The 45,947-nt window shown below is 36.8% G+C and carries 36 protein-coding genes (1 of these 36 only partly in view); 21 read left to right on the forward strand and 15 right to left on the reverse strand.

Features of this window, described 5'->3' with window-relative positions; all coding sequences use genetic code 11:
- From atpH to ACU1LP_RS06545, 4 genes are all read left to right on the forward strand, one after another.
- Positions 1-341: the 3' portion of an ATP synthase F1 subunit delta gene (atpH, locus tag ACU1LP_RS06530; RefSeq protein WP_445735885.1), read on the forward strand. It extends 196 nt beyond the left edge of the window; 341 of the gene's 537 nt are visible here — the last part of the coding sequence; the start codon falls outside the window, past its left edge; it ends in the stop codon at positions 339-341.
- A gap of 56 nt (positions 342-397) precedes the next feature.
- Positions 398-1,978 carry a F0F1 ATP synthase subunit alpha gene (atpA, locus tag ACU1LP_RS06535; RefSeq protein WP_445735886.1) on the forward strand — a complete coding sequence of 527 codons (1,581 nt, stop codon included), beginning with the start codon at positions 398-400 and terminating at the stop codon, positions 1,976-1,978.
- Between the two features lie 283 nt (positions 1,979-2,261).
- Positions 2,262-3,122, forward strand: a complete 861-nt coding sequence (atpG, locus tag ACU1LP_RS06540; RefSeq protein ID WP_445735887.1) for an ATP synthase F1 subunit gamma — start codon at positions 2,262-2,264, stop codon at positions 3,120-3,122.
- A gap of 278 nt (positions 3,123-3,400) precedes the next feature.
- A complete protein-coding gene (locus ACU1LP_RS06545) occupies positions 3,401-4,186 on the forward strand; it encodes a hypothetical protein (RefSeq protein ID WP_445735888.1) in 786 nt (261 codons plus the stop codon).
- 383 nt (positions 4,187-4,569) lie between these two features.
- On the opposite strand, the gene ACU1LP_RS06550 is transcribed toward ACU1LP_RS06545, so the two are convergent.
- From ACU1LP_RS06550 to ACU1LP_RS06565, 4 genes are all read right to left on the reverse strand, one after another.
- On the reverse strand, positions 4,570-4,947 hold the full coding sequence (locus tag ACU1LP_RS06550) for a hypothetical protein (RefSeq protein ID WP_445731149.1): 378 nt from the start codon (positions 4,945-4,947) through the stop codon (positions 4,570-4,572).
- A gap of 15 nt (positions 4,948-4,962) precedes the next feature.
- Complete coding sequence (locus tag ACU1LP_RS06555; RefSeq protein ID WP_445731148.1) at positions 4,963-6,003, reverse strand: Fic family protein; 1,041 nt, start codon at positions 6,001-6,003, stop codon at positions 4,963-4,965.
- Positions 6,004-6,177: 174 nt separating this feature from the next.
- Complete coding sequence (locus ACU1LP_RS06560) at positions 6,178-7,608, reverse strand: DUF5689 domain-containing protein (RefSeq protein ID WP_445735889.1); 1,431 nt, start codon at positions 7,606-7,608, stop codon at positions 6,178-6,180.
- Positions 7,609-7,629: 21 nt separating this feature from the next.
- Positions 7,630-10,455: a carboxypeptidase regulatory-like domain-containing protein gene (locus ACU1LP_RS06565; protein WP_445735890.1), complete on the reverse strand. Its 2,826-nt coding sequence runs from the start codon at positions 10,453-10,455 to the stop codon at positions 7,630-7,632.
- Positions 10,456-10,582: 127 nt separating this feature from the next.
- Here ACU1LP_RS06565 and ACU1LP_RS06570 point away from each other — a divergent pair, with 127 nt between their 5' ends.
- Entirely contained in the window at positions 10,583-11,650 is a 1,068-nt protein-coding gene (locus ACU1LP_RS06570; RefSeq protein WP_445734320.1) for an endonuclease/exonuclease/phosphatase family protein, read from the forward strand.
- 398 nt (positions 11,651-12,048) lie between these two features.
- Here ACU1LP_RS06570 and ACU1LP_RS06575 read toward each other — a convergent pair whose 3' ends face one another.
- The 8 genes from ACU1LP_RS06575 to ACU1LP_RS06610 form a co-directional block, all read right to left on the reverse strand.
- On the reverse strand, positions 12,049-12,489 hold the full coding sequence (locus tag ACU1LP_RS06575; protein WP_445734321.1) for a hypothetical protein: 441 nt from the start codon (positions 12,487-12,489) through the stop codon (positions 12,049-12,051).
- Between the two features lie 122 nt (positions 12,490-12,611).
- A complete protein-coding gene (locus tag ACU1LP_RS06580; RefSeq protein WP_445734322.1) occupies positions 12,612-15,860 on the reverse strand; it encodes a TonB-dependent receptor in 3,249 nt (1,082 codons plus the stop codon).
- Between the two features lie 174 nt (positions 15,861-16,034).
- Positions 16,035-17,651 carry a glucose-6-phosphate isomerase gene (pgi, locus tag ACU1LP_RS06585; protein ID WP_445735891.1) on the reverse strand — a complete coding sequence of 539 codons (1,617 nt, stop codon included), beginning with the start codon at positions 17,649-17,651 and terminating at the stop codon, positions 16,035-16,037.
- Positions 17,652-17,657: 6 nt separating this feature from the next.
- Entirely contained in the window at positions 17,658-19,010 is a 1,353-nt protein-coding gene (locus ACU1LP_RS06590; protein WP_445731141.1) for a peptidoglycan DD-metalloendopeptidase family protein, read from the reverse strand.
- Positions 18,914-19,831 carry a tryptophan 2,3-dioxygenase family protein gene (locus tag ACU1LP_RS06595; protein WP_445735892.1) on the reverse strand — a complete coding sequence of 306 codons (918 nt, stop codon included), beginning with the start codon at positions 19,829-19,831 and terminating at the stop codon, positions 18,914-18,916. The genes ACU1LP_RS06590 and ACU1LP_RS06595 overlap by 97 nt, the downstream gene beginning before the upstream one ends.
- A gap of 8 nt (positions 19,832-19,839) precedes the next feature.
- The gene (locus tag ACU1LP_RS06600) at positions 19,840-20,622 is read right to left on the reverse strand and encodes a DUF3108 domain-containing protein (protein ID WP_445731139.1); all 783 of its coding nucleotides are present in this window, start codon (positions 20,620-20,622) and stop codon (positions 19,840-19,842) included.
- 233 nt (positions 20,623-20,855) lie between these two features.
- Positions 20,856-21,206, reverse strand: a complete 351-nt coding sequence (locus tag ACU1LP_RS06605; protein ID WP_445735893.1) for a hypothetical protein — start codon at positions 21,204-21,206, stop codon at positions 20,856-20,858.
- On the reverse strand, positions 21,206-22,180 hold the full coding sequence (locus ACU1LP_RS06610) for a polyprenyl synthetase family protein (RefSeq protein ID WP_445735894.1): 975 nt from the start codon (positions 22,178-22,180) through the stop codon (positions 21,206-21,208). Before ACU1LP_RS06610 ends, ACU1LP_RS06605 begins: the two co-directional genes overlap by 1 nt.
- 123 nt (positions 22,181-22,303) lie before the next feature.
- Here ACU1LP_RS06610 and ACU1LP_RS06615 point away from each other — a divergent pair, with 123 nt between their 5' ends.
- The 4 genes from ACU1LP_RS06615 (at position 22,304) to ACU1LP_RS06630 (ending at position 29,084) form a co-directional block, all read left to right on the forward strand.
- Complete coding sequence (locus ACU1LP_RS06615) at positions 22,304-22,909, forward strand: TetR/AcrR family transcriptional regulator (protein WP_445735905.1); 606 nt, start codon at positions 22,304-22,306, stop codon at positions 22,907-22,909.
- Between the two features lie 92 nt (positions 22,910-23,001).
- Entirely contained in the window at positions 23,002-24,351 is a 1,350-nt protein-coding gene (locus ACU1LP_RS06620; RefSeq protein ID WP_445731136.1) for a TolC family protein, read from the forward strand.
- Between the two features lie 106 nt (positions 24,352-24,457).
- Entirely contained in the window at positions 24,458-25,633 is a 1,176-nt protein-coding gene (locus tag ACU1LP_RS06625) for an efflux RND transporter periplasmic adaptor subunit (protein WP_445731135.1), read from the forward strand.
- Entirely contained in the window at positions 25,623-29,084 is a 3,462-nt protein-coding gene (locus tag ACU1LP_RS06630) for an efflux RND transporter permease subunit (RefSeq protein WP_445734159.1), read from the forward strand. Before ACU1LP_RS06625 ends, ACU1LP_RS06630 begins: the two co-directional genes overlap by 11 nt.
- 424 nt (positions 29,085-29,508) lie before the next feature.
- Here the strand turns inward: ACU1LP_RS06630 and ACU1LP_RS06635 are convergent, their stop codons facing one another.
- The gene (locus ACU1LP_RS06635; RefSeq protein WP_445731133.1) at positions 29,509-32,493 is read right to left on the reverse strand and encodes a TonB-dependent receptor; all 2,985 of its coding nucleotides are present in this window, start codon (positions 32,491-32,493) and stop codon (positions 29,509-29,511) included.
- Positions 32,494-33,024: 531 nt separating this feature from the next.
- Here ACU1LP_RS06635 and aspS point away from each other — a divergent pair.
- The 4 genes from aspS (at position 33,025) to ACU1LP_RS06655 (ending at position 38,783) form a co-directional block, all read left to right on the forward strand.
- On the forward strand, positions 33,025-34,773 hold the full coding sequence (aspS, locus tag ACU1LP_RS06640; RefSeq protein WP_445735895.1) for an aspartate--tRNA ligase: 1,749 nt from the start codon (positions 33,025-33,027) through the stop codon (positions 34,771-34,773).
- Between the two features lie 2 nt (positions 34,774-34,775).
- Positions 34,776-36,542, forward strand: a complete 1,767-nt coding sequence (locus tag ACU1LP_RS06645) for an APC family permease (protein WP_445731131.1) — start codon at positions 34,776-34,778, stop codon at positions 36,540-36,542.
- Between the two features lie 194 nt (positions 36,543-36,736).
- On the forward strand, positions 36,737-38,530 hold the full coding sequence (locus tag ACU1LP_RS06650) for a chloride channel protein (protein ID WP_445735896.1): 1,794 nt from the start codon (positions 36,737-36,739) through the stop codon (positions 38,528-38,530).
- A gap of 22 nt (positions 38,531-38,552) precedes the next feature.
- Positions 38,553-38,783: a hypothetical protein gene (locus ACU1LP_RS06655; RefSeq protein WP_445735897.1), complete on the forward strand. Its 231-nt coding sequence runs from the start codon at positions 38,553-38,555 to the stop codon at positions 38,781-38,783.
- Positions 38,784-38,919: 136 nt separating this feature from the next.
- Here ACU1LP_RS06655 and ACU1LP_RS06660 read toward each other — a convergent pair whose 3' ends face one another.
- Positions 38,920-39,369, reverse strand: a complete 450-nt coding sequence (locus tag ACU1LP_RS06660; RefSeq protein WP_445735906.1) for a nucleoside deaminase — start codon at positions 39,367-39,369, stop codon at positions 38,920-38,922.
- 38 nt (positions 39,370-39,407) lie between these two features.
- On the opposite strand from ACU1LP_RS06660, the gene dxs reads away from it, so the two are divergent.
- From dxs to ACU1LP_RS06680, 4 genes are all read left to right on the forward strand, one after another.
- Positions 39,408-41,177, forward strand: a complete 1,770-nt coding sequence (dxs, locus tag ACU1LP_RS06665; RefSeq protein WP_445735898.1) for a 1-deoxy-D-xylulose-5-phosphate synthase — start codon at positions 39,408-39,410, stop codon at positions 41,175-41,177.
- Positions 41,178-41,329: 152 nt separating this feature from the next.
- Positions 41,330-41,575, forward strand: coding sequence for a hypothetical protein (locus ACU1LP_RS06670; protein WP_445735899.1), 246 nt, complete (start codon positions 41,330-41,332; stop codon positions 41,573-41,575).
- Complete coding sequence (locus ACU1LP_RS06675; protein WP_445735900.1) at positions 41,572-41,970, forward strand: type II toxin-antitoxin system VapC family toxin; 399 nt, start codon at positions 41,572-41,574, stop codon at positions 41,968-41,970. Before ACU1LP_RS06670 ends, ACU1LP_RS06675 begins: the two co-directional genes overlap by 4 nt.
- Before the next feature lie 339 nt (positions 41,971-42,309).
- Positions 42,310-43,251, forward strand: a complete 942-nt coding sequence (locus ACU1LP_RS06680; protein WP_445735901.1) for a site-specific integrase — start codon at positions 42,310-42,312, stop codon at positions 43,249-43,251.
- Between the two features lie 77 nt (positions 43,252-43,328).
- On the opposite strand, the gene ACU1LP_RS06685 is transcribed toward ACU1LP_RS06680, so the two are convergent.
- Positions 43,329-44,006, reverse strand: a complete 678-nt coding sequence (locus tag ACU1LP_RS06685; RefSeq protein ID WP_445735902.1) for a hypothetical protein — start codon at positions 44,004-44,006, stop codon at positions 43,329-43,331.
- Between the two features lie 67 nt (positions 44,007-44,073).
- On the opposite strand from ACU1LP_RS06685, the gene ACU1LP_RS06690 reads away from it, so the two are divergent.
- From ACU1LP_RS06690 to ACU1LP_RS06705, 4 genes are all read left to right on the forward strand, one after another.
- A complete protein-coding gene (locus tag ACU1LP_RS06690; RefSeq protein WP_445734930.1) occupies positions 44,074-44,538 on the forward strand; it encodes a PIN domain-containing protein in 465 nt (154 codons plus the stop codon).
- Positions 44,528-44,686, forward strand: coding sequence for a hypothetical protein (locus tag ACU1LP_RS06695; protein ID WP_445734929.1), 159 nt, complete (start codon positions 44,528-44,530; stop codon positions 44,684-44,686). The genes ACU1LP_RS06690 and ACU1LP_RS06695 overlap by 11 nt, the downstream gene beginning before the upstream one ends.
- A gap of 191 nt (positions 44,687-44,877) precedes the next feature.
- On the forward strand, positions 44,878-45,384 hold the full coding sequence (locus ACU1LP_RS06700; protein WP_445734928.1) for a hypothetical protein: 507 nt from the start codon (positions 44,878-44,880) through the stop codon (positions 45,382-45,384).
- Positions 45,385-45,390: 6 nt separating this feature from the next.
- On the forward strand, positions 45,391-45,855 hold the full coding sequence (locus tag ACU1LP_RS06705) for a helix-turn-helix transcriptional regulator (protein ID WP_445735903.1): 465 nt from the start codon (positions 45,391-45,393) through the stop codon (positions 45,853-45,855).
- Positions 45,856-45,947 lie beyond the last annotated feature (92 nt).

The raw sequence follows: 45,947 nt of genomic DNA on the forward strand, positions 1-45,947 counted from the left end.
TCAAAAAATCAGACAAAACAACCTTAAGCTTAATAGATATTTTAATCTCGAATAACCGAATTGCTATTTTAGGGGGTGTAGCTGTTAAATACAACCAATTGTTCGACCAGTCAAACGGTATTGAACTTGCCACTGTAACAACGGCCATTCCTTTAACTGATGATTTAAAGAAAAAAGTGCTGGCAAAAGCTAAACAATTAACAGGAAAAGACATTGAAGTAGAAAGCATTGTAGATGAAAGCATTTTAGGAGGCTTCATTTTAAGAATAGGTGATATTCAATACAACGCAAGTATATCAAACCAATTGGGTAAATTAAAAAGAGAATTTTCATTAAACTAAATATGTTGGATTAGATGTCTAACATCTAATATCTAACATCTTATATCTAAAAAAAGATGGCAGAAGTAAAACCAGCTGAAATATCAGCAATCTTAAAGCAACAACTATCAGGTTTCGAGGCAAGTGCTTCATTGGATGAGGTAGGAACTGTATTAACCGTAGGTGATGGTATTGTACGTGCTTACGGATTGGCTAACGCGCAATATGGTGAGTTAGTTGAATTTGAAGGCGGCTTGGAAGGTATCGTACTTAACCTTGAAGAAGATAACGTTGGTATTGTACTACTAGGTGTTTCAGTGGGTGTTCGAGAAGGATCTACTGTAAAACGTACCGGTCGTATTGCTTCAGTCAATGTTGGTGAAGGTATTGTTGGTCGTGTGGTGGACACATTAGGGACACCAATTGATGGTAAAGGTCCTATTTCTGGAAAAACCTACCAAATGCCTTTAGAGCGTAAAGCTCCAGGCGTTATATTCCGTGAGCCAGTTACCGAGCCATTGCAAACAGGTATCAAGTCTATCGATGCGATGATTCCTGTGGGCCGTGGGCAACGTGAGTTGGTTATTGGCGACCGTCAAACCGGTAAAACAGCGGTTTGTATTGACACCATCTTAAACCAAAAGGAATTTTACGATGCAGGAAAACCTGTATATTGTATATATGTTGCCGTTGGCCAAAAAGCATCAACCGTAGCTTTAATTGCTAAAACTTTAGAAGAAAAAGGTGCTTTGGCCTATACTACAATAATAGCAGCTAATGCATCAGATCCTGCGGCCATGCAAGTATATGCACCGTTTACTGGAGCTTCTATTGGAGAGTATTTTAGGGATACCGGTCGTCCAGCGTTAATTATCTATGATGATTTATCAAAACAAGCGGTTGCATACCGTGAGGTATCTTTATTATTACGTCGTCCACCAGGACGTGAGGCGTATCCTGGAGACGTTTTCTATTTACACTCCCGTTTATTGGAGCGTGCTGCAAAAATAATCAATAATGATGATATTGCTAAAAATATGAACGATTTGCCAGATTCATTAAAACCTTTGGTTAAAGGAGGCGGTTCATTAACGGCATTGCCAATTATTGAAACACAAGCGGGTGATGTTTCTGCATATATCCCAACAAACGTAATTTCCATTACAGATGGACAGATCTTTTTAGATGGCGATTTATTTAATGCAGGGGTTCGACCGGCAATTAACGTGGGTATTTCGGTATCGCGTGTGGGTGGTAATGCCCAGATCAAATCCATGAAAAAAGTTGCAGGTACTTTAAAACTGGACCAAGCGCAATATCGTGAGTTGGAGGCTTTCGCTAAATTTGGATCGGATTTGGATGCGGTTACTTTAAACGTCATCGAAAAAGGAAAACGTAACGTGGAGATTTTGAAACAAGCCCAAAACGATCCATTTAAAGTGGAGGATCAAGTTGCCATTATTTATGCAGGATCTAAAAACTTATTAAGGGATGTGCCTGTTGAAAAAGTAAAAGAATTTGAACATGATTATATCGAATTCTTAAAAGCGAAACACAGTAACGTTTTAGCAGATTTAAAAGCAGGAAAATTAACGGATGAGATTACTGATACATTAACAGCTGTAGCTAAGGATTTATCAGGGAAGTATAGAAAATAGTATCAAGTAGAAAGTACAAAGTACAAAGTACAAAGTAGAAAGTACAAAGTATTAAGTATTAAGTAGAAAGTACAAAGTATTAAGTATTAAGTAGAAAATATTAAGTAGAAAATATTAAGTAGAAAATACAAATCGTAAATTTCAGAAAATATGTTGTTGGTCTTAATACTGACATCTTAATACTTAATACCAACATCTTAATACTTAATACCAACATCTTAATACTTAATACTGACATCTTAATACTTAATACTGACATCTTAATACTTAATACCAATAAAAAATGGCTAATCTTAAAGAAATACGTAACAGAATTACATCGGTATCTTCAACGATGCAGATTACCAGTGCCATGAAAATGGTATCGGCCGCAAAACTGAAGAAGGCACAAGATGCTATTACAGCAATGCGTCCTTATGCAGACAAGTTAACCGAACTTTTACAAAATTTAAGCGCCACTTTAGATGTTGATTCTGAAAGTGAATTTTCAACACAGCGAGAGGTTAAAAAAGTGCTTTTAGTAGTAATTACGTCTAATCGTGGGCTGGCAGGAGCGTTTAACTCAAACATTGTTAAGGAAGTTAACATGCTAGCTTCCAAAAAATATGCGAACCAAGAAGTATCGTATATAGCCATTGGCAAAAAAGGAAACGATGCCTTTAAGAAAACCACGAGGGTGGTAGCCAACAGCAGTGAGGTGTACGACGATTTAACTTTTGATAATGTTGCTGAAATCGCTGAAATGTTAATGGAAAAATTTGTTGCTGGCGAATTCGATAAAATTGAAATCGTTTACAACAAATTTAAAAATGCCGCGACGCAACAAGTCATGACCGAACAGTTTTTACCTATTGTTCCAGTTGAAGGAAGCGTGAATACGAATGCAGATTATATTTTTGAACCAGCAAAGGTGGAAATTGTTGAGCAACTCATACCAAAATCCTTAAAAACACAATTGTATAAAAGTGTTAGGGATTCTTTTGCAAGCGAACACGGTGCGCGTATGACCGCCATGCATAAAGCAACAGATAACGCCACCGAGCTAAGAGATCAGCTTAAACTAACCTACAACAAAGCTCGACAAGCTGCTATTACCAACGAAATCCTTGAAATTGTTGGCGGCGCAGAGGCATTGAACAATTAGACTGGGCTTTTTGCAATGTCAAATGTTTTAAATGAGCGGAAGCGTTCAATAATTAAGAACCATATTCTCGCCATACCTTAATCGAAAAATGGAAATAATATTCAGCCTCACTTTAAGTGAGGCTTTTTTCGTATTTTAATATCTAAAATAATCGATTAAAAGCTTATTTTAATCGATTAAAAGTTATTTTATTTAAATTTTATAAAGACAAAGTAGTGTAAATAGTAAGAAAATAATATATTGGTATCTAAAAATTTACAAATTTAATTTACATCAATATGAAAAAAATTACTTTTTTACTTTTAATTACAGTTTTACTACTTTTTTCAAATAAAGCTGATGCCCAAACATTGACTTTTACGTCTGATGGCGGTACCGTTTGGGACGATGGAATTGCGAATGATGGCGAAGGAGGTTCCACTGATATTTCAGGATTGGTTATTGAGATATTCAATGTAGATGATGCTTTAACCAATATAGGTGAACTGGAATGGAAATCTGCAGCGGATTTGGCCAATAGCAATCTATTCCCAGGACTTACCACTTTCGTTGGTCCATCTGGTGCCAATGGTTGGAAAGGTCAAACTATTAAGGAAGCTTCAGGGAATGAATTTCAAATAAATGGTTTTGAATGGTATGATTGGGGTAACAATAATAGTCAACCAATGACTGTAATAGGATTTAAAAATGGCTCTGAGGTTGCATCAACAGCTTTTACAGGAAACAGTAACCCTAATAGTGTCGTTGTATCTTTAGGTCCCGATTTTGATGATGTAGATGAAGTGAGAATTATAACTACCGATGGAACGGGTAGTACTTATCCCTCCATAAATAATATTGAAATTGCAGATACTGTTTTAAGTTCAGAAAGCAACACATTGATAAGTTCAAAAGTATTCGCTAACAACAAGAAATTCGTTTCCAATGAAAACCAAATTTATTTGGAAGTATATAACTTGTTAGGACAAAAATTGGAAAACTACAATTTATGTAGGGGAATTTATATTATAAAGGCAACACTAAAAGATAAAAAGACAGCAGTGTTTAAAAGTTATCTAAAATAAAATAACCGAATGTTTTATAAATCAAACCTCACATCAAGTGAGGTTTTTGTATGGCATTGATTTTGGGATGGTATCATTATTACATTCAATTTTAAAGATTTAAAATCTGATACTGATTTTTGCGTATTCAGTATGCAATAGTTTCACTAATTTTTGTGGAAAATCATTGCGAAGCAATAAAAACCCGTGAAATCCGTGTCTAATTTATCGATTTTTATTGGTGGCTGAATAGTTACGGGTTGACTAAAAACTACGCTCTTAATGGTTTTTAGCTTCCGTACAATTGAAAGGATTCTAAATATGTGAGTTGACTTCGTCCAACCTGAAGGTTCTCCACAGCGTTCGAAACGGCTTATTGAACGCTAAAAGTTTTATAGAAAAGATTAAGTGGATTGAAAGAGAATAAAAGCCAGTACTAAAACACTCATTGGCAACAATAAGAGCAACCAGATATTATACTGTGGTTTTGCTTTTTTGTTCATTTTGGCGTTTATCATCATGCGCCTTTTGCCTGTGTACTGCATCCAATTTTTAAAAAACAGAAACCCCGAAGCCAAAACAAAAAGTGCCCATGCTTTTTGGTTGCTCATGGTAGTCATGTTCATTTGATTAAAAAACTTAGCAAAGAAAACTCCTAAAAGCAATAACAAGGCACATTGCAATACCGATACATACAGTATGGCAATATCGATAGAGTTTTGTTTGTATTTGGGTTTGAAATAAGTGAAAATATTGTAGAATAGGATGTCGAAGGTGTTCATTTTTTGGGTTTCAATCTAAAAATAAGTGTTTACGGCAAATTCAAATTGAGTAATGAAAATGGCTTTAAAGTTTGAAATATTGTTCTGTTCGTAAAACAACAACATGGCTTTTTTATAGCCTATGGAATCTACGGTACGAAACGATAAAGGACAATGGTTCTCGCTCATTAACAAGGCATTGCTTACTATTCTTGCGGTTCTTTTATTGCCATCCATAAACGGTTGGATATAAGAAATCAGTACCAATGCCAATAAGGCTTTTTCAAAAACATTTTCTTTTTTATTGATGACCTCACAGCTATTTTTCAAAGCTTCCAAAATTTGAAATTCATTATCAAGCGGACGGTAATTGGTTCCCGAAATACCAATACGTCGTTTTCTTAAATTTCTTTCAACCCCCAATTCCTTTATCAAAATACTATGGATATCCTCAATTTTTGATACCGTTAATGGATTCAAATAGTTGGTGTTCCCAATTATAAAATCCAATGCATCTTTGTGGTTTAAAAGCATAACGGCTTCTTCCTTTGTTTTTCCAGATGCCGTTTCCTTTTCTTTTAATAACCGTTCCGTTTCCAATAGCGAATAGGTATTACCTTCAATTTGAGATGATTTCCAACTTAAATCAATCGCTAATCGTTCAAGTTCCATTTTATACTCGTTTTCAGTAAGTTGAGAACTATTCGATATGTATTTGTTTTGAAGTGTTTTAAGTTTTTCCAATTCATTTTTAGTGAATACACTGTGATTGCTTAAAATGCCTGTAATTATCTGAAAGTTGAAACTTTCTATTATGTCCCTTGCATCAATCTCATTTTCATAATATGTGTCAACATCAATGGGTTGTACTAACTCATAAACGGGAGAAATAAAATACTTCGTACCTTTTCCTTTTCCTTCGGTTATAATATAATTTTCTGAAACTAATTTGCTTAAAACCCGCTTTAGGGTAGCATAACTGGAAGTAGATGGCAGATTATCATATACCTCTTTGGAAGAACTGTTTTCGTTATTTTTTATAAATTGAACTATTTCAAGTTCTCTTTCTGTAAGCATTTCGATTTTTTAAGCTCACTAATTTACTATTTTTGGCTCAATAAATGATTTTTTTGAGCTTTATTTAAGTTTTGCGTGAGCTAGAATTAGTTTTTAAAAAAGATCATATCGATAAATCTACTCATTCTCATCTAAATATTTCAAAATAGTTTTTCATCTTTTTACACTAAAACATCAAGGCGTATAATCAATACTAACCTCATCCAATTCATACACCCCATCAAACGATTCTTGTCCGCTTCCTGTATATTTAAAAGCAATGTGTATGGTTCCGGTAGCACAAGTTAAATCGACATTTCCAGAGTTAAACCAAGGCACAAACGAATCGGAATCTTTCACAATGTAAGCTGCAGAAAGCACGCCCCAAGTTGCCGTTTTAATATTTGCCTGTGTGCCATCCCAATTTAAAGAATACAACACCTCCATAAAACTGCTATCGGCTAAACTGTTGGAGGTTTTGAACCTAAGTGTTACCCCATTTTTTCCTGTTAAATCAAGGGCTGGGGTTATCAACCATGCCATATTGCTCACATCGCCAGAACTGGCGGTTTGTACCCTAGCCGAGCGTGTTCCCAAAGACGCATTGGTTGATACCGATGAAAAAGCCTCCCACCCTTCGGTGCCTGCTTCTATATGATTGGTCCAGCCATTGCCGGTTATCAATCTGTTGTTTGTTTGCGTTTCGAAGTTTTCATAAAATAAATTGGTGGTGCCGTAAGTTGCCGCTAATCCGCAATTCAGTTCCAAGGGGTCGCAACGTTGTTGGCCATCAAAATTAATATCGGAAGTACTGTTAATCATCAGCACATTAAACGCATCACGGAAATCCCTGCCAAAAATACCCTGTATCGTGCCTTTGCCTTGCGGAATGGGTAAGGATTTAAAATCGGCAAACGTACTGGTTTGCATCAAAATAGATACTTTATTATCGCAGCTTTCTAAAAAACGAAACCCATCAAACTCATCGATAGATTCTCCTGCGTAAGTGGATGCCAAATCAAACCGATTCACTTGCATATTGTTTAATTGGATCAGGGTGTTTTCGTCTTTACCGGTTAAATCCTGGATGTTGGCAATTTTAGGCGTTAGTGTTGCTACCTCTGTCCCTCTTTTAATGATATTGCGAAACTCGGACGCCTGAATTTGTTTTACTTGGTTAGAATCGCCCTTACCAATGGATATCACGCCGTTGGACAAACCAATGGTCAAACCATTCATTTTTACATACACTTTTCTGCCAATTTCAAAGGTATTGTAAAGACTACTGGCGTTTATTTCTATTTTTAGTCCTAAACGTGGGTCGTTATCGGGGTCGCTATCATCCATTTTATTTTGGATGATGAGTTCTTCAAAAAAATTACCGCCTTTATCACTGGAAATAACGTAGCCTTCAATATATAAATCCTGTTCATCCCTAATTAAAACGGTGGCATTTCCGCCATTAACCGCTTGTTCATAACGCTCCACAACCGCTTTAAAAGTGGTGATACTATTTGCTGGAATATTGGGTTCTTTAATACTTGTATCCGGAACCGAATAATCATCGTCTTGCACACAAGCCGTTAAGCTGATAGCAATTGGAATGGCTATTAAAAATTTATTCATGCTTTTCATCATACCGTTATTTTAAAATCTATAATTTACATTTACAAAATAGGTGGCGCCTCTGCCATACCAATATTTTGAACCGAAAACAGGTTTGTCCAATGCCTTGTCGTTTTTTAATTCCCTGAAATTGGCGTTTCTGGATTGCTCAAATCCGCCCGTTTTATACGCTTCATCCAACAGATTATTCACACTTACAAACAGCCCAATATACTTGCTGCCAATACGCCACGATTTACCGCCCGTAAGGTTTACAACCATGTAATAATCAAACCGTTCTTGCTTTAATAAGGCTTTGGCAAGTGTTTCATCATAATCATTAAAAGGCTGTCCGTCAACATCGGTATTAAAATTGGAGCTTCTGGTTAGCGGGCTGATATCAATGTAGGTGTTACTAAAAAAGTTTGCCGTTGCACCAAACCACCAATAATCGGGGTCGCGGTATTCAAACCCCACAGAATAGGCGGTTTGCGGGCCCACAGCCAGTTTGTAGTTTTTTAAATTGGCTTTTCCTAAATATACATTGGTAAAATCTTCGGACGATAAATACAAATCGGGATTGTTATCATAGGTAAACTGCCCCATAGCCAATGCGCCTTTAAGTTTAATGCCTGTGGTTACTTGCGCCTCCACACCCAATTCAGCACCAAAATGTTTCTTTTCAATGCCTTGAAGAATTTCTTGTACAAAATTAGCTTCTTCATTAAAACCGTTTTCCGTAAACGCATTGATAGCACCAATACCATCGGCAAAGAAAAATGAGATTTCGTTGGCATCCTTTATTTGGGTGTAATAGCCTGTAAGTTTCGCTTTTACCATAGATGACCTAAAAATATAACTGGCATCGATACTGCTTATTTTTTCTTCGGAAATATTAGGAACTACATTGTGGTTTTCCCTTGAATTTGAGTATGTATTTTGAATGGATGGCGCTTTTGATATGTATCCTAAATTGATGTCAAATACGTGTTTCCCTGAGATTTTATACGTCGCCCCTGTTTTAGCACCAAAACCTAAAAAGTCCATTTTTTTCCCTTTTCCGAAAGATGCCGTTCCTGGGAATGATCCGTTTTCAAAAATGCCTTCTCTTTGATAACTTGTATTCGTGACGCTTCCTGCAACATAAAAATCCACTTTATTATATTTGAATTGTGCTTGTGAATACCCACCAATAACGGCTGCATTCAAAATATAATTGTATTTAAACGTGTCCCCGACACCAACGATTCTGTTCGGGTTTAATAAGTCATTTTGAATAGCATCAGGGTTGTTTACAAAATCGTTGGCATACCCATCTACATCTAAATAACCGTTAGCACCCAATAAATCCAGCACCTTTGCATAGTTTTCAGACTTTAATGTTTTATAATTTACGGATGCGTTAAAAATGATATGATCGGTTATTTGGGAATTTAGCGTAGCATTAAATGTTAATAGTTTATCATCTATGCGGTCTTCATACAATGCGTAAATAGCATTACCGCCTTGTGCCGTATTACTAATATTGGCACTGTATAAGTCGTTCCAATTAATTTGTCCGTCGTCTAAAAACTCATGTTCCGCTATATAAGCAAAACCCAGATCGTTAGGAAAATTCCGCTCAAAATAACTTGGTAGTTTTTGATAATAGGTCGCACTGGGGTTGGAGCCGCCGCCTTCGGGATAGCCATTTACCAAATCGGTGCCATTATAATCCAATCGGCTGTTTCCCTGTTTCCCAAATTGGTAGGCTATGGCGTTGGTTAACGATGTTTTTTTGTTGAAATCCCAATAATGATTTAAAACCATAATAGGCTCATCAACTTCTTTCATTCTAGAATTTCGTTTTTTGCCTTCCTGCCATCCCCAATATTCATTGTACTTAATACCTTTTAAATCGTACACTTCTTGGGTGTTTGGTGATGACTTTCCGCGTCTGTTTGGTGCGTAAATACCCGTAAAGTTGATACTGTGTTTCTCATTGATTTTCTTTTCTACGGAAGCAAAAAACGAATTGGAATCATAAAGCGTGGCGTCTTGATAGCCTTCATTACCCCAACGCCTGCCCAAGGAAATAGCAAAAGCCCAATCGTTTTTCAATAACCCCGATGCGTAGGTTGCCATCAATCGGTTGGTATAACTTCTATTGGATGATGAATAGGTAATTCGGCTCCCGCTTCGGTAACTTGAGGCTTTGGTGCTGATATTGGTAGAGCCCAAAACACCCCCAAAATTATAGTTGGAAGGCGTTAAGCCTGTGGTAAGTTCCTGGTTTCGCAGCACATCGTTCATGCCTCCCCAATTGCTCCATTGTGGGCGCCCATTGAACAGTTTATTCATTTCAATACCATTGATCAACACCAAACCGTTATCGGAATCCAGCCCGCGCATTCTAAAAAATGAGGGACTAAACTCGAAAGCCGCGGTGCGCAGGAACACGTCGAGCGACGATTGCAATAGTCCAGAAATATTGTCGATGCCACCAATGTCACTGTCCAGTTCATCATCCGAGAGCATGATGTTAAATAAATCTGGGACTTGTGAAAGGTCTTCTTCCAAAGTCATATCCGAAATATCAACCGTTCTAAATTCATTGACTACAATAGGAAACCTTTTGGTAATGAATCCTTCTTTGGAAATTTTTAAAATTTGTTCCCCCAATGGCACATCTACATTAAATATAAACGCACCATCACTATTTGTTAGCGTAGATTGATTGGTTTCTTCAATAGTTATAACAACATTAGCGATAGGCTCAAAAGTAATTCTATCTTTTACGCTTCCCTTAATAATGGTTTGCTGCGCCGATACTATTAAAACGGTAAACATTCCGAAGAAAATAAATAACCACTTTTTAATACGATTCATATTAACATATTACTTTTATAAATGCCTGATATGTTGTTTAATAAAACTAATTTACATTTTTTTCTAATTAATATTTATTTTTTACTAACTTTTGTAAGAAAATAATTGACACGTAAATATATTTCTAATGAACTACTTAAAATTTTTAATCGTAACGCTATGTTCATGTATCCTCATGAAGCTTCATGGGCAGGAAAAAAAATCATATAAAATACATACCATCGCCTTTTATAACTTAGAAAACCTGTTTGATGCTGTAAACGACCCCAATAAACTTGATGAGTCGAGCCCGATCATGGAATTGAAAACAAATCGTGAAGAAATTTATAAAAAGAAGGTAAAAAACATGGCGCGCGTTATTGCTGATGTTGGACTGGAAGTTACAAACAATGCCCCTGCTATAATAGGTATCTCTGAAGTTGAAAACCGTGAAGTTGTTGAAGATGTCATCAATGATCCGCTATTGCGCGATAAAAACTACGGCATCGTGCATTACGATTCGCCAGACCTAAGAGGGATTGACGTGGCTTTACTGTATCAAAAAAAACTGTTTAAACCCATTAGCACCAGTAGCCATGAGTTGAAAATTTATGACCAAAGTACCAGAAAACGGATGTACACCCGAGACCAATTGTTGGTAAGTGGTGAGTTGGAAGGCGATCTCATTCACATTATTGTGAACCACTGGCCTTCTAGAAGTGGTGGCGAAGAAAAAAGTGCCCCCAACCGAAAAGCTGCTGCCAATTTATGCAAACATTTGGTGGATTCGTTGCAAGTAATTGACCCTTACGCCAAAGTTTTTATATTGGGCGATTTGAATGACAACCCAACGGATTCCAGTATTAAAGAAGGTTTAAAAACTGAAAATAACAGAAAAAATGTGGGTTTAAAAGGCATTTACAATCCTTATGAGAATTACTTTAAAGATGGCTTGGGCACGACGGCATATAGAGATGCTTGGAGTTTATTTGACCAAATAATGCTAACGAAACCTCTGCTGGAAAAAGATTATACGTCGTTCCGCTTTTATAAGGCCAATATTTACAACAAAAACTATTTAATGGATAAATCCGGAACTTATAAAGGGTATCCCAAACGAAGCTTTTCGTATGGAGGGTTTACCGATGGTTTTAGCGACCATTTCCCGGTGTATGTGTATGTTATTAAGGAAAGTAGCCCCTCTGATTCAAGATAACTATTTAGAATTTATAATAGCTATTTCACAGAGAAGGCACGGGTTTTTTATGTAATGGCGCGCGAAGTCGCAAAGGCGCAAAGTTGTGCGGAAAAAAATACTTGCTCTAATTATAGATTTTGGTCACTATTAAAACTCTCCTTCTTTTTTTTCAAGGAGGAGTGGATTTGGTTTCCCGGAAAGAAACCAAAGACGAGGTGGTTAAATTAGGGGTTTACTTTTATTTCTTGCTCTTCACGCAAAAAGAATCAATTGTACCGCAGATGTTTTAAGGAATTTCATAAAAAAAAATTTCCATCAATGGCAGGAGAACCAAAAAGATTGGGGTTGGGTTGTTCCACAGGGTTTCACAGAGTTTTTTTTAAAGTATTTCAAAAAAAAAGGCTTAACTCTTGATTCTATAAATTTAACCAAGCGCTCCAAGGAATTCTTGACAAGAATAATAGTAAAGCAATGGTATAAAAAACCGCTATTGGTTTTAATTTTGCTTGTGAAGTCAATTTCTTTTTATGTTTGGAATAGCCAATGGTTATTAAAGCAACCGCTATAATGTTTACCAAGGGGTGTTCTACTAAATACAATCTAGCTAAAGAATTTTTCATGACCTCGCCACCCAACTCGCTCCACAAATTAAATCTTGGAGACACAAAATAAAGTATCAACCCGATAAGTAATTGAATATGCGATACTATTAAGGTAAAAAGTGATATTCTAAAATCTTTAGCGGTGTATTCTTTATTGCCAAATACTTTCATTAAAGCATTTACTACTGCAATAATTAAAATTAAAAGCACCAAGTAAGCCCAATAAGAGTGCGCATTTTTTACAATTTCGTACATGATTTACTATTTAAAAATTTCGATTAACAAATGTAACAATTAAAAGCATAAAAAAACCGCTTCAATCCCATTAGTTATCGGGGGAAGCGGTTAAATTTTATAATTTGAAGTACGATTGAAATTTAGAAGCTATATCTCAATCCTGCTTGCATTTGCCATCTGGATGACTGTAAACCGGAATCATCTATAACATTTGTTGTTGCCGAAGTTCTTGCATCGTAATTAAACGTTGGTGTAGTACCATCTGCTTGAAAACCTGTAAAATCAAGTAATTGTACTTGGTTGAAGTTAGTAAATGTTCTTACACCCCAATCTTTATTAAGCAAGTTTGTGAAGTTAAATATATCAAATGTAAACTCAAATTTATGTACTTTTTTACCAATGTTAAACCCAAATTCTTGAGCAAATTTTAAATCCACTATATGGGTCCAATCAGATCTATCTGCATTACGTTCAGCAAAACTGCCTCTTCTGCTGCTTAAATATGCGTCACTTTCAATAAAAGCATTTAAAGAAGCCCACTGTTCTGTTGGTGTGGGTTGGCTTGGATCTATCTGACCTCTATTAGCACCCGAGGTAAATCTAAAAAAGTCCAATTGCGCCTCAGCTTCATTTCTAGGCACATAAATTAAAGCAGAATTTGACCCTGTATCATTTAACAAACCACTGCCTCTATAAACATAGCTAAACGGAGACCCTTCAGCACCTTCGTAGAACAACCCTAATCTTGTTTTAATATTCCCGGTCCATTTGTATTCCAACGTTACGTTTGAAATTATCCTGGCTCCCGGTGAAAAATCTGAAATTGATAAATCCGGTCTATTTGAACCATTCACGGTTTCTAAATTTCTCCATTGAGAACTGTTTTGAGAACTTGTACCATCAAGAATACCATCTGCTTTTCCATAAGAATAGGTGGCAGAAGTTCTAATATCCAATTTATCGGTTATAAAGTTTTTAGACAATGTACCACTTACATTATAAGAGTTCCCTTCCCCAGTATTATAGCCTAAATAAATGTCACTATAGGTATTGTCAACTTTAGCATTCGCATAATTTGGACGAGCGCCAGCCCCGGTAGTGGTAAATTGTGGGCCTTTTAGATTGATGTTTTCATAAGCTAATGCAGTAATATTATCGTTCCAGATGAAATCTGCTGAAAACACAAAACCTCCAGGCAATTTTTGGTCAACGGCAATATTCGTTTTAAAAACCTGTGGTAATTTAAAATCTTTAGCAAATAGATCTACCTGACCTCCAATAGTTCCGCTTCCAGGTGCTGGACTTGCATATTGGGTGTTTGGATCTGGGTTGAACGGACGCACACTGCTTCCCGTTAATTGTATATACCCTGCACTAAGCCCATTATTGTTATAAGCGGCACCTGGCCATACCAAAGGAATTCTTGAAGTAAATATCCCAAAACCACCCCTAATTTGTGTTTCCTTATTGTTTTTCACATCCCAATTGAATCCAATTCTGGGAGAAATATGGGCACTGGGGGCTATTGGCGCACCTACTCTAGCACCTCTTAAATCTTTGCCCGCAGCTTCTAACAATGCCACACTACGTGTATTGAAATCATCATTCGCCAATCCTTCTTCCCAATAAGGGATATCCACTCGAACACCAGCTGTTAATTTAAAGTTGTCAGCCATGTTCACTTCATCTTGAACATATAGCCCCAATTGGAAAATATTGAATTTTGCTGCCCCTTGAGAATCATCTCCAGTCCCACCAAGTAATGAATAGCCATATCTATATCTATTAGGCAGTGCATTGGTTAAGAAAGCATTCAGGTTACTAAATCTGTAATCGCCAAAATTTTGTCTAAAAAACACATTGTTTGCTGATGAAAACTCATTATTTGTACCAATGGTAACTGTATGCCTTCCTGAATAAATTTCAAAATTATCTGTTATGGTCAGCACTTTTTGCTCTAACAAATTAGCTGTTGAAAATGGTTCTGAACCAAAAAAGATAGAGGTCCCTGCAGCTGTTTGAATTTCAACAGATGGGAATGAAGCGCCTTGAGGATCTCTATCGTCATTAACTGTAGTATAGCCCACAACAAGGTTATTCGATAATTTTTGTCCAATTTTAGAGTTTAGCTCCAACGCTGTTGAATTGGTTATCGATTTAAAATTAATAGCTCTGTTCGAAAAGCTTATGGCACCGGTATTGGATGAAGGGGCGTCCAATTGCACCGCTTTAACATAACTATGCTTTAAAGACAATTTATTGTTATCGTTTATGTTCCAATCTATTTTAGCGATTAATTTGTCGCTTACCAACGAAGATGTGTTATTAGCATATCCACCGGCATCATAATTATAAGTATTCAATAAAAAATCTGAAAGTGTTTGCAATTCTGCTACTCTTTCGTTACCCCTAAAGGTAGTAATATCAAACGGTTGAGGGGTCTCATTATCTTGTCTTTCATAATTGACAAAGTAAAACAATTTGTCTTCTATAATGGATCCACCTACTCTTGCTCCGTAAGTTTTTGCAGAAAAATCGGCAAGTTTCTTTCTTTCACCATTCGAGCCTATAAGGCCTGTTGGTGTTTTACCAGCTAGATCTTGGTTTCTTAAAAAGCCATAAACAGATCCTTCAGTAGTGTTTGTACCAGACTTTGTAATGGCATTGATACTACCTCCCGCAAAACCAGATTGTCTTACATCAAATGGCGCTACGTTTATTTGAAAAGACTCAATGGCATCTAAAGATATGGGGCTTACCCCGGTTTGCCCACCATTGGTGCCGTTTCCAGCTAAACCAAACACATCATTGTTGACTGCACCATCAATATAGATAGCATTGTACCTATTATTTTGACCAGCGATTGAAATAACATCGTCTCCAGTAATTTTGGCTTGAGGAGTTAATCTAGCAAAATCTGCAATGTTTCTAGAGATGCTTGGAAGCGTATTAACTTGTCTTTGAGACACACGTGTTTCTGCACCTGTTCTTCCCGGATCAAAGGTGCCGTCTCCTAATGCGGTAATTACAACTTCATCTAAAACATTGGAATCCTCAGTAAGTTTTACACTTATTTTTCTTGTTTCCCCTAGTTGCAAATAAAAATTTTCAAGTTTGTATTCACGGTAACCTACATAAGTAATGGTAACGGTATAAGGCCCGCCGGTTCTCATGTTGGATATTCTATAATACCCATCAAAATCGGAAGCAGCCCCATAGGTTGTTCCAGATGATGTGTGCACTGCAACCACATTGGCACCTGGCAAAGGTTGGTTGTCGGCATCAAATACTTGTCCATTAACGGACGCTGTAGTAACACCTTGTGCCATTACTGTTAACGAAAACAGCATAAGCAGCGTTACAAATAAAAATTGTGTCGTTTTTTTCATAATTTTCAAAAGATTAATTAAATGACTTAGTCGGTGCAAAAATACATAGAATTAACTAATATATATTACGTAAATGTTAACAAATTTAACAATTGTTGATAAATTGAAAAAGACAATAAAGTTGCATACTTTATTGTCTTTTTACAAAATCAATGAATATTTTTTTATGTTTTGTTAATAACTCTTATAATAATTCAATAAATTTAAAGTGGAAGCATCATGTTTATTGGTAGAGCTCTTGTTAAATTCCTGTAAAATTTTACTCGCTAATTGCTTTCCTAATTCCACGCCAAATTGGTCGTAGCTAAATATATTCCAAATAATGCCCTGTACAAATATTTTATGTTCGTACATGGCTATCAGTTTTCCTAGATTTTCCGGGGTTAACTTGTTAATAAAAATGGTGTTTGTAGGTTTATTGCCCTGAAATACTTTAAAAGGGATCAAATCTCCTGTGGCGCCTTCTGCAATCACTTCCGCTTTGGTTTTCCCGTTTAAAAGTGCTTCGGTCTGTGCCAAAAAGTTGGACATCAATTTATCTTGATGTTCTTGATTGCCGTGCAATGATTTAACAAACCCGATAAAATCGGCAGGTATCAATTTAGTGCCTTGGTGTATCAATTGGAAAAAAGCGTGTTGCGAATTACTTCCTGGTTCGCCCCAAATAATGGTGCCTGTTTGGTAATTTATAGGGTTTCCATTTCTATCCACGCTTTTACCATTGCTCTCCATAATGCCTTGTTGCAAATAGGTAGCAAACTGGTTTAAGTATTGAGAATAGGGAATAACAGCTTCACTTTCCGCTTTAAAAAAGTTATTGTACCATACACTTATTAAGGCCAAAACAACGGGAATATTGGTTTTGAAACCTTCATTTTTAAAATGTTCGTCCATTTTGTTTGCACCTTGTAATAAGCTGTCAAAATTCTTGAAACCGACTGCCAAACTTATGGTTAAACCCACAGCGCTCCAAAGTGAAAAACGGCCTCCAACCCAATCCCACATAGGGAAAATATTGTTTTCGTCTATTCCAAATGCTTTTACATTTTGAATGTTTGTAGAAACCGCCACAAATTGTTTTGCAATGGCAGCTTCGGGTGCCGATTTTAAAAACCAAGCTTTTAACGTATTCGCATTGGAAAGTGTTTCTTGCGTAGTGAATGTTTTAGAAACGATGACAAATAAAGTAGTTTCTGGGTTTAGTTTTTTAATGACTTCGTTTACGTGGTCGCCATCAATGTTACTGACAAAATGAGTTGTCAACTGGTTTTTATAAAATTGCAAAGCTTCAACAACCATGGCAGGACCCAAATCTGACCCCCCAATACCAATATTTACCACATCGGTAAATGCTTTACCCGTAAAACCTTTTCTTTCACCGTTCACAACTTCATTTGTAAAAGCCTCCATTTTTTGTTTTACCGCATATATTTCGGGCATCACATTAACACCATCTACTTTAAATACTGCCGATTTTGGTGCACGTAAAGCGGTATGCAAAACGGCTCTTCCTTCGGTTTGGTTTATTATTTCGCCAGAAAACTGACTCTTAATAGCGTCTTTCAACTTAACCTCATCAGCTAATTCCAATAAATATTTTAACGTGTCTTCTGTAATTCTGTTCTTTGAAAAATCCACATAAAAATCATCCCACTTGATAGTGAACTTATCTGCTCTTTTGGTATCTTGAGCAAACAAATCTTTCAGGTGTAAACTATTTATTTTATTATAATGTTCTTGAAGTTTTTTCCAAGAATTTGTTTCGGTTGGGTTTACGGTTGGTAAGCTCATGATTTTTTAATTTTTTGTGATTTTCTCTCCTTGCTTAATGACTGCCTTGTTTTGATATTTAAACGAAATAGCATCCAAACACACTTTTAAAGGTTTTATATGGTCCCAATATTTATTTTTGAGATGCTCCGGAATGGTCTCTGAGGTGGGCAGTTTTTCTTTCAATGGATCTACTTGCTTGCCGTTTTTCCAAAAACGATAGCATACATGCGGTCCGCCGGAGTTCCCTGTCATTCCCACATATCCAATAACATCGCCTTGCTTCACGTATTGCCCTTTCTTTACGGCTTGCCTGCTCATGTGCAAGTACTGCGTGCTATACGTATCGCTATGCTTAATTTTCACATATTTACCATTGCCTCCTTTTTGAGTGGATTCTATCACCGTTCCATTGGCGGTTGCCAATATGGGCGTACCAATACTTGCTGCAAAGTCGGTGCCTTTATGCGGTCTTAAAGCAAATCCGTAGTAGGCTATTCGTCTATTTAAGTTGAACCGTGATGAAATTCTACTGAATTTAATCGGACTTTTTAAGAATGCCTTTTTTAAGCTTTTGCCTTTATCATCATAAAATTCAAATTTTTTAGAAAGGGTATCGGGCGAAAATCCAAAAGCATAAAAATCTTCTCCTTTATGCTGAAAATAAGCTGCTTCAATGTTTTTTATCCCAACATAAATAGAATCTTCAATATAGCGTTCATTATAGATAATTTTAAAATTATCTCCTTTTTGAAGTTTGAAGAAGTTGATGGTCCAAGCATAAATATCGGACATATCATAAATTAGATCATTGGGCAACCCTTGATCTTCCATGGTTTCGGACAAGGTGGAATTAATAATCCCCGACGCTTCTTTTTGCACCACCGAAACCGGCTTGCTTTTATTGTACGCCATAATGGTATCGGCAAAATGGATGACCACATAGTCGATATTATTTGGCTGATAGATAAAGCATTCGGGCGTTTGCAACGAATCTTTGGCACACAATAAAGTATAAGGTTTTCCTATTTGAAGTTTTCTAATATCAAAGGAATCTTTGGCGTTTTCAACAATGTTATAGATTCTGGGATATCCAATATTGTAACGTTCCAAAATAGTGCCAAAACTATCGCCAGACCTAATGGTATCCTTTTTAACAACGTATTTGTTCAAATTAAACCCAAACTCGTAAACGTCTGGCACTGTTACAGGTACTTCTTCTGCAACTGGTTCCTTTTCTTCTTGCTTGCAGCCACCAAAAACGATTGCCAATATTAATAGTACTATAAATTTGTTCCCCATGCTTCTATTTCTTGCTTGGTCCATAAGTCTGGAAAAAATATTCTTTTCTGATACTTTGGATGCATGTATTTTACCCATTCACTTCCCCCTGTTGCTTCGGCGGTTTTTCCGCCAATATTTAAATAATGATTTGCTGTATTATAATGTGCCATCACCCATTTTATGTTAACCGTATAATCATAATGGCGCATGGATTTTACTAACTCTGTATTTTCTCTGTCTTCTTCAGGAAGCGATTTAAATTTAGAATATAGATTATTTGTGCTGTAAAACTGTGCAAATCTAATAAATTCGTCTTTATATCTTTCTTCAAAAACTGTTAATGTGTAACTTTTTTTTCCTGTTTTATAATCTTTTCCGGCGGCTTGCCAATATAAATGTTCAAAAGCATTTTCATAAGAAGAATTTCTATCGATGCTATCCCTAAACCTTTTGTCTATCAGGTTTATAAGTTCGGTGGAAGCAAATTCGATTTTTCTATATTGGGCACTTTGAAATCCGCTTGCGGGAATTAAGGTGGTTCTAAATTTATTGTATTGATCGATGTCCATACCGTCTTTCATAATAGTGAAAGAAGCTGTGAGCATATCGAAATAACGACTGATCCGCATTAATTTGGTCGAAAAGAATTCAGGGGCCAATGCCTTGTTTTTAGCTACTTGATCAATTTCTGAAAGTACCATTTTGAACAAAAGCTCATTCACTTGATGGTACATGATGAAAACCATCTCATCCGGAAAAACGGTGCGCTGTATTTGAAGATTCAACAAGGCATCGGTTTGGATATAGTCCCAATAATTTATAGGCTTACTGTACAATAAGCCTTCTAAATAATCATCTACATTTTGGTTTAGGGCCTCGTATTTTGCGTTAAGTGGACCGTTTTTTTTAGATTTCAATTTTTTGATCAATTAGAAACAACTATTTTAAAGGGGTGTTTTAATCCTTTAAAAGCCTCTAAATCGGCACGTAACGAACCCACCCTTAAATCGGCTTTGATACGCAAAGGTACTTTATTTTTGTCTTTTGAAACCCAAAGCGTTAAACTTTCTTCTTCTTTAAAAACACGTCCGGACATTACCGAAGGCCTGAATTTTAGGGCCTCCACATCCCCAAACTCCGTATCAATGGTTTCAGCACCCAAATATTTTAATTTGAAACCAAAATTCTCATCATCAAAAAACATAATGGTTTTAAATTCATCTCCTATTTTTAATTTATCAACGTCAATGGAATTGCGCAAATAATAATAGGTTGAGACCATATCTTGAATATTCACAGGCGTACTGAACTCTTTATTAACATTGTTCTTTTTGTCGTTTACGTACGCTACGTTGGCATTTTGGTCAAAATTAACTTCAATATCTTTGGTATAGCCACCTTCATCTATTTTTCTAATAAACCTGTAAGGTACCGTGGTGTTTTTATCAAAATAGCTTTCGTATTGGTCTTTTACTTTAAAAAACCATTTTATCATGCCCGATGTCCAGCCTTTGCCCACTACATGGTAAACCTCTTTATTGTTTAACTTTGTTTCGCTAACCGATAATGTGGCGGTTCCAGCTTTTATAAAGCCGCTGTAGCTCATTTTGAATTTAATCCATTCGCCACTACCAAATGAAGATTCTTGTTGTGGATATGCCGTTTGCAGGGAGACTATAGCTGTTATTGTAAGTAGTATCTTTTTCATTTATTATGGGGGTCATTACCATGCAAGTTATTAAACTGACATGCTATGTTATAAGTAATAAATTACAATTACTGTTCCAAAAATATAAAAATTCCTTTTAACGTGTGTAATTATAAGAAGACGTTGGCGCCAATTTGTTACAAAAACGAAAAAAAGAGGTTGCCTGAAAAGTGGGCACAGGCCATCATTGGGTACCCGAGCTATCAGGACGTGGCTTTCCTATCCTAATTAATTTATCTGTATTGGTTTCTAAACCATACTTTTTGCCATTCACGTTTCAATATTAAAAAAGAAACGTCTTCCGCTAATTTTATTATATCGCTGCCATCCAAAGTTTTCACCTGCTTTTCGGGCACATCCACGATGTAAAGTAAGTTTAAGTAATCGGTAAATTTTTCATGTATCAGTTTATAAACCGTTTCGTGGAGCAGCAATTTTAAACTGGAAGGCAAAATTTCCTCATGAAAGTCTAAATTAATATTGGCCAGCAAAAAATCCTTATTAAGTTGAAGCACCAATTTTTTATATAGATCCAATTGATTCGCTTGTGCAACCAAATGCTCAAATGTTGTGGGTAACTGCATTATACGGTTCTGTTCATTAAGCTGTTTCCAAAGGCTTTTAGCAATGCTTTTTTATCTTCGGAAATACCCATGGATTCTAAAACTGTAAACGCCTTATCGGTGTAATCTTGAATCGCATGTTTTGTTGCTTCGGCAGAACCAGAGGATACAAACATTTGTTTAGCAATATTTATTTTAGCTGAAAGATCTTCTGGGTTCGATGAAAACAATTGGCTCAATTCTAACCTATCTGCTTCATTTGAAAACTCAATTGCTTTTAAGTACAAATAGGTTTTTTTATTTTCAATAATATCGCCACCTATCTGCTTTCCAAAAGTTTTAGGGTCTCCAAAAGCATCTAAATAATCATCCTGTAATTGAAATGCAATGCCTAAATTCTTGCCAAATTCATAAATAGCGTTACAATCTTTATCTGAAGCATCAGCAACAATAGCTCCCATTTTCATGGCAGCACCCACTAAAACAGCTGTTTTATATTCAATCATTTTTAAATAGTCAGTTATGGTAACATCATCTCTTGTTTCAAAGTCTATATCATATTGCTGCCCTTCGCAAACTTCCAAAGCGGTTTTACTGAATAACTTGGCCAATGCCCGAAAAGTTGCTGGTTCATAATTTTCAAAAAGTTGGTACGCCATAATCAACATGGCATCGCCAGAAAGGATTCCCGTATTGATATTCCATTTTTCGTGTACTGTTTTGTTGCCTCGACGCAAAGGTGCACCGTCCATTATATCGTCGTGTACCAACGAAAAGTTATGAAAAACCTCAATGCTTAAAGCGGCATCAAGAGCCTTTTTAAAGTTGCCATTAAAAACCTCGGCAGTCATTAGGGTAAGTACCGGACGCAAACGTTTACCGCCTAAATTTAAAATATATTGAATAGGTTCATAGAGGCCCAAAGGCTCTTTTACAACAGAATATTCATTTAGAAATTCAATAAACCGTTCTTGGTATTTTTCTGTGGAATGCATAAAGCAAAAATAAATCAATTACCCGTATTAAAAACCTTGAAAACACATTTAGTGTTAAATTATTATAAAACTTTGGAAACTTTTTTTGTTTTTAAAGTTTCCATTGTATATTTGCGCCCAATTATGAGAGAGAAAATTATACAAAAATCTGCCGAATTATTTTTAACCCTGGGTTTTAAAAGTGTTACGATGGATGATATTGCCAATGAAATGGCAATTTCCAAAAAAACCATTTATGTACATTTTTCTAATAAAACAAAGCTTGTAGAAGCCGTAACTTTTGAGGTTTTTGCTAATATATGCGAAGGGATTGATGGTATTTGTAATACATCGCCAAACCCCATTCAACAATTATATGACATAAAAATATTTGTGATGCAATATCTTAAAAACGAAAAAACATCGCCTCAATATCAACTTAAAAAATATTACCCACAAATATATCAGCGTTTGCATTTAAAACAATTTGAAAAAATGCACGAATCGGTTAAAGAGAGTCTTCAAAAAGGAATAGACACCGAATTGTTCAGATCGAATATTAATGTAGATTTCATTTCCAGAATGTATTTTAACGGTATGACGGGCATTAAAGATGATACTTATTTCCCATCTGAATTGTATACCATGGAATACCTTATGGAAAACTTTTTAGAATATCACTTAAGAGCCATTGTTACCGATAAAGGACTACAAATATTAAACAAATTTATAATATCAAATCAATCATAAAAATGAAACATCCATGACTTAATTTTTATCACAAACAAAAATGATTCTATAGATGTTACATTTGACCATTAAAGAACAATAAATATAAACAAATGAAGCACAAACTCATTTTAATCTTTAGTTTACTAATAGCTATTAAAGGGTTTTCACAAGAAAACAAACAAAGCTTTACCCTACAGGAAGCCATCGATTTTGCTTTAAAAAACAACAGGACCGCAAAAATTGCAACCCTAGACGTTGAAGCTGCCAAACAACAAAAATGGGAAACGATTTCTACGGGGTTACCACAAATAAACGCATCCATAGGTTATAGCAAATGGTTGCAACAACAACTATCTTTAATCCCTGCCGAGCTTTTTGGTGGCAATCCAGGAGAATTTGCAGAAATACGCTTTGGTACAAAACAAGCCGTAAACGCGAAAGTTACACTTGAGCAAAAAATATTTGATGGGTCTTATTTAGTAGGATTGCAATCGGCCAAAGTGTTTTTAGACATTTCTAAAAATGCCAAGGAGAAAACCGACCTCGAAGTTAGAAAAGCGGTCATTAACGCTTATGGCAATGTGTTGTTGGCCGAAGAAAGTGTATCCATATTAAAACGCAATGAGGCTGTATTGACAAAAAATGTCAATGAAACCACCAAAATATATGAAAACGGTTTAGAAGAAGAGGAAAGTGTCCAGCAGCTTCAAATCACTTTGTCCAGTGTTCAAAGCAATTTAAAAAATGCCATTCGGTTAAAAGGGATCGCCTATCAACTGTTTAACATTTCACTCGGATTGGATTTAAATACCAATACTATTTTACTGGACCACTTAGAAGGGCTAACCACACAAAACATTGTGTTAAGTTTATTGGAAGCAGATGGAGCCATTGAAAATACTATCGATTATCAAATTGCTGTAAACGACAAAATATCCAAAGATCTTTTATTGAAACTTGAAAAAAGCAAGGCGCTCCCAACCATAAACGCTTTTGTTAACGGTGTTTACGATGGGTACAACGACTACTTCAAGTTTTTGGGCAAAGAGCAAAACTGGCTTGGTTCTTCATTGTTTGGCGTCAATATGAACATCCCAATATTTAGCTCATTTGGAAGAAGCGCGGCAACACAACGTGCAAAAATCAATCTTGAAAAAGCACAAGAAGACCTAAGCGAGACCGAGCAAGCCTTAAAGCTTCAAATAGCTTCTGCAAAAAGTGATTACCAATTTTCAATTGAAGATTATGATAATAAAAAACAAAACTTAAATCTTGCCGAACGCATTGAACAAAAAAACCAAACCAAATTTTTTGAAGGTATCGCTTCCAGTTTCGATTTAAGACAGGCACAAACCCAATTATATTCTGCACAGCAAGAGTATTTGCAGGCTATGCTAGATGTAATCAATAAAAAAGCAGAACTGGAAACCATATTGAACACGATTACCATAAACGAATAATGACCATAAAATGGGCATATCCGAGAATTGGTCGCAAAAACCAGTAATGATATACGAATTGCACCTGCCAGCAGGTATAACCTTTAAAACCAATAAATATTAACTTATGAAAAAAATAATCACCATAACCTGTATTGCCTTACTTCTTTCTTCCTGCGGAAACAAAGAAACCTCTGTTGAGGCTTTGGCCGAAAACGGGAGTTTACAAGAGTTGCGCGCCAAGAAAAAAGAACTGGGCCAACAACAAACCGAACTAAAACGACAGGTAACCCTTCTTGAAGATAGAATAAACCAATTGGACAAGAACAAACACAAAACCATTGTAACGGCCTTGACCCTTACCGATACAGTTTTTAAACATTACACCGAAGTACAAGGCGATGTGGAAACAGACCAAAACATCATTATCTACCCACAGTTTTCGGGTACGCTAACGCAGGTTTATGTAAAAGAAGGCCAAAACGTAAACAAAGGGCAACTACTTGCCAAAATTGACGATGGTGGCCTTTCCAGCCAATTGGCACAGGTGCAATCACAAACGGCCTTGGCAAAAACCACGTTTGAGCGTCAATCGCGCTTGTGGGACCAAAAAATTGGTAGCGAAATTCAATACCTGCAAGCCAAGACCAATTATGACGCCGCAAAAAATTCTTTCGACCAATTGCAAAAACAATTGGATAAAACCAATATTAGAGCGCCTTTTAGCGGTACCATTGACCAGATTATTACCGACCAAGGAAGTTTGGTAACTCCAGGCCAAAGTCCGTTAATGCGCATCGTTAACACCAGCGATATGTACGTAAAGGCCGATGTGCCAGAAAATTATTTGGGCAAAGTTACCGAAGGTTCCGAAGTGTTGGTCGATTTTATTTCTTTAGGAAAAACCTATACAGGCACAATCCGCCAGGTGTCCAATTACATCAATCCGGACAACAGAAGTTTCAGCATCCAAGTGGCACTTCCCAATAAAGACCACGTGCTTAAACCGAATTTGATAGCGACTGTAAAATTGAACGATTACGTAGCAAACAACACCATTGTAATCCCCAATAATATCGTTCAGAAAAACAGTAATAATGAATCCTTGATTTTTATTTACACGCCAGAAACCAATTCCACAGGCACCGTAAAACAAACCGCTATAAAAACAGGCAAAGAGCAAAATGGCAAAATTGAAGTGTCCGAAGGTTTAAAACCGGGCGATATCGTTATTATTGAAGGCGCCAGAACCCTGCGCGATGGCCAACAAGTAAGCATTAAAAACACTACAAATGAGCATTAAAAACAACTATAAGGATTTTAAGCTTTCTACCTGGGCAATTGACAACCGAATGACGGTTTACGTCATCATCCTTATTGTATTGATTGGGGGCTCTATGTCGTATTTCAATATGCCTAGGGAATCTTTCCCCGAGATTGTGGAAACCAAAATTTACGTAAGCACCTTAAACCCCGGAAACTCTGCCGAGGATATTGAAAAATTTATTACCGAACCGCTGGAAGAAGAATTCAAGGACATAAACGGTGTTCGGGAAATTACTTCGCAAACCCTCCAGGATTACTCTACCATTTTGGTGGAGTTTGAAGAAGATGTGTCTATTGCCGAAGCCAAACAGCGTGTTAAGGATAAAATCGATCAGGTAAAAACCGACGTAACTTGGCCCACCTTAAGTAACGGTTCCAAAGCAGAACCAAATGCCTTCGATATGAATATTTCGGAAGAATTTCCCATACTGAACATCAATTTTACAGGAGATTATACCACTGAGCAGTTAAAGGATTACGCAGAATATTTACAGGATCAAATTGAACTGTTGCCGCAAATTAAGGAAGCAACCATACGTGGTGTGGACGATAAAGAGGTTGAAGTTGCCGTGGATATTTATAAAATGAGTGCTGCCATGGTAAGTTTTGATGATGTGATCAATGCCATCAATTATGAAAACAAAACCATTTCGGGCGGTAACATCATCAACAACGATTTCCAAAAAAACATCCGGATTATTGGGGAAATTGAAACGCCTTCCGAATTGGGGAACATCATCGTTAAAAAAGATGGTGGCAACGTGTATTTAAAGGACATTGCCCAAATTAGTTTTAAGGAACAAGATGCCACCACCCATGCTCGGGAATATGGCAAACCTGTGGTGATGCTCGACGTAAAAAAGCGTTCTGGCAAAAACATGATCGAGGCCGTTGAGCAAATTAAGGAAATCATTAAAAAAGATAAGGCCAATTACTATCCGGAAGGGTTGCAAATTTCAACGTCCAACGACCAATCCATAAAAACGGGAAACCAAGTAAACGACTTGGTAAACAACATCATTTTCGGGGTTATTTTGGTGGTGGGCGTGCTCATGTTCTTTTTAGGATTTAGGAACGCCTTGTTCGTTGGGTTCGCCATTCCGCTGTCCATGCTCATGTCGCTCATCATTTTAAGTTCGTTTGGTTACACCATGAACACCATGATTCTGTTCGGTTTGGTTATGGGGCTGGGCATGTTGGTGGACAATGGTATTGTGGTGGTTGAGAACGTGTATTCGTTAATGTCGCAAGGCATGCCCAGGTTACAAGCTGCCAAACAAGGTATGGGCGAAATTGCATGGCCCATCATAGCATCTACCGCAACCACTTTGGCGGCGTTTTTCCCACTTGGTCTATGGCCGGGAACCATTGGTAAATTCATGATTTATTTTCCCATTACGCTGTCGGTCGTGTTAACCTCATCGTTGTTCGTGGCATTGATTATCAACGCAATGCTTACGGCCCATTTTATGAAAACCGAAGAAGCGCCATTTACCAAGCGCAAATTGATCCGTTGGAGCCTCATCATGCTTTTTGTGGGTATATTGATTTTGGTTAGTGGCCTTGCCATAAATTCTGGCGCATTGGTTGGCTTCGGAAATTTGGCAATTTTAACAGCCATCATGCTCTGGGTTTACAAATATTTTTTAAGGGGCGCGATTGATTATTTTCAATATGACGCCCTTAAAAGATTGGAGGATTTATATGAAAGAACATTAAGCAAGTCCATTAACGGCAAAATGGCTTATGTGGTTTTGATCGGTACTTTTGTTTTGCTGATATTTTCGTTCGTTTTAACAGACATTGCACAACCTAAAGTCTTGTTTTTTCCTGAAAATGAGCCCAACCAAATTATAACCTACATAGAATATCCTGAAGGGACTGCCATTGAAAAAACCAACGAGTTCACCAAAAAAATTGAGCAGCGCATCTATAAGACCATCAAAAAATATGAAGACGCCAATGGGTATAACTATATGGTAGAATCGGCCGTCTCACAAGTGGGAAAAGGTTCTGGAAACCCACAAACCGAGGGTGGCAACCAAAGTGACATGCCGCAGCGGGCCAAAGTGACGCTTTCCATGCGCGATTTTCAGTTGCGAAGAGGTGTGAAAAGCAGTGCTGTTTTAGAAGAAGTCAGAACTGCTGTGAGAGGATTTCCGGGGGCCTCCGTAGTGGTTGAAAAAGATGCGGCTGGCCCACCAACAGGCTATCCCATAAATATTGAAATCATTGGCGAGAATTACGACCAAATGCTGCTGGAAGCGAAAAACATGAGGGCCTATATTGAAGAATTGGGGGTTGCTGGTATTGAAGAGCTTAAAGTGGATGTGAATAAATCGAAAACCGAATTGGATTTGCGTATCGACCGTCAAAAAGCGGGGCAATTGGGTGTTACCACGGCACAAATAGGCAACACCATCCGTCGTTCTATCTTTGGGCAAGAAGCCTCAACCTTTAAAGATGGGGAAGATGACTACCCCATAAACGTGCGTTTTAACAATGCCAACAGGTATGATGAAAACACCATTTTAAACCAACCCATTACCTTTAGGAACAATAAAGGCCAGTTGGTGCAAATTCCAATTGGGCCATTGGTTGAAAAAACAAATATTGAAGCTTTTAACGTCATCAAGCGTAAAAATTTGAAACGCGTCATTACATTGTACTCCAATGTTTTAGGCGGATACAATGCTACAGAAATTGTAACCGAGCTAAAACAGGACCTTGCCAATTACGATACCCCCGAGGGCGTTACCTTCAAATTTACGGGTGAGCAGGAAAAACAGGCCGAAAACCAAGCCTTTTTATTAAAAGCATTGCTTTTTGCATTGGGCGGTATTTTACTGATTTTGGTGGCGCAGTTCAGTTCCATTTCAAAACCCATTATCATTCTTAGTGCTGTGGTGTTGAGTTTGGCGGGCGTATTTTTAGGGTTGGTTATTTTCCATATGGATTTTGTGGTTATTATGACCATGATGGGCATCATCTCATTGGCAGGAATCGTGGTAAACAATGCCATCGTCCTTATCGATTACACCCAGATTCTCATCGACCGTAAAAAAGAGGCATTGGGCGTAGATAGCGAACACTATCTTACCAAGCAAATGTACTACGACCTTATTATTGCTGGCGGAAAATCGCGTTTACGTCCGGTACTCTTAACAGCGATTACTACGGTTTTAGGGTTGATTCCATTGGCGGTTGGATTGAATATCGATTTCTTTGGATTGTTTACAAAATTCGACCCAAACATCTATATTGGGGGCGATAACGTGATATTTTGGGGGCCATTGGCGTGGACCGTTATTTTCGGATTGATTTTCGCAACCTTCCTAACCTTGGTGGTGGTTCCCGCAATGTTTTACCTGTCCAACCGTGCCAAAATAAGATACGCAAAAGACGATAAGTTGCCTTTGGGCAGATAAGCTATTTGAATTTTAAAACCTTTGTGGATTTTGTGTAATTCCTTTGTGAAACTTTGTGGAATAGTTATTTCACAAAATACACAAACCTGCTTGTCGGCAGGGAAGTCACAAAAATCACAAAGTAAAAATTAAGTAAATTGAAAAACTTTAAATGAGTTCAATATATACATAAACATGATTTTAAAAGGGAGTTCGAATATAATATCGAAATGTATAATTTTATTGAATGTGATTCGCCCATTGAAGATGATTAGGAACTTGTTAGTTGATAGGAATAACACCCCTATAATCCCCTCAAGGGGATAACCAATCGGATAAAATAATGTAAGCATATTGTTGGTTTAATCTTAGTATAGAACCCATGTTAAAAGCAAAAGAGCCTCAACATGCATGTTGAGGCTCTTTTTTATACAAAAATTTGAATCTATTTCAATTTAAAACTTAATCTGGCAAACATAAAGCGTCCGCCAATTCCAAATTGTTGCGCGCGTCTGGACCAATCAAAACGGCCATCACTTCTGTTTCCAAAGGCAGCATCTGCTCTGTCCGGATAAATATCAAACAAGTTATTTGCGCCAATTGTAACAGTGGTACTTTTTGAAAGTTCATACCCAAAAGACAAATCGGTTACCAATTTGGAACTGAATACTTGTTGGTTAGCAACCGTAGTTGTAGCCTCAGTAACTTTTCCAAACCAAACATTTCTTAAAAAGATATTGAATTTATCGGTTGTCAAACTGTTCGACAGGTTAATTTTACTTCTTGGTACAGCTTCTTCCAAATACACTCTACTGTCCTCAGGAAAATATGTTTCTACTTGTCCTGCATCTTCTAATACTTTTGAAGCTTTTATATTTCCAACTTTTTTAGTTTTAGAAAAGGTCCCTGATAAATCGGTTTTCAATTTTGCAGAATCACCAATTCTCGCGTCATGTGTAATTACAATATCCAATCCTTTTGATTCCGTATCAATGGCATTTGCAAAAAAGGACGCTGCAGAAGCATTTGCTTGAGATAACAATTTAGCTAACTCAGTATTGGCGGCATCAATAGGAACTCCAGCCGCATCACGTTTTGGTGAAAATTGCCCGGTATAAACCACTCTATCGTCTATCCCTACCCAATAGGCATCAACCGTAAAAGCTAAATGGGCTTCTGGCATTTTGGTAGTGAAACCTACACTTATACTTTTAGATGTTTCTTGCTTTAATTGAGGAATACCCAATAATTTCGCAGCTCTACTATCATTTGCAAAAGTACCAACTTCTTGAGGGTTTCCTAAATTATCAAAAATGGTAGAAGTTGAGTTAAAATTCAATTGGTGAAGAGATGGTGCCCTAAAACCAGTGTTAAATGCGGCTCTAACATTTGTATTATCGCCCGCTTTAATTCTGGTGGCAAGTTTAAAATTAAGTGTAGAACCAAAATCTGAATAATCTTCATATCTGGTTGCAAAACTTAACAAAAAGCTTTCTGTAATATCCGATTCTATATCTAAATACCCTGCCACACTGCTTCTGCCTCTTGATAATTCATTGGCAGGGCTAAAGCCTGGAAATACTTGTGACCCGCCTGGTCTAGACGCCCCAAAGAAATCTTGGGTAACAAGAAGGGCTGAATTAGAATTAGGTATTGTTTTGCCCGATCCATCTAAAATTGGGTTACCGGATGCATCTCTCTGTATATCATCATAAGAATTATTTATATTTCCAGTACCATCATATTGCCCATAGGAGGCGGGTTCGCCTGCAACAATATCATAAGATTCCACACGGTATTCAGCTCCAAAGGCAACGTTTGTACCTGCCAACACATCATCATAAAATTTGCTGACATCTAAATTGGTCGTGTTTTGGGCAAATGAAAATCCGCCCGCATCAAAGGTTGTTGGAGACGCGTTTTGCATGGATGCATTGGATGTATTTCCGATAGTATATAAAAAAGCATTTTTACCCCAAGTATTACTAAAATCCACATCCCAATCGCTTATTTTGCCTTTTATGCCCACAGCGAAGGATTTGTCTTTAATATCAGAATTTATTTCTGGCAAAAACCCATTCAAATAAGCCGGCGTATAGGTTCTACTTTGATTGGGCAACCTATAAAATCCTGCCGAGTTTCCTGCTCTTGAGCTTATTCCTGCAAATGAGTATAACTCTGTTCCATGATCATCCAAGGGTAACGACATATTGGCAAAGAAACGGCCACCACGTAAGCCCGATTGACCAACGCGCATATTAAAATCGCTTGCTTCCAAACCACGTGCAGCCAATTCGGCAGGTGTATTGTTTGCGCCTAGAATAGTACGTAATTGGGGTTTTGTTAAATTGCTCCCGGTAGGAATTATTCCAGCTTGCCCCGCATAAAGATTAACATCGGCTACATCATCATCCAATAATTTAGAAACATCATAGCCCGCATTATTGGCAAACCTTTCAACGGTATTATATAAATTAAAAATACTGCCTTCCCATGCTTTCATTCTGCCGTAAGGTTCTCTTACATCAAAATCTCCCGTAAAATTGATGAATCCTCCTTTTTCACCTAAAGACAGACCATAATTGGCACTCACATTAGTGGTTTCACCATCAATACCCCCTGTTTGGTCATTGGCATTTTTTGTAAAATTTGCCCCCGTTGTAATGTTCAAGTTTAATTCATTCGTGTTTTTCTTAAGTACAATATTGATAACGCCAGCAATAGCGTCAGAACCATATTGTGCTGCGGCACCGTCACGCAATACTTCAATACGTTGTATAGCAGCAGCTGGAATGGCATTTAAATCTGTTCCTACACTACCACGCCCAAAAGTTCCATTAACGTTTACCAATGAAGAATTATGGCGCCTTTTTCCATTTATCAATACCAATACTTGGTCTGGGCCTAAGCCTCTTAACGAAGCGGGGTCAATATGGTCGGTTCCGTCTGAAATGGTTTGGGTATTGGATGTAAAGGAAGGTGCCACATAATTTAAAATTTGATTTAAATTAACCTGCGGACCCGCAGTAACCAACTCGGTTACGTCAATAACATCTACCGGCACAGCGGTATCGGTTGAGGAACGGTTTGGGTTTCTGGTACCAATTAGCACAACCTCATCTAAAGAAACCCCTTCTTGAAGTGCGATTTTAATGTTTACAGCTGAAGTTACGATCACTTCTTTTGTATTGAACCCGACCGACGATACCACCACCGTTACCGGAAATGCAATAACATGGATACTAAATTTCCCGTCAAAATCGGAAATGGCTCCATTGGCCGTACCTTTTACAATGATGTTTGCACCCGGCAAAGGGGCATTTGTACCTGCTTCTGTAATAGTTCCTGTAATGGTTCCTTGAGCAACCATGGCCAAAGGAAATAACAAGCCAAAAACCAAGCAGATTTTTAAGCATAAAAAATTTTTCATATGTGTTGGATTAGTGTTTAGTTACTGAATGTACACATAATTATTGTGTTTAATGGCAAAAACACGTATTTATTATGCTTGCATATTAATTTTTAACAATAAAACATGGTATTTATCATGTTTTGATTGATTTTTTATCAATATAATTTAAGTACATGACAAAATTTTAAATAAGAAGTTCAAATCATTAAAAATAAGCTCCTTAATAATTCCTCCCCTTTTTTAAAGGGTAGAGCCTGTACCTATTTTTCGGTATGCCGATAGGCGGAGGGGGTCAACGATAGAAACTGTTTTAAACATCAACGAACTGTTTTTGTCATGTACTAAACAATATAATATACATTTTTTTAAAAATTGAGCACTTCCATATTATGGATTAAGTTTCTAAAATCCATGCTATACAGTTAAACTTTCATAAGACCATGGCATTACAGTTGGAATACCTGGTAATGGGATGGTCTAACTAAAAAAAGAGATCAAAAAATTTAAACTCCACTGTATTTCATTAAATTTGCATTTCAATTTTTTAATATGTACAGAAGTCATAACTGTGGTGAATTGAACGCATCGCATATAAATAAAGAAGTAACGCTTGCAGGTTGGGTTCAAAAATCAAGGGATAAAGGATTTATTGTTTGGGTAGATCTACGCGACCGTTACGGCCTTACACAACTTGTTTTTGATGAGGAGCGCACTTCAAAATCGATGTTGGAGCAGGCTCAAAACCTAGGGCGCGAGTTTGTTGTTCAAGTAAAGGGAACGGTTATTGAACGGGCTTCCAAAAACCCAAACATCCCCACGGGCGACATCGAACTGTTGGTTTCAGAATTAATTATTTTAAATGAAGCCTTATTGCCTCCTTTCACTATTGAAGATAAAACCGATGGTGGAGAGGAACTGCGCATGAAATACAGGTACCTCGATATCCGCCGAAATCCTTTAAAAAACAATTTGATTTTTAGGCATAAAGTAGTGCAGGAAGTTAGAAATTATCTTTCTAAGGAAGGTTTTATTGAAGTTGAAACACCGTATTTAATAAAATCCACTCCTGAAGGCGCGCGCGATTTTGTGGTGCCTTCTCGCATGAACGCTGGTCAATTTTATGCATTGCCACAATCGCCCCAAACTTTTAAGCAATTGCTTATGGTGGGCGGCATGGACAAATACTTTCAAATAGTAAAATGTTTTAGGGACGAGGATTTACGTGCCGACAGACAACCAGAATTCACGCAAATAGATTGTGAAATGGCGTTTATTGAGCAAGAAGATATTTTAAATGCTTTTGAAGGATTGACGCGCCATTTGCTGAAAGAAGTGAACGGTGTGGAAGTAGAGAAATTCCCAAGAATGTTATATGATGAAGCCATGCGTTTATACGGAAACGACAAACCAGATATTCGATTTGGAATGGAATTTTGCCCCCTGGCCCCGAAAGAAGAAAATTTTGGTTTCCCTGTTTTTGATGGTGCGGAATTGGTAGTAGGGATCAATGTTGAAGGCTGTGCAGACTATACGCGGAAACAAATGGACGAATTAGTAGACTGGGTTAAAAGACCGCAAATTGGCGCAACAGGATTAATTTGGATAAAATATAATGAAGATGGCACTTTAACATCTTCGGTCAACAAGTTTTTTGACGAAGATTATTTAAGGTATTTTGCAACTGAAATGAAAGCGAAGGCGGGCGATTTAATGTTGGTTTTAGCGGGTAACACCCATAAAGTCCGCACACAACTAAGTTCATTAAGAATGGAATTGGCAACACGTTTAGGGTTAAGAAACCCCAAGGAATTTGCACCGCTTTGGGTATTGGATTTTCCTTTATTGGAATGGGACGAAGACACCAAACGTTACCACGCCATGCACCACCCCTTTACGTCTCCAAAACCTGGGCAAATGGAACTTTTAAAAACAGATCCGGGTACCGTAAAAGCCAATGCCTATGATTTGGTATTGAATGGCAACGAAATTGGTGGCGGCTCCATTCGTATCCACGATAAGGCAACCCAAGCATTAATGTTTGATTATTTAGGGTTTACGCCCCAACAAGCCAAAGCACAATTCGGTTTTTTAATGGATGCCTTTCAATATGGTGCGCCTCCACATGGTGGTTTAGCTTTTGGATTGGATAGGTTAGTGGCTATTTTAGGAGGGCAAGAAACCATACGTGATTTTATTGCTTTCCCAAAAAACAATGCGGGCCGCGATGTGATGATTGATGCCCCAGCCACTATTGATACTGCACAATTAAATGAGCTTCATCTTAAAATAGAGTTATAGCCATGGAAACAAAGGTCCACACTAAATTAAACCAGTTAGCGGCCACAGCAATTTGCGGCAACGACATCAGTTCTTCGGTTTTATATGTGTCGGCATTGGCTATTGCATTTGCGGGCCAATATGCGTGGATAACCTTATTGATCGTTTCTGTTGTTCTATTCTTATTCAGAAAAATTTATGGCGAAGTGGTAGGGGCATTACCTTTAAATGGGGGCGCTTACAACGCTTTGCTCAATACCACGAGCAAATTAATGGCATCATTTGCAGCCACCTTAACGCTGCTTTCTTATATGGCAACCGCTGTTATTTCAGCCAACGAGGCCATCCACTATTTGCACCACTTAATTACCGCTATGCCCATCATATTGGCAACCATTGCCTTATTAAGTGTGTTTGCCATACTCACTATTGGCGGCATTAAGGAATCTGCCGTAGTAGCCATTGTTATTTTCCTCTTTCATCTGGCGTCTTTAGCTGTTTTAAGCGGATTTATAATTTATTTTCTATCACAAAGTGGCATCGGGCAATTTTTTGAAAACTGGAATTTATCCGCGCCACAGGGCAGTATTAAGACCGCTATATTTTTAGGGTTTGCCGCTTCTATGTTAGGGGTTTCCGGGTTTGAAAGTTCGGCTAATTTTGTGGAGGAACAAGAAAAAGGCGTATTCCCAAAAACACTAAGGAACATGTGGATTGTGGTAAGTGTCATTAATCCACTAATGGCTATTTTCGCTTTAGCGCTTTTTACACTTCCGGTATTGCAAGGGCAGGCCTTTCAGAACACCTTATTAACAGAAATGGGATCTTATGTGGGTGGCAATTGGATAGCCAATCTAATATCCGTAGATGCCTTTTTAGTATTGAGCGGTGCGGTTTTAACCAGTTTTGTGGGCGTTTCAGGATTATTGGAACGGATGACATTGGACCGGATTTTACCCCCTTTTTTCCTGAAAAAAAACTCACGAGGAAGTTCTTATAGAATCATCATCATGTTTTTGGCATTGTCCATATCGGTGCTGCTTATTACCAACGGTAATGTGGGGTTGTTGGCAGGGGTTTACACCATTTCTTTTTTGTCGGTCATGATTCTTTTTGGTATTGGAAATATTTTGCTTAAAGTGAGAAGAAAGCAATTGCCCAGACCAGAAAAAGCCACTTGGATTTCTGTACTACTGGCCATTGCAGCAGTTACTTTAGCCTTAATAGGCAACATTACCATGGCGCCCAAAGAGGATGCACCTAGTAATTTATCGGTTTTTCTTGAGTATTTTATCCCCGCCATTATATTTATTGTTGTAATGCTTAACAGAATTATTCTTTTAAATTTTCTGTTGAATGTCATACATAGTATTTTCGACCCCATTAGAAGTTTGGTGCTAAGAATCGACAAAAGAATAAAAGCGACCATAAACAAAATAAACTCACAGGAATTTGTGTTTTTTACTAAAGGCGACAACATAGCAACCCTTAACAAAGTCATGCTATATATTACCAAAAACGAACACACCAAGAAACTTAAAATTGTGTTGGCTTTAGGTAAAGATGATGTGATCCCAAAAAATTTACCTCAGGAAATTGATTTTTTAGATAGGGAATATCCAGAAATAAAGATAGAATTTATTGTAGAAAAAGGCACCTTTAATCCAGAGCTTATTAAAGCTTTATCAAAAAAATGGAATATTCCTATCAATTTTATGTTTATTGGTTCACCCAGTGATAAATTCCCCTATAAAATTCAAGAATTGGGCGGCGTAAGATTGATTATTTAAAAATTAAAATGCAGATATATTTTCAACAGACGAATGGATTTTTGCCCCTTGAAGCCATCGGTAAGCGGCTGAAATTTTTAGTAGCTGCGTCCCCGCACAAGGGCCTTAACTAAATTTGCTATCAATAGAGCCGAAAATTAAAGTAGAAATTTATTTAATCACCTTAAAAAAATAGTGAGAGTCTATTTTAAGCCATGCCAAAACAAACCATTTTAAAACAAATCCTCATCTGGAGAGCTAAGCATATTTCTCACAGACAGTTTGTATTTATACTAAGCATCATTATAGGTTTTACCTCTGGTGTTGGTGCCGTTATTTTAAAAAACTTAACACACTTTATCCAACATGTACTAGAAGGTAAATTAATAAAACAGTACTATTTGGCATTTTACTTTTTATTTCCCATTGTTGGTCTCACGCTTGTTTATTTTATTATTAAATATGTTATTAGGAACAAAGTAAGCCACGGCATTCCTTCCACTCTTTTTGCTATATCAAAACGCAAAGGGATTATGAAACAATATCAAATGTTTGGTTCTATTTTAACAGCGCCTCTTACTGTTGGTTTTGGAGGTTCGGTTGGGCTGGAAGGGCCAACGGTTGCTACTGGGGCAGCTATAGGTTCTAACATTTCAAGAATGTTTCACATGAACCAAACCACAAGAAACTTATTGATTGGTTGTGCTGCCGCTGGCGCCATGAGTTCCATTTTCAAGGCGCCCGTTGCTGCTATTATTTTTGCCATAGAAGTGTTTAGTTTAGATTTAACCATTGCTTCTTTGCTACCACTGCTTCTGGCATCCCTTTCGGCTATTTTAACATCGTATTTTTTCTTTGGAGACGATATTTTATTGCCCTCCAGAATTGAAGATAAATTTGAATTGGCCGATGCCCCTTTCTATGTTGTCCTTGGAGTTTTTGCGGCCATAACCTCCATTTACTTTACACAAGTTTACGATAAGGCCCATACCTTTTTCTCAAATATAGCATCCCCTGTTAAACGATTGGTTATTGGCGGCATATCTTTAGGGGTTTTGGTCTATTTTATCCCGCCTCTATATGGCGAGGGTTATGATATTATCAATAATCTAATTGCGGGCAATGTTGAAAAGGCCGTAGAACAGAATTTTATGCAAATGGATTTGACCAACATCTGGATTGTTATTTTACTTTTGGGGGGTCTTGTTTTCTTTAAAATTATAGCTAGCGCATTAACTTTTGGTGCCGGTGGTGTAGGTGGTATTTTTGCACCAACCCTTTTTATGGGCAGTATTATGGGCAATTGCATCGCCAAAATAATTAACCATTGTGGTTTATTTAGCGCCCCGGTTTCCGAAAGTAATTTTACTCTGGTGGGCATGGCAGGTTTATTGGCAGGGGTACTACACGCGCCGTTAACCGCTATTTTTTTGATTGCCGAACTTACCGGAGGGTACGAGCTTTTTATCCCCTTAATGCTAACTGCAACCATTTCATTTGGTTTAACCAAATATTTCAGTCCGCACTCCGTTTATAATATGCAGCTAGCCAGGAAAGGCGAACTCATTACCCATGATAAAGACCATGCGGTATTAACGTTTATGGATATAGATAAAGTTATTGAAACCAATTTTGTAACCATAACCTCCAATATGAATTTAGGGGAAATTGTACATACGGCGGTCATTAAATCCAATCGAAATATTTTTCCTGTTGTTAAAGCCAAGACCCAAGAGCTGCTAGGCGTTATTCTTTTGGATGATTTAAGGCCCATTATGTTCGATCAAGATTTGTACGGTGAAGTAGTAGCGCACGACATTATGCAACAAGCTCCTGAAATCATTGATTTTGACAAGGATAAAATGACCGAAATTATGCAAAAATTCCAAGACAGTAGCGCATGGAATTTACCCGTTATAAAAGATGGTAAATATTTTGGATTCATATCAAAATCCAAGCTCCTTACCGCCTACAGAAGACAGTTGATCAATCACACCAAAGAAAATTAGAAAAGATTTATCCTTTTTATATATGAAATATATTATTCTCATATTATTTTTAGCCGCATTTGGAAGTATCTTAGCAGGCTATTTTTTAGAAACCGAATACTCCCAAAAACTTATTGGATTTGGTGTTTGCGGGCTTTTTTTTATTGTGTTCCCATTGTTTTCATATTATCGTTGGAAAGACAAAGACGTTAAAGATTATATGCTCACCAAAGAAAATTTAGATAAAATGCGTGAGCGTGAAAAGAAGAGGTAGTAATTTTCAGTCGCAGTCGCAGTGTTCAGTTCCAGTAATCAGTTTTATGTAAAAGCTCTGGGAGCCTCAGTGAAATCTTTGTGAATCTTCGTGTAATAACTTTTGGACAATACATAAAAATCAGTACAATTCGTGTTTAGTTCAAATTACGTCTTTCAATAAAAAAACGTTTCAACAACTCCGAAGCCTCTGCTTCCATAACACCGCCTTTAATTATCGTTTTGGGGTGCAATTTGGTGTTTAAATTAATACATCCGCGTTCCAAATCCCTGGCACCATATACAATATTGGAAATCTGGCTCCAATATAAAGCCCCCGCACACATTTGGCAAGGTTCTAAAGTAACATATAAAGTACAACCTATTAAATATTTCCCACCTAAAAAATTAGCGGCAGCTGTTATGGCCTGCATTTCGGCATGTGCGGTTACATCGGTTAAGGTTTCTGTTAAATTATGTCCTCGGGCTATTACTCTATTGTCAATTACGATAACGGCGCCCACAGGAATTTCACCTTTCCCAAAAGCAGCTTCAGCTTCCTGCAAAGCTTTTTTCATAAAATAAGTGTCATCAAAAAAGTTTTCCATAACACAAAAATACAATTTCATTCTTGTACTTTTGCCTTGTGCAAAAAAGTCTTTTAAATACTATTAACTCTCCAAAAGAACTCCGTCTTTTAAACCAAAAAGACTTACCCCAACTTGCGCTGGAATTGCGTGAGTTCATCATAAATATGGTGGCTACCAAAGAAGGGCATTTAGGAGCGAGTTTGGGTGTGGTAGAACTAACCATTGCCCTGCATTATGTGTTCAATACCCCCGAAGACCGGCTTATTTGGGATGTTGGGCATCAGGCATACGGACATAAAATTTTAACCGAAAGAAAAGATTTGTTCCATACCAATAGGCAAGTTGGTGGCATTAGTGGGTTCCCAAAAAGGGACGAAAGCATGTATGATGCTTTTGGTGTGGGGCATGCCTCTACCTCTATTTCGGCAGCTTTAGGAATGGCTATTGCTTCACAGTTAAAAGGCGATTCGGAAAAGCTACATATTGCCGTTATTGGTGATGCCAGTATTGCAGGGGGCATGGCGTTTGAAGGTTTAAACCATGCAGGTGTAACCAGGGCAAATCTTCTTATTATTTTAAATGATAACGCCATTGGCATCGACCCTAGTGTGGGTGCCTTAAAGCAATATTTAACCAATGTTAAAAAAGGCATCCAAAGGAAAAACAATATCATAAAAGCTTTAAATATCGATTATTCAGGGCCTATTGACGGTCATGATATCGATAAAATCATATCGGAATTAAAACGTTTGAAAACGGTTAAAGGCCCTAAGTTTTTACATCTGATAACCACCAAAGGCAAAGGCCTGAAACAGGCAGAAGAAAACCAGGTTACCTACCATGCTCCTGGGAAATTTGATGTTTCTACGGGCGATATCATTTCCAACACGCCTTCAGAATTTTCCAAATACCAAGATGTTTTTGGATATACCATTGTAGAACTTGCAAAACAAAACAAAAACATTGTCGGTATTACACCCGCTATGCCAACAGGAAGTTCATTAAAATACATGATGGCTGACATGCCAGAGCGTGCCTTTGATGTTGGTATTGCCGAACAGCACGCCGTAACGTTGGCCGCAGGAATGGCAACCCAAGGGTTAATCCCGTTTTGCAATATTTACTCTACGTTTTTACAACGCGCCTACGACCAAATAATACACGATGTGGCACTACAAAAACTACCGGTTATTTTTTGTTTGGACCGTGCCGGATTGGTGGGGGAAGATGGCGCCACACATCATGGGGTTTTCGATCTATCGTATTTAAGATGCATCCCGAACCTTATTGTTTTTGCGCCAAGAAATGAAATAGAATTGCGCAACATCATGTACACCGCACAATTGGGTTTACAACACCCCATTGCTATTCGCTATCCTAGAGGCACTGGCGTTACAGTTGATTGGAAACAACCTTTTAGCAAAATAGAAATTGGTAAAGGTGTTCCACTTAAAGCAGGTAATTCCCTTGCTGTTTTAAGCATAGGAACCATTTCAAGAAATGTAGAAGAGGCTATCAAAAGTTCTGGATTTCCTGAGGCTATTGCGCATTACGATATGCGTTTTGTAAAACCTTTGGATGAACCCTTGCTGCACAGCATCTTTAAAAAATACCCAACCATTATTACCGTTGAAGATAATAGTGTTAAAGGTGGTTTCGGGTCTGCTATTTTAGAGTTTGCTGCCACCAATAACCATAAAAACACCATTAAGGTTTTAGGAATTCCTGATACCTTTATTGAACATGGGAGTGTTATGGAACTTCAAAAAAGTATTGGTTTGGATGTTGCGGGGTTGAGGGAATTTTTTGGTTTATTTTTACAGTGATAGAATATTTCAATGCTTGGCTTTGTAAGAAAAAATACCTAACTTCGTTTAACAACCGATAAAGTTCATTAAAACGGAACTTTATCTTTGCATTGCCAATAATGCAGAAAAAAATTGCGTAAAATTGCGTATATTGGATTAAAAATTTAAAAATGGGAAGTTTAACAATATCAAATAAAATATTGGATAAATATTTCGGGTACTTGAAAAATTTGGATAATAACGCCAAAAAAAATCTGATTATCAAATTGACCAAATCCATTGAAACCAAATCAAAAAAATCATTTGATATTAAATCGGTTTTTGGAGCTTGGGAAGATGATAGAACTTCGGACGAAATAATAAGCGAAATCAAATCTTCAAGAGTTGAGAAACGAAACAATCCGAGTTTAGGATGAAATATCTTTTAGATACGAATATCTGTATTCACCTTTTTCGTGGAAAATTCAATCTGATTGAAAAATTTCAAGAAATTAATTTGGAGGATTGTGCCATTTCCGAAATCACTCTTGCGGAACTGATATTTGGCGCCGAAAATAGTCCAAACCCAAAAAAGAATTATAAAATCATTGACACCTTTTCGGAACAAGTTAAAATCCTTCCAATTTTCAACTCAATCCCAACTTACGCAAAAGAAAAAGTGAGGTTAAGGAAACAAGGAAAAATGATAAGTGATTTTGACCTTTTAATTGGTTCGACCGCAATTGCGAACGACTTGATTATGATTACGGAAAATGTAAAAGAATTTGAACGGATTTCCAATATTGAAATAGAAAACTGGGTGCGGAGATAAGCACTATTGGCAACACCGTGTATAAGCCATTGCTTGGTCTGTGCTCATCTTGAAAATTCCTGCGGAATTTCCAAGCGCAGTTCTTTGTTTGGCAAGATTCGGGCAATCACCCCGACGAACCTAGTTTTAGGAAGTATCAAAACACTGTTAATTGTATGATTATCAGTGTTTTTTGTTTTTAGGCATTTTGTTTGATGCCAAATAAAAACAAAAAACAACATATAAAAGGTGTGCAATCAGGTGTGCAGTATCTTACCAAAATTGTCGTAAATTTAAAGAGCATTTAAAAGCAATTTGACTTTCGTTTTTTAAAAAAATGTCAAACTAAAGCCGTTAAAAATGCAGACAAAAAGCACCTTTTCAATTATTTTCTTCACTAGAAAATCAAGAAGCAACGTGAACGAGCTATCCATCTATGTTCGCATCACAGTCACTGGACAACGTTCAGAAATCAGTCTTAAGCGAACTGTTCTTTTTAAGGAATGGGACAGTTCCAAAAACAGGGGACGTGGAAGCACTCATAAAATAAGGGTTTTGAACTCTTATTTGGATCAAGTATATAGCCAATTATTGGATTGCCATAAACAGTTGTTGGAAGAATCCAAAATCATTACCGCAAATGCCATTAAGTCAAGGTACTTGGGAGAAGACGATAACCACAAAAGCCTAAAGGAACTAATAATCTATCACAATACAAATATGGTCAGCGTTTTGAAACATGGTACGATGAAAAATTATACTACCACGGAAAAATACTTGGATAAATTCCTAAGCCAAAAACTAAAAATAAACGACATTTATTTAAAGCAACTTAACTATCGTTTTATAAGTGATTTCGAACAGTATTTGCGAACTTACAAAAACACCAAGAAAAAGCTTATGCTCAGCAATAATGGCGTAATGAAACATTTGGAGCGTTTCAAGAAAATGATAAACCTAGCGGTAAAATTGGAATGGATGCCAAAGAACCCCTTCAACCAATTTCAATTGAAGTTCGATAAATATGATAGAGCTTATCTAACGGAAAGGGTACTGGAATTATTGGAAAGCACACATTATAAAAACGATCGCTTGGAAAAGGTCAAGGATTGTTTTATTTTTTCATGTTATACAGGATTGTCCTATGTCGATGTCAAGGAACTTACAACAAAGCAAATTGTTCGGGGAATAGACAATAACCACTGGATATTTACCAAACGGGAAAAGACGGACGAAACGGTAAAAGTCCCCATCCTGTGCAAAAAACGGCAAGACAATACCACCCTCGGCGGAAGAAAGTGAGCATAGTTAAATTATCAATAACTCATTGTATTGTATTAGTTTAAAGCCGTAAATGATCTGGTTCAAATTATCCGTTTTTAATGGTTCTCATCATCTGTCCCATCCACATTTAGCAAAGTAACATCAATATATTCGCTTTTAGCCATAAAAATTTTTTCAAGGGTCACTTCGTTTGTTTTTATTAATGCATCTTCTGTACTGTCAATAGTTTTTATATATTTTTCTAAATTCTCATACTTTTTATAATCTTGTGTTTTATAAGGTGTTTCCAACTTTATGTCTTTAATATATTCGTCATAATAAGATAGGTCATCTTCTTTAGTACGTTTATTTGGGTTATATAATAAGATTTCTCTACTTGGAATGTTAACATTTCCACTTTGCTTAATTAACTTTAAATTAGACTTATCAGCAATTTCTTGTGCAGTAATCAAGTAGTGTATTTTTTCCTTGTATTTTTCATCAGATTTATTAAAATCTTCTATGTAATTTAGAATTGATTGTATTTCAGTAAATTGTTTTGCTAAATTTTTTTCTTCTTTGACATAAGATATAAATGCAGGTTTATATTTTAATAGTTCTTCTTTTTGTTCTAAATAATATTTGGTTAATTTTTTTCCTTTTTTATAAACAGGAAATTCAACGTCCTCATACATTACTGGATATATTAAACCTTTATGTTCGGACATTTTATTAGTTAAATTAGGTGTAATTAAAAATGTTTCATCTTCTTGGGCATTTGAAGTTATAAACATTAAGGAACAAGGCAAAAAAAAATTCGTCTACAATTTAACTTCTCGCTGAATTTCGTAATTTTAGGAAATGAAAAAACAGAGAATATATTTAGACACTTCAGTTTTCGGCGGATATTTTGATGACGAATTTAAAGAGTTTACTAAACCCTTATTTGAACGGATAAATAATGGCGAATTCACAATTATATTTTCAACAATGCTTGAGGGAGAATTGGAATTAGCACCCGAAAAAGTACGCAAATTAGTTCGCGGAATAGAAAGTGAAGATACGGAATTCGTTGAGGAAACGAATGATGCTGTTGAACTTGCGACTGAATATATATCTGAAAATGTGGTCGGAAAAACAAGTTATCCTGACTGTTTACACATCGCACTTGCGACAATTAATCAAGCGGATATACTTATAAGTTGGAATTTTAAGCATATCGTAAACGTGGAGCGAATACGAGGCTACAATTCTATAAATATTAAAAACGGATATAAACAATTGGACATTCGCTCGCCAAGAGAATTAATGAATTATGGAAACTAAAACAGAAAAGAAATTCGATGCTGTAAAAATGGCTCGTGATATTAAAGACAAATTGGATGCTAAATTATCCAAAATGACCAAAGCAGAAATTGTTGCATACTTTAAAGAGCAACGAATGAAACCAAACCGAGTAAAGCCCAGTGCCTAACACCGTGTATAAACCATTGCTGGGTCTGTGCTCATCTGGAAAATCCTATCGGATTTCCCAGCGGAGTTTTGTGCTTTTAATGGTTCGTGCCGAGACACGCAACGGCTCATACACCAACCGTTGGCATTCATTTAAAATAAAATTGTACAATTTGTATAATTTTTGTATCTTTGACCTGTAATGAGATATAAATGAATGTAAAAATATTAGAAGCTAAAACAAAATTGGAGATTAAATCCACAATCTCTATAGTTACTAAAAATAAAGCAAAATTACCTTCTATAACTGATGGGTGGACATTTAATTTTAGTAAACACTCTACAGGAAAGGATTACGAAACCTATATTCTCACAACAGATAAGACACCTGAAATAATTGAAGGATGTTTAATCATAAACACTAAAACCCCATATCAGGTCTATATGGCGTTTGTGGAAGTTGCCCCACATAATAAAGGCAATGAAAAAAAATACGATAGAGTTGCTGGTTGTCTAATTGCCTTTGCTTGTAGACAAAGTTTTATTAATGAGAAAGAAGGTTATTTAGCCTTCGATGTATTAGAAGACAAAAAAGAAAATGAATTACGATTAATGAAATTGTACAGTCAAAAATACAATGCTGTAAGATTTGACAATTCTACAACAATGATTATTCTACCAGAAGGAAGTGAAAAATTAATAAACGAATTTTTAAAATAAAAGGTTATGAAAAAGACAGAAATCTTACCTAAAGATATTTGGAATGATAAAAAACTCAATAATGTAAATGAGTTCATTAAGAATCATTCTGACAATCAATCTAAAGAAAGAAAAATAAAAAATAAACTTCTTTCTATTCAATATAAATTGGAAGATTATATAGAAAAAGATGATATCCAAGAAAATGAAGTACTCGATATATTGGATTTTGTAAAAATGTATTTAAAAGCATTGGATATAACAAAATTGGATTTGGCAAACTACTTTGGAATGAGGGATAGTAATCTACACAAATATTTGACTGGAAAGAGAAAATTAAATCCAGAAGTTGTATTAAAAATAAGTTCATTTTCCCATACCAAACCTGAATATTGGTATAGAGTACAAGTGAAGAATGAGTTAGTGAAATTAAAAAAAGAGAGTGCAAAGGATTACGATAAATACGATTATAAAAAATTATTATCTATATAAAAAAAACGAAATGCCAATCGAGTGGATGGCTCCGCCATCAAATGACGGAGTGCACCCCTCACACCACCGTACGTACGGGTCTCGTATACGGC

The organism is Mariniflexile sp. (assembly GCF_052728615.1).

Coding starts and splice junctions, on each gene's coding strand:
- atpA (WP_445735886.1), top strand. CDS start 398: ATGGCAGAAGTAAAACCAGCTGAAATATCAGCAATCTTAAAGCAACAA.
- atpG (WP_445735887.1), top strand. CDS start 2,262: ATGGCTAATCTTAAAGAAATACGTAACAGAATTACATCGGTATCTTCA.
- ACU1LP_RS06545 (WP_445735888.1), top strand. CDS start 3,401: ATGAAAAAAATTACTTTTTTACTTTTAATTACAGTTTTACTACTTTTT.
- ACU1LP_RS06550 (WP_445731149.1), bottom strand. CDS start 4,947: ATGAACACCTTCGACATCCTATTCTACAATATTTTCACTTATTTCAAA.
- ACU1LP_RS06555 (WP_445731148.1), bottom strand. CDS start 6,003: ATGCTTACAGAAAGAGAACTTGAAATAGTTCAATTTATAAAAAATAAC.
- ACU1LP_RS06560 (WP_445735889.1), bottom strand. CDS start 7,608: ATGAATAAATTTTTAATAGCCATTCCAATTGCTATCAGCTTAACGGCT.
- ACU1LP_RS06565 (WP_445735890.1), bottom strand. CDS start 10,455: ATGAATCGTATTAAAAAGTGGTTATTTATTTTCTTCGGAATGTTTACC.
- ACU1LP_RS06570 (WP_445734320.1), top strand. CDS start 10,583: ATGAACTACTTAAAATTTTTAATCGTAACGCTATGTTCATGTATCCTC.
- ACU1LP_RS06575 (WP_445734321.1), bottom strand. CDS start 12,489: ATGTACGAAATTGTAAAAAATGCGCACTCTTATTGGGCTTACTTGGTG.
- ACU1LP_RS06580 (WP_445734322.1), bottom strand. CDS start 15,860: ATGAAAAAAACGACACAATTTTTATTTGTAACGCTGCTTATGCTGTTT.
- pgi (WP_445735891.1), bottom strand. CDS start 17,651: ATGAGCTTACCAACCGTAAACCCAACCGAAACAAATTCTTGGAAAAAA.
- ACU1LP_RS06590 (WP_445731141.1), bottom strand. CDS start 19,010: ATGGGTAAAATACATGCATCCAAAGTATCAGAAAAGAATATTTTTTCC.
- ACU1LP_RS06600 (WP_445731139.1), bottom strand. CDS start 20,622: ATGAAAAAGATACTACTTACAATAACAGCTATAGTCTCCCTGCAAACG.
- ACU1LP_RS06605 (WP_445735893.1), bottom strand. CDS start 21,206: ATGCAGTTACCCACAACATTTGAGCATTTGGTTGCACAAGCGAATCAA.
- ACU1LP_RS06610 (WP_445735894.1), bottom strand. CDS start 22,180: ATGCATTCCACAGAAAAATACCAAGAACGGTTTATTGAATTTCTAAAT.
- ACU1LP_RS06615 (WP_445735905.1), top strand. CDS start 22,304: ATGAGAGAGAAAATTATACAAAAATCTGCCGAATTATTTTTAACCCTG.
- ACU1LP_RS06620 (WP_445731136.1), top strand. CDS start 23,002: ATGAAGCACAAACTCATTTTAATCTTTAGTTTACTAATAGCTATTAAA.
- ACU1LP_RS06625 (WP_445731135.1), top strand. CDS start 24,458: ATGAAAAAAATAATCACCATAACCTGTATTGCCTTACTTCTTTCTTCC.
- ACU1LP_RS06630 (WP_445734159.1), top strand. CDS start 25,623: ATGAGCATTAAAAACAACTATAAGGATTTTAAGCTTTCTACCTGGGCA.
- ACU1LP_RS06635 (WP_445731133.1), bottom strand. CDS start 32,493: ATGAAAAATTTTTTATGCTTAAAAATCTGCTTGGTTTTTGGCTTGTTA.
- aspS (WP_445735895.1), top strand. CDS start 33,025: ATGTACAGAAGTCATAACTGTGGTGAATTGAACGCATCGCATATAAAT.
- ACU1LP_RS06645 (WP_445731131.1), top strand. CDS start 34,776: ATGGAAACAAAGGTCCACACTAAATTAAACCAGTTAGCGGCCACAGCA.
- ACU1LP_RS06650 (WP_445735896.1), top strand. CDS start 36,737: ATGCCAAAACAAACCATTTTAAAACAAATCCTCATCTGGAGAGCTAAG.
- ACU1LP_RS06655 (WP_445735897.1), top strand. CDS start 38,553: ATGAAATATATTATTCTCATATTATTTTTAGCCGCATTTGGAAGTATC.
- ACU1LP_RS06660 (WP_445735906.1), bottom strand. CDS start 39,369: ATGGAAAACTTTTTTGATGACACTTATTTTATGAAAAAAGCTTTGCAG.
- ACU1LP_RS06670 (WP_445735899.1), top strand. CDS start 41,330: ATGGGAAGTTTAACAATATCAAATAAAATATTGGATAAATATTTCGGG.
- ACU1LP_RS06675 (WP_445735900.1), top strand. CDS start 41,572: ATGAAATATCTTTTAGATACGAATATCTGTATTCACCTTTTTCGTGGA.
- ACU1LP_RS06680 (WP_445735901.1), top strand. CDS start 42,310: ATGCAGACAAAAAGCACCTTTTCAATTATTTTCTTCACTAGAAAATCA.
- ACU1LP_RS06685 (WP_445735902.1), bottom strand. CDS start 44,006: ATGTTTATAACTTCAAATGCCCAAGAAGATGAAACATTTTTAATTACA.
- ACU1LP_RS06690 (WP_445734930.1), top strand. CDS start 44,074: ATGAAAAAACAGAGAATATATTTAGACACTTCAGTTTTCGGCGGATAT.
- ACU1LP_RS06695 (WP_445734929.1), top strand. CDS start 44,528: ATGGAAACTAAAACAGAAAAGAAATTCGATGCTGTAAAAATGGCTCGT.
- ACU1LP_RS06700 (WP_445734928.1), top strand. CDS start 44,878: ATGAATGTAAAAATATTAGAAGCTAAAACAAAATTGGAGATTAAATCC.
- ACU1LP_RS06705 (WP_445735903.1), top strand. CDS start 45,391: ATGAAAAAGACAGAAATCTTACCTAAAGATATTTGGAATGATAAAAAA.